General features: G+C 64.9%; 53 protein-coding genes and 1 pseudogene (2 of these 54 running past the window's edge). 30 read left to right on the forward strand and 24 right to left on the reverse strand.

What is annotated here, in order from left to right; genetic code table 11:
* Both pyk and WN73_RS08835 read right to left on the reverse strand, forming a co-directional pair.
* Positions 1–813, reverse strand: the 5' portion of a protein-coding gene (pyk, locus tag WN73_RS08830; RefSeq protein ID WP_011089873.1) for a pyruvate kinase. Its footprint begins 624 nt before the window's first position; only the first 813 of its 1,437 coding nucleotides appear in the window; it begins with the start codon at positions 811–813; its stop codon lies off the left edge, out of view.
* Positions 810–1,409 (reverse strand): DUF1036 domain-containing protein, encoded by a 600-nt coding sequence (locus WN73_RS08835; RefSeq protein ID WP_271552393.1) that lies wholly within the window; start codon positions 1,407–1,409, stop codon positions 810–812. Before WN73_RS08835 ends, pyk begins: the two co-directional genes overlap by 4 nt.
* A 166-nt stretch (positions 1,410–1,575) precedes the next feature.
* On the opposite strand from WN73_RS08835, the gene WN73_RS08840 reads away from it, so the two are divergent.
* The 3 genes from WN73_RS08840 to WN73_RS08850 all read left to right on the forward strand — a co-directional run bounded on the left by WN73_RS08840 (position 1,576) and on the right by WN73_RS08850 (position 3,004).
* Positions 1,576–1,881, forward strand: a complete 306-nt coding sequence (locus WN73_RS08840) for a DUF1244 domain-containing protein (protein ID WP_232953852.1) — start codon at positions 1,576–1,578, stop codon at positions 1,879–1,881.
* 245 nt (positions 1,882–2,126) lie between these two features.
* Positions 2,127–2,399, forward strand: a complete 273-nt coding sequence (locus tag WN73_RS08845; RefSeq protein ID WP_008136868.1) for a DUF2312 domain-containing protein — start codon at positions 2,127–2,129, stop codon at positions 2,397–2,399.
* Positions 2,400–2,578: 179 nt separating this feature from the next.
* The gene (locus tag WN73_RS08850; RefSeq protein ID WP_271552397.1) at positions 2,579–3,004 is read left to right on the forward strand and encodes a DUF1801 domain-containing protein; all 426 of its coding nucleotides are present in this window, start codon (positions 2,579–2,581) and stop codon (positions 3,002–3,004) included.
* Positions 3,005–3,852: 848 nt separating this feature from the next.
* On the opposite strand, the gene WN73_RS08855 is transcribed toward WN73_RS08850, so the two are convergent.
* From WN73_RS08855 to WN73_RS08865, 3 genes are all read right to left on the reverse strand, one after another.
* Entirely contained in the window at positions 3,853–5,469 is a 1,617-nt protein-coding gene (locus tag WN73_RS08855) for a DUF882 domain-containing protein (RefSeq protein WP_271552398.1), read from the reverse strand.
* Positions 5,470–5,741: 272 nt separating this feature from the next.
* Entirely contained in the window at positions 5,742–7,949 is a 2,208-nt protein-coding gene (locus tag WN73_RS08860) for a L,D-transpeptidase family protein (RefSeq protein WP_271552399.1), read from the reverse strand.
* A gap of 347 nt (positions 7,950–8,296) precedes the next feature.
* Positions 8,297–9,796, reverse strand: coding sequence for a sigma-54-dependent transcriptional regulator (locus WN73_RS08865; protein ID WP_271552401.1), 1,500 nt, complete (start codon positions 9,794–9,796; stop codon positions 8,297–8,299).
* A gap of 219 nt (positions 9,797–10,015) precedes the next feature.
* On the opposite strand from WN73_RS08865, the gene WN73_RS08870 reads away from it, so the two are divergent.
* The 12 genes from WN73_RS08870 (at position 10,016) to WN73_RS08925 (ending at position 23,409) form a co-directional block, all read left to right on the forward strand.
* Complete coding sequence (locus tag WN73_RS08870; RefSeq protein ID WP_442870057.1) at positions 10,016–11,989, forward strand: M3 family oligoendopeptidase; 1,974 nt, start codon at positions 10,016–10,018, stop codon at positions 11,987–11,989.
* Positions 11,990–12,138: 149 nt separating this feature from the next.
* Positions 12,139–15,105: a cell division protein gene (locus WN73_RS08875; protein ID WP_271552403.1), complete on the forward strand. Its 2,967-nt coding sequence runs from the start codon at positions 12,139–12,141 to the stop codon at positions 15,103–15,105.
* A gap of 141 nt (positions 15,106–15,246) precedes the next feature.
* Complete coding sequence (locus WN73_RS08880; RefSeq protein ID WP_008136857.1) at positions 15,247–15,399, forward strand: aa3-type cytochrome c oxidase subunit IV; 153 nt, start codon at positions 15,247–15,249, stop codon at positions 15,397–15,399.
* 137 nt (positions 15,400–15,536) lie between these two features.
* The gene (locus WN73_RS08885) at positions 15,537–16,664 is read left to right on the forward strand and encodes a Re/Si-specific NAD(P)(+) transhydrogenase subunit alpha (RefSeq protein WP_028173021.1); all 1,128 of its coding nucleotides are present in this window, start codon (positions 15,537–15,539) and stop codon (positions 16,662–16,664) included.
* An 11-nt stretch (positions 16,665–16,675) separates the two neighbouring features.
* Positions 16,676–16,993 carry a proton-translocating transhydrogenase family protein gene (locus WN73_RS08890; protein ID WP_011089862.1) on the forward strand — a complete coding sequence of 106 codons (318 nt, stop codon included), beginning with the start codon at positions 16,676–16,678 and terminating at the stop codon, positions 16,991–16,993.
* 39 nt (positions 16,994–17,032) lie between these two features.
* Positions 17,033–18,430, forward strand: a complete 1,398-nt coding sequence (locus WN73_RS08895; protein ID WP_011089861.1) for an NAD(P)(+) transhydrogenase (Re/Si-specific) subunit beta — start codon at positions 17,033–17,035, stop codon at positions 18,428–18,430.
* Positions 18,431–18,449: 19 nt separating this feature from the next.
* Complete coding sequence (locus WN73_RS08900; RefSeq protein ID WP_165448174.1) at positions 18,450–18,620, forward strand: hypothetical protein; 171 nt, start codon at positions 18,450–18,452, stop codon at positions 18,618–18,620.
* Positions 18,621–18,642: 22 nt separating this feature from the next.
* Positions 18,643–19,440 carry an alpha/beta hydrolase gene (locus WN73_RS08905; RefSeq protein ID WP_271552405.1) on the forward strand — a complete coding sequence of 266 codons (798 nt, stop codon included), beginning with the start codon at positions 18,643–18,645 and terminating at the stop codon, positions 19,438–19,440.
* A 10-nt stretch (positions 19,441–19,450) separates the two neighbouring features.
* On the forward strand, positions 19,451–20,872 hold the full coding sequence (locus tag WN73_RS08910) for a sodium:proton antiporter (protein WP_271552406.1): 1,422 nt from the start codon (positions 19,451–19,453) through the stop codon (positions 20,870–20,872).
* A gap of 49 nt (positions 20,873–20,921) precedes the next feature.
* Positions 20,922–22,019 carry a calcium:proton antiporter gene (locus tag WN73_RS08915; protein WP_011089858.1) on the forward strand — a complete coding sequence of 366 codons (1,098 nt, stop codon included), beginning with the start codon at positions 20,922–20,924 and terminating at the stop codon, positions 22,017–22,019.
* Between the two features lie 90 nt (positions 22,020–22,109).
* A complete protein-coding gene (locus WN73_RS08920) occupies positions 22,110–22,394 on the forward strand; it encodes a cupin domain-containing protein (RefSeq protein WP_271552407.1) in 285 nt (94 codons plus the stop codon).
* 94 nt (positions 22,395–22,488) lie between these two features.
* The gene (locus WN73_RS08925; RefSeq protein ID WP_271552408.1) at positions 22,489–23,409 is read left to right on the forward strand and encodes a hypothetical protein; all 921 of its coding nucleotides are present in this window, start codon (positions 22,489–22,491) and stop codon (positions 23,407–23,409) included.
* A gap of 21 nt (positions 23,410–23,430) precedes the next feature.
* Here WN73_RS08925 and WN73_RS08930 read toward each other — a convergent pair whose 3' ends face one another.
* The gene (locus WN73_RS08930; protein ID WP_271552409.1) at positions 23,431–24,081 is read right to left on the reverse strand and encodes a tetratricopeptide repeat protein; all 651 of its coding nucleotides are present in this window, start codon (positions 24,079–24,081) and stop codon (positions 23,431–23,433) included.
* Positions 24,082–24,318: 237 nt separating this feature from the next.
* A complete protein-coding gene (gene rpsU, locus WN73_RS08935) occupies positions 24,319–24,615 on the reverse strand; it encodes a 30S ribosomal protein S21 (RefSeq protein ID WP_011089854.1) in 297 nt (98 codons plus the stop codon).
* 261 nt (positions 24,616–24,876) lie between these two features.
* Between rpsU and aqpZ the strand changes: the two genes are divergently transcribed.
* Positions 24,877–25,599, forward strand: coding sequence for an aquaporin Z (gene aqpZ, locus WN73_RS08940; RefSeq protein ID WP_011089853.1), 723 nt, complete (start codon positions 24,877–24,879; stop codon positions 25,597–25,599).
* Between the two features lie 96 nt (positions 25,600–25,695).
* Here the strand turns inward: aqpZ and WN73_RS08945 are convergent, their stop codons facing one another.
* Entirely contained in the window at positions 25,696–26,802 is a 1,107-nt protein-coding gene (locus WN73_RS08945) for a 5-(carboxyamino)imidazole ribonucleotide synthase (RefSeq protein WP_011089852.1), read from the reverse strand.
* Positions 26,799–27,287 (reverse strand): 5-(carboxyamino)imidazole ribonucleotide mutase, encoded by a 489-nt coding sequence (gene purE / locus WN73_RS08950; protein WP_011089851.1) that lies wholly within the window; start codon positions 27,285–27,287, stop codon positions 26,799–26,801. Before purE ends, WN73_RS08945 begins: the two co-directional genes overlap by 4 nt.
* Before the next feature lie 142 nt (positions 27,288–27,429).
* Here purE and WN73_RS08955 point away from each other — a divergent pair, with 142 nt between their 5' ends.
* The gene (locus tag WN73_RS08955; protein WP_271552411.1) at positions 27,430–28,137 is read left to right on the forward strand and encodes a GGDEF domain-containing protein; all 708 of its coding nucleotides are present in this window, start codon (positions 27,430–27,432) and stop codon (positions 28,135–28,137) included.
* Positions 28,138–28,245: 108 nt separating this feature from the next.
* Here WN73_RS08955 and WN73_RS08960 read toward each other — a convergent pair whose 3' ends face one another.
* The 3 genes from WN73_RS08960 to WN73_RS08970 form a co-directional block, all read right to left on the reverse strand.
* Positions 28,246–28,497, reverse strand: a complete 252-nt coding sequence (locus tag WN73_RS08960; protein WP_011089849.1) for a hypothetical protein — start codon at positions 28,495–28,497, stop codon at positions 28,246–28,248.
* Between the two features lie 22 nt (positions 28,498–28,519).
* Positions 28,520–28,732, reverse strand: a complete 213-nt coding sequence (locus WN73_RS08965) for a hypothetical protein (RefSeq protein ID WP_027545542.1) — start codon at positions 28,730–28,732, stop codon at positions 28,520–28,522.
* 141 nt (positions 28,733–28,873) lie between these two features.
* The gene (locus WN73_RS08970; protein WP_011089847.1) at positions 28,874–29,080 is read right to left on the reverse strand and encodes a YdcH family protein; all 207 of its coding nucleotides are present in this window, start codon (positions 29,078–29,080) and stop codon (positions 28,874–28,876) included.
* Between the two features lie 328 nt (positions 29,081–29,408).
* On the opposite strand from WN73_RS08970, the gene WN73_RS08975 reads away from it, so the two are divergent.
* On the forward strand, positions 29,409–29,591 hold the full coding sequence (locus WN73_RS08975) for a YdcH family protein (protein ID WP_008131172.1): 183 nt from the start codon (positions 29,409–29,411) through the stop codon (positions 29,589–29,591).
* Between the two features lie 222 nt (positions 29,592–29,813).
* Here WN73_RS08975 and WN73_RS08980 read toward each other — a convergent pair whose 3' ends face one another.
* Entirely contained in the window at positions 29,814–30,917 is a 1,104-nt protein-coding gene (locus WN73_RS08980; protein ID WP_271552416.1) for an NAD(P)/FAD-dependent oxidoreductase, read from the reverse strand.
* A gap of 202 nt (positions 30,918–31,119) precedes the next feature.
* Here WN73_RS08980 and WN73_RS08985 point away from each other — a divergent pair, with 202 nt between their 5' ends.
* From WN73_RS08985 to WN73_RS09005, 5 genes are read left to right on the forward strand one after another with little or no spacing between them, the layout of a single operon-like run.
* Positions 31,120–33,807, forward strand: a complete 2,688-nt coding sequence (locus WN73_RS08985; RefSeq protein ID WP_271552418.1) for a sensor domain-containing protein — start codon at positions 31,120–31,122, stop codon at positions 33,805–33,807.
* A gap of 39 nt (positions 33,808–33,846) precedes the next feature.
* Positions 33,847–35,346 carry a glycerol-3-phosphate dehydrogenase gene (locus tag WN73_RS08990; RefSeq protein WP_271552420.1) on the forward strand — a complete coding sequence of 500 codons (1,500 nt, stop codon included), beginning with the start codon at positions 33,847–33,849 and terminating at the stop codon, positions 35,344–35,346.
* A gap of 30 nt (positions 35,347–35,376) precedes the next feature.
* The gene (locus WN73_RS08995) at positions 35,377–36,549 is read left to right on the forward strand and encodes an ABC transporter ATP-binding protein (protein ID WP_060910269.1); all 1,173 of its coding nucleotides are present in this window, start codon (positions 35,377–35,379) and stop codon (positions 36,547–36,549) included.
* Positions 36,546–37,460 (forward strand): ABC transporter permease, encoded by a 915-nt coding sequence (locus WN73_RS09000; protein WP_271552422.1) that lies wholly within the window; start codon positions 36,546–36,548, stop codon positions 37,458–37,460. The genes WN73_RS08995 and WN73_RS09000 overlap by 4 nt, the downstream gene beginning before the upstream one ends.
* Before the next feature lie 4 nt (positions 37,461–37,464).
* Positions 37,465–38,277 (forward strand): ABC transporter permease, encoded by an 813-nt coding sequence (locus WN73_RS09005; RefSeq protein WP_161536533.1) that lies wholly within the window; start codon positions 37,465–37,467, stop codon positions 38,275–38,277.
* Here WN73_RS09005 and WN73_RS09010 read toward each other — a convergent pair.
* From WN73_RS09010 to WN73_RS09030, 5 genes are all read right to left on the reverse strand, one after another.
* Positions 38,210–39,250 carry a hypothetical protein gene (locus WN73_RS09010; protein ID WP_271552425.1) on the reverse strand — a complete coding sequence of 347 codons (1,041 nt, stop codon included), beginning with the start codon at positions 39,248–39,250 and terminating at the stop codon, positions 38,210–38,212. The genes WN73_RS09005 and WN73_RS09010 overlap by 68 nt on opposite strands.
* A gap of 64 nt (positions 39,251–39,314) precedes the next feature.
* Entirely contained in the window at positions 39,315–40,166 is an 852-nt protein-coding gene (locus WN73_RS09015; RefSeq protein ID WP_011089838.1) for a carbohydrate ABC transporter permease, read from the reverse strand.
* On the reverse strand, positions 40,163–41,035 hold the full coding sequence (locus tag WN73_RS09020; RefSeq protein WP_092186871.1) for a carbohydrate ABC transporter permease: 873 nt from the start codon (positions 41,033–41,035) through the stop codon (positions 40,163–40,165). The genes WN73_RS09015 and WN73_RS09020 overlap by 4 nt, the downstream gene beginning before the upstream one ends.
* A gap of 95 nt (positions 41,036–41,130) precedes the next feature.
* Positions 41,131–42,516 (reverse strand): ABC transporter substrate-binding protein, encoded by a 1,386-nt coding sequence (locus WN73_RS09025; protein WP_011089836.1) that lies wholly within the window; start codon positions 42,514–42,516, stop codon positions 41,131–41,133.
* 412 nt (positions 42,517–42,928) lie between these two features.
* On the reverse strand, positions 42,929–43,900 hold the full coding sequence (locus WN73_RS09030) for a LysR family transcriptional regulator (RefSeq protein ID WP_161536532.1): 972 nt from the start codon (positions 43,898–43,900) through the stop codon (positions 42,929–42,931).
* 104 nt (positions 43,901–44,004) lie between these two features.
* On the opposite strand from WN73_RS09030, the gene WN73_RS09035 reads away from it, so the two are divergent.
* Positions 44,005–45,078, forward strand: a complete 1,074-nt coding sequence (locus tag WN73_RS09035; RefSeq protein ID WP_028173037.1) for a 4-oxalomesaconate tautomerase — start codon at positions 44,005–44,007, stop codon at positions 45,076–45,078.
* Between the two features lie 48 nt (positions 45,079–45,126).
* A complete protein-coding gene (gene dctA, locus WN73_RS09040; protein WP_060910273.1) occupies positions 45,127–46,512 on the forward strand; it encodes a C4-dicarboxylate transporter DctA in 1,386 nt (461 codons plus the stop codon).
* Between the two features lie 26 nt (positions 46,513–46,538).
* On the opposite strand, the gene WN73_RS09045 is transcribed toward dctA, so the two are convergent.
* Positions 46,539–48,467 carry an AsmA family protein gene (locus WN73_RS09045; protein ID WP_161537175.1) on the reverse strand — a complete coding sequence of 643 codons (1,929 nt, stop codon included), beginning with the start codon at positions 48,465–48,467 and terminating at the stop codon, positions 46,539–46,541.
* A gap of 303 nt (positions 48,468–48,770) precedes the next feature.
* On the opposite strand from WN73_RS09045, the gene WN73_RS09050 reads away from it, so the two are divergent.
* Genes WN73_RS09050 through WN73_RS09060 form a run of 3 tightly spaced genes read left to right on the forward strand, consistent with a single transcriptional unit; the run spans position 48,771 to position 50,764 of the window.
* Positions 48,771–49,478: a CoA transferase subunit A gene (locus WN73_RS09050; RefSeq protein ID WP_011089830.1), complete on the forward strand. Its 708-nt coding sequence runs from the start codon at positions 48,771–48,773 to the stop codon at positions 49,476–49,478.
* Positions 49,479–49,494: 16 nt separating this feature from the next.
* Positions 49,495–50,145 (forward strand): 3-oxoacid CoA-transferase subunit B, encoded by a 651-nt coding sequence (locus WN73_RS09055; protein WP_011089829.1) that lies wholly within the window; start codon positions 49,495–49,497, stop codon positions 50,143–50,145.
* Between the two features lie 22 nt (positions 50,146–50,167).
* Positions 50,168–50,764 (forward strand): GNAT family N-acetyltransferase, encoded by a 597-nt coding sequence (locus tag WN73_RS09060; protein ID WP_271552428.1) that lies wholly within the window; start codon positions 50,168–50,170, stop codon positions 50,762–50,764.
* 74 nt (positions 50,765–50,838) lie between these two features.
* On the opposite strand, the gene WN73_RS09065 is transcribed toward WN73_RS09060, so the two are convergent.
* The 4 genes and pseudogenes from WN73_RS09065 to WN73_RS09080 form a co-directional block, all read right to left on the reverse strand.
* The gene (locus tag WN73_RS09065; protein ID WP_271552429.1) at positions 50,839–51,717 is read right to left on the reverse strand and encodes an SUMF1/EgtB/PvdO family nonheme iron enzyme; all 879 of its coding nucleotides are present in this window, start codon (positions 51,715–51,717) and stop codon (positions 50,839–50,841) included.
* 53 nt (positions 51,718–51,770) lie between these two features.
* Positions 51,771–52,865, reverse strand: a complete 1,095-nt coding sequence (gene nirK, locus WN73_RS09070; protein ID WP_028173042.1) for a copper-containing nitrite reductase — start codon at positions 52,863–52,865, stop codon at positions 51,771–51,773.
* A gap of 534 nt (positions 52,866–53,399) precedes the next feature.
* Positions 53,400–53,864 (reverse strand): annotated as a pseudogene (locus WN73_RS09075) (copper chaperone PCu(A)C); the annotation flags it as partial.
* 25 nt (positions 53,865–53,889) lie between these two features.
* Positions 53,890–54,090 carry a hypothetical protein gene (locus WN73_RS09080; RefSeq protein WP_028173043.1) on the reverse strand — a complete coding sequence of 67 codons (201 nt, stop codon included), beginning with the start codon at positions 54,088–54,090 and terminating at the stop codon, positions 53,890–53,892.
* A 203-nt stretch (positions 54,091–54,293) separates the two neighbouring features.
* On the opposite strand from WN73_RS09080, the gene hemN reads away from it, so the two are divergent.
* Together hemN and WN73_RS09090 are read left to right on the forward strand one after the other, a co-directional pair.
* Positions 54,294–55,646, forward strand: a complete 1,353-nt coding sequence (gene hemN / locus WN73_RS09085) for an oxygen-independent coproporphyrinogen III oxidase (RefSeq protein WP_271552433.1) — start codon at positions 54,294–54,296, stop codon at positions 55,644–55,646.
* Between the two features lie 257 nt (positions 55,647–55,903).
* Positions 55,904–56,101, forward strand: a complete 198-nt coding sequence (locus WN73_RS09090; protein ID WP_011089822.1) for a DUF1858 domain-containing protein — start codon at positions 55,904–55,906, stop codon at positions 56,099–56,101.
* Between the two features lie 120 nt (positions 56,102–56,221).
* Here WN73_RS09090 and WN73_RS09095 read toward each other — a convergent pair whose 3' ends face one another.
* A protein-coding gene (locus WN73_RS09095; protein ID WP_011089821.1) for a Crp/Fnr family transcriptional regulator crosses the window boundary here: on the reverse strand, positions 56,222–56,594 show its 3' portion. Its footprint extends 338 nt past the window's final position; only the last 373 of its 711 coding nucleotides appear in the window; its start codon lies beyond the right edge, outside the window — the gene reads right to left on this strand; its stop codon occupies positions 56,222–56,224.

A 56,594-nucleotide genomic window follows, 5' to 3' on the forward strand; every position in this document is an offset into this window, starting at 1 on the left:
CACCGGCTTGCCGGCGCGGCGCGCCATGCGCGTCATCTGCTTCTGGAGGCTCGGCACGCGCTCCAGCGGCAGCTCGACACCGAGATCGCCGCGCGCCACCATCAGCGCGTCGGAGGCCTCGATGATGTCGGCGAGGCGGTCGATCGCCTGCGGCTTCTCGATCTTGGCCATGACCGCGGCGCGGCCGCGGATCATCTTCTTGGCCTCGATCACGTCGTCGGCGCGCTGCACGAAGGACAGCGCGATCCAGTCGACGCCGGTGACCAGCGCCGCCTCGAGGTCGGCGCGGTCCTTCGGTGTCATCGCCGAGACCGGCAGGTCGGTGTCGGGCAGGCTGACGCCCTTGCGGTCGGACATCCGTCCGCCGACCACGACGCGCGTCACCGCGTGCTCTTTCGAGGTCTCCTCCGCGATCAGCCGGACCTTGCCGTCATCCAGCAGCAGCGCATGGCCGGGCCGCAGCGCGGCGAGGATCTCCGGATGCGGGAGATTGACGCGCGTGGCATCGCCCGGCGCCTTGTCGGAATCGAGCGTGAAGGTCTGGCCGTTCTGGAGCTGGACCGAGCCTTCGGCGAAGGCGCCGAGCCTGAGCTTCGGTCCCTGAAGGTCGACCAGGATGCCGATCGGCCGGCCGTAGCTGCTCTCGACATTGCGGATCGTCGCCACCAGCTCCCGCATCTTGTCATGCGGGGTGTGGCTCATGTTGATGCGGAACAGGTCGGCGCCGGCCTCGAACAGGCGGCGGATCATCGCGAGGTCCGAAGAGGCAGGTCCAAGGGTCGCGAGAATCTTGATACGGCGAAGACGCCTCATGGCTTATTCCCAGGCGGAGGGGGAGCTGCGGCCGGTGGCAGGCCGGGCGAGCCCGGGGGCGTAGCACCGGGCGGGCCATTGGGCAAACCCGGAACGCCGCCACCCGGGCCAACCGGGCCGGGCATGCCAGGCAGGCGCGGCTGTGCCGGCTGCTCGTTGGCATCGGTGAGCTGCACCGTCCAGGCGCGCTGCTCGCCGGTATCGACCTCGAAATAGCCGGTGCGGTCATAGCCGCGCGCCAGGCAATCCTCGGTGCCGCGGATGGTGAATTCCTTGTCGCGCGAGCACATGAAGGCCTGGCCCGACCATTCGCCGCCGCGGTCATAGTCGATCGCGTAGATGTAATAGTAGCGGGCGACCAGCGTTCCCCGCAGCAGGGTCTCGCAGGAGCGGGAGGAGATGTTCCACCAACCCTCTGTGGTCCAGCCCTCGGCGTCCTTGTAGCCGAGCGCAATGCCGACCCGGCTCGAGGTGTTGTTGCAGAGGCGGAAATCGGCGGCGGCCGGGCTGGCCCAGAGGCACAGCAGGCCAACCACCAGCACCGGGACCAACCGGGCGAGCAGGCGAAACGGGGAACGGGGAGATTCGGCGATCATTGTCGCGGAACGTATACCAGATGATTGACGATTTGGCGTAGGGCCGGGGAACTGCCGCGAGAGGCGGCCCGGGGCCCGTTTGCGCCGCGATATGGCAAAATCTGTGACAGGACCCCACCTGATCCCGTAAGGGTGACGACATCAGGGGTAGCCAAGGGATTCAGTGATGGCAATCGACGACAAAACCAGAACGGAACTCGAAGCGGCCGCTTTCCGGCGCCTGGTCGACCATTTGAAGACGCGGACCGACGTCCAGAATATCGACCTGATGAATCTGGCAGGCTTCTGCCGCAACTGCCTGTCCAACTGGCTCAAGGACGCCGCCGACGCCCAGGGCGTCGCCCTGAGCAAGGACGAGAGCCGGGAGGCCGTCTACGGCATGCCCTACGAGACCTGGAAAGCGAAATACCAGGGCACGGCCACGCCCGAGCAGATCGAGGCGATGAAGAAGGTCCATCCCCACGGGCACTAGTCTTTCCCCGTCATTCCGGGGCGATGCGCAGCATCGAACCCGGAATCTCGAGATTCCGGGTTCGCCCTTCGGGCGCCCCGGAATGACGACAATCTCCAGTATCTTCTCATCTCCTGTGGGCGCGCTGTGGACGAGCGCGATGCTTGCTTGAACGCGGGGGGCACGAACCCTAAGGGTTCAGGCAGCACGCGCGGTGACGGATGCCGGCGTCACCTCGTTTTGCCAGTTTCATTGGGAGTACCAAGATGGCCACCTCCGCCGCCGTCCGCGACGACGAGCCCGCGACGAAATTTGCCAAGGACCAGCTCAAATCCATCATCGAGCGCATCGAGCGGCTGGAGGAAGAGAAGAAGGCGATCTCCGACGACATTCGTGACGTCTATGCCGAGAGCAAGGGCAACGGCTACGACGTCAAGGCGCTGCGCACCATCGTGCGGATGCGCAAGCAGGATCCCAACGAGCGCGCCGAGGCCGAGACCATTCTCGAGACCTACATGCAGGCGCTGGGAATGATCTGAGGTCTGTACTGTCGTCCTGGCGAGAGCCAGGACCCATAGCCACAGGCCGTGGTTATTGCGAAGGCCGGCAGTTGCATTATCGTCGTGCGGGATTGGTACCTCATCGATAGATTCCGCGGTATGGGTCCTGGCTTTCGCCAGGACGACACCAGTGTCGTGGGTCCATCGAGGGAAACGCCGTGACTGCGCCGCCGCTACCGCGCGAGGTGAGCCGTGCCTTCGACGCTCTTCCGGCGCCGATCGGCAAGCGGCTGCTTCAGGTGCGTGCGCTGATCTTCGCGACCGCTGCGGCGCATGAGGACGTCGGCCCGCTCACCGAAACGCTGAAATGGGGCGAACCCGCTTATCTGACCGATGAGACCGGCAGCGGCTCTACGATCCGGCTCGGGCGCGTGAAGGACTCCGATCGCGCCGCCATTCTCGTCAACTGCAGGACGACGCTGGTCGATACGTTCCGCGAGCGCTTTCCCGATCAGTTCGAGTATCGGCAGACGAGGGCGTTGCTGTTGCCGGTATCCGGCGCGCTTCCGAAGCAGCAGCTCACCGTCTGTCTCTCGCTGGCGCTGACGTATCATCTGGATCGGCGGGTCAGGAAAGCGAGATAGAAGCTGCGGGTTTCGACACTATAGTCTTGGACATGGCGAGCACGCCGTTGCGCCGGTCCGGCGCGCAGCCTCTATCGGCAGGATTGTCGGTCTCGTCTCAATTGCCGCGTCCGCGTTTGGAGTCTCGTCGGGCCTGCGCCCGCTTGTTGGCCTGCGAGACCCTTCCGATTTTTACCGGTGGAAGTTTCTTGATCCGGCGACGGCTTGGGATGGACCGCATGCCGTCATGCGAAGTTGGGGTCGTCTGCGGTCGGGAAAACTGACGTGCCCGACGAAGTGCCAGCGCCCGTCGCGCCGCTTCCCCGAGCTCCCGTCGTGCCTCAAACTTTCGGATGCGCCTCAGCTCGTTCTTGACGCGCTTGATGGCGGCAGCGAAGACCGATTGGCGCCGGTTTGCGTGCTCTGCCGTTCCGGAGAAACTCTTGCCGCGCGGGTCGGTCGTCCCCTTTGTTTCGCGGCGTCGATGCCGCGACAATGTACGCTCCCTGTCGCGCAGATCCCGTAGCCGGTCGCGAAGGCCCTCAAGTCCATCGCGCCCCATCTCTCCAACCCCACGGGATGGTGCGTATTCAATATGACTTCGCGCTCGTCCTGGTTCAGAAGGCTGAGCTCAGACTTGCATGGAACTGACATCGCACGCTCCCTTCCGGGTTTTTCGCGCATTGCCACGATGCGCGTTTGGAATGCGCAGCGATACCGGGTGATTACCCGTTGGAAGTGGGGGAATCCTCCTTAGTGCATATGCGCACCAGGCTTGGGCAAAATCCGTTTATCTGTCGTCACGGACAAGTGAACCCAGTGCGCGCGCACCATCCGGGCCACGACATTGTGTTCGTGGAAATACCGCCTCAGCGCAACGCGGCGGTGCGCACGACGAAGGAGGTCGTATCGAGCTTCGCGGTGGCGCTGCCCGAGAAGCTGTCGCAGGACAGGCCCTGCATCGGATCGTCGGTGAAGCCCATGGCGATCACGGTCTGCGGCTTGACGAAATAGCCGCGCAGCGCGGTCATATCGAGCTCGCCCATCAGCGTCACCGACATCGCGCGGCTGGCGCTCGGCGACAGCATCACGATCTTGAGCCAGATGCTCTCGCCCTTGGCCGCGGAGAGCCGGGTCGCGGTTGCGACCATGCCGTCGACGCTCTTGCCGACCACCGTGTTGATCTCGGTTGCCTGGGCGCCGCTGCGGGACGCGGCGGCGGGACGGGCCGAGCGCGGGATCGGCGCGGAAGCGGCAACGACGTTGGCGCGATCGACCGGGGAGGCGGCCGGTGCGTAAGCCAGCGCCTGAAGAGTTGCGTTGGAGACGCTGGCGGTGGGCTGCGGATCGGTCGCGGCGGCAAGCGCCTGGCGGGCCTTCAGCGCGGCGATCTGCGCCGGTGTCGCCTGCTGCGGCGTCGCCGGAGTGTCCCAGAAGCCGCGGGCATTGATGATGTCGGCCGGGGTTTCAGGCTTGCCGGCCGCCGGCTTGTCAGCCACGGGCGCCGGCTTCGGCTTGGGCGGCGCAACGATCTGCGCATCGGCCGAGGCGAGCTGGAGCGTGGCGGCGACCTGCGGCTTGGCGCGCGGCGTCGGCACCGGATCGGCCGGCTTGGCCGCAGCGGCGACCACGGTGGGCGCCACGGGCTTGGCGGCCGGGGCTGGTGCGCCCTCGTCATCCTCGTCGTTGCTGCTGGCTGCCGGCGCCGACTTGCTCTTGAACAGGGCGGCAAAGAAGTTCGGCTTGCTGGCACCGTCGTCACCGTTGCCGCGGCGCTCGATCTCGGCCTTGGCGAGCTCATAGCCCTTCAGCGGCGTGCCGTCGGTCGGCAGATGCACCGTCTTTCCGTCCGGGAAGACGCGGGCGAGTTGGTCATGCGTCATGCGCGGCCAGTGCCGGATGCTGCCGGTGTCCAGATGCACGAAGGGCGAGCCGGAGGTCGGATAGAAGCCGACACCGCCGCGCTGGAGGCGCAGGCCGGCGAAACGGATCTGCTCCAGCGGCACGCCCGGAATGTAGAAGTCCATCGCATGCCCCAGCATGTGCTGGCTGAAGCGCGCCACACCGGAGGAACGGCGGCGGAGCATCGCGTTGGTGGCGGGGGAGCGGTAGGAGGAGATGATCTGGATCGGCTGCTTGCCGTCGACGTCGCGATAGACTTCCCAGAGGATGTCGAACAGGTGACGGTCCATGACCGTCTCGTCCTGGGTGCGCCAGTCGCGGAGGAAGTGGTTGAGCTGCTTCAGCGACGCGTCGTCGTAGCGGCCGTCGCGCTTGAAGGTGACGGTGAGGTCTTCGCCGGAATGGGTGTGGTGGAAGGAGAGCGTCTTGGTCTCGTTCAGCGCGGCGGCGTTATGGACCGAGCCGGCGGCAGCCAGCAGCAATACGGAGGCGAGGCCGATCCGGGATCCGGCCTTCACTCCCGCATGGGACAACGACAGCACAGCGAATTGGCGTGCAAGACCAGTCAGCACGTATGAGCCCACCCAGTCGACGAGCGTTCAAATGGACTCTCCCGCCAACCCCGTTAGCGCGAGAAAGAGGATGAACGCTTTATTAAAGCGAGAAGGTTAATTCGAGGTTGACCTTCCCGCCCCCAAACCAAGTCAGAATGCAAACCTAACCGGTTGAGTGTGGCAAAAAAACGCCCGCTGCCCGGGGCCCGGGTCGAGAATGGTTAACGTGAAACGCCCCCATCCGGGGGACAGGGGCGTTGATTTTATTGCAGAATTTCAGGAAACGAGCGGCCGGGCCCGGCTCAGCGGGTAAACACCCGCTGCGGCCTGCGGCCGACCGGAGCTGGCGGCGGGGTCGGGGCGCCGAACAGCCGCTCGAAGAAGTTCGGACCGGACGAGCCGAAGCCGCCGCCATTGTTGGCCACTGCCACGCCCGAGGGCAGCGTCGTTGCCGGGCGCGAATAGCTCGGCTGGGAGTGCGCGACGATATTCTCGAGATCCTTGCCGCGACTGTTCTTCAGGATGTTGATCATGGTCGAGTCGCGGCCGTAGACGTCCTTGCGGAATTGCAGCTTGCCGGCATCGTCCACGAACGCGGTCTGATAGGTGATGTTGACCGGAATCGGGGTCGGGAATTTCAGATCGATCTCGCTCTTGCCGTACATGCTGCGCACGCGCTCCGGCGTGTACTTCTCGTTCGGCATAGCGATGTTGAGCAGAACGGAGGCGTACTGATCCGGGTTCTGCACACGCATGCAGCCGTGGCTGAAGGCGCGGTCTTCCTTGGCGAACAGGTTCTTGTCCGGCGTGTCGTGCTGATAGACCAGGAACTTGTTCGGGAAGTTGAAGCGGATGCGGCCGAGCGCGTTGGCTTCACCCGGCGGCTGCGAGATGTGCACGGAGCCGTCGCGGTTCTGTTCGAGCTTGAGTCCCATGCGCTGAAGCACGGTCGGGTCCTGCTGAAGCGCCGGCAGGTATTCGTTGTAGACGATCGACGGCGGCACGTTCCAGGTCGGGTTGACCGTGATGTACTTCATCGTTTCGGTGAGCAGGGGCGTCGCGTGCTGGCCCGGCTTGCCGGTGACGACGCGGGTGGTCCAGACCTGCTGGCCGCGCTGCATCACCTTCAGCGTGTAGTCGGGAATGTTGAGGATGACATAGGCATCGCCCAGCGAGGGCACGCCGAGGTCGCGCGGCAGCCAGCGCCAGCGCTCCATGTTCACCAGCACCGTGTCGATCTGCTTGTCGCGCTTCGGGGTGTTGAGCGCCTTGATCGTCTTGTCGTCGAGGATGCCGGTCGCCTTGATCTCGGCGCTGTTCTGGAATTTGCGCACGGCTTCCGCGACCGTGGCGTCATAGCGGGTGTCGCTCGCATTCTCGGTGATGCCGAGCTTGCTGCGAAGCTGCGGCACGCGCGGATCCTCGACGACGATTTCAGCCTGCTTCTTGCCGGCGGGGGTGTATTTCAACGCCGGGCCGTCGGCGATCTCGATCACCGGGCCGTTGCCCTGGCCGCGGAGCTCCGCGAGCTTCGCCTTCAGTTCCTTGTAGAGCTTCTGCGGCGGGTTGTAGCTGTCGAGCGCCGCGGAGGCGTCAGCCGCGGTCGTGACCTTGGCGAGCACCTCGCTCGGATCGACCGGATGCTCGGGATAGAGGATGTCGGCGCTGACCTGCGACCAGTGCATGCGGCCGCTCTGGGCCTGGCGCGCATAGTCGAACATGCTGGCGGTGAGCTTGAGCTCGGCGTCGGCGAGCGCATCGGGGGTCGTGGCGGCGGCGAAATCCGGCACCGGATAATCGGTCGGATTGAGGCCGTCGGAGGCTGCATCCTTCAGCCGCGCGATCACGCCCTTGGCCGCGGCGGTCAGGCTGCCGGCTTGCGTCCACACCGGCGCGAAGTCGCGGGCGCCGTAGAACTTCTCGATCGCCGCGCGCTCGTTCTTGCGGTCGAAATGGCGCGAGGTCTTGGCGCCGATGATATCCTTCAGCTTGTCGGCGACCGGCTGGTCGGCGGCGGGCACGCTGCTCGCAGCCTTGACCGGCTCGGCGGCAGGAGCCGCTGCGGTGGCGGGAGCCGCAGGCGCAGCCGGCGCGGTCGTCGCAGTGTCGGCCTTTGCTGGTTCAGATTTGGCGGGCTCGGTCGTCGCGGGCTCCGTTTTGGCCGTCTCGCTCTTCGGCGCCTCGGTGGCGGGCGTGGTGGCGATGTCGGACGGCTTCGTCTCAACCTTGTCCGGCGCGGGAGCGGCTTCGGCCTTCACGGGTTCCTTGGCCGGCTCCTTCGCGGAGTCCTGGACCGTGGCGGTGGCGTCGAGCTTGATGTCGGAGGCAGTCGGGGGCGGGACGTTGGCGGGCTCGGGGCGCGGGATCGCGGCTTCGATCGCGAGCTCGGCGGCGCTGCTGCGCGCCTGATCCTGCGCCAGGGCCGAGCTGGCCGACACCGTGAGGAAGGTTGCTGCGACCGTCATCAAGACACGGTCAAAGCCTGCACGGTGGTTCAAACAGTCACGCATTGTGTCGCACCCCTCGGGTGAACTGTCCCTCGTGGAACAGCTTTGTTATCGCCTAATTGAGCTTCGGCTAAACCGCGCCGGCCTCTCGAAAGTTGCACGCCTGCACGCAACGATTCATACGCAGACGATATACAGGCCCCGATTTTGCAGCCAGCGCTACCCGGGACAACTCACGACAAACTGACTTCAAGGGAGCCTCTTGGCAACGGATTGTGCGCCTCTGCCGCGCGCTTTTCCCTCTGTCTGTCACTTCCAAGTCACGGTTCAAATCGCAGTCGAATTCTGTCGTCATGCGAACGGCTTACAGTCGCCTCGCGCCGTCGCGCGAACCTCCGTTCGCATGAGGCTCAGTGCGTCTCCTCGCCGCTTTTCCCGCCATGTCCGGGAACCCCGGCCTCGTCGAGTTTTCGGTAGAGCGTGGACCGGCCGATTTTGAGGCGGCGGGCGACCTCGGACATCTGCCCGCGGTAATGCGAGATCGCGAAGCGGATGATCTCGTTCTCCATGTCCTCCAGCGGGCGGACGTCGCCGGTCGCGGTCAGCATGGGAAGGGTTCCCACTGAGGGGAACGGCGCAATCGGTATTTCGCTACCCGACGACACAACGGAAGGCGCCGCGATCGGCTCGAGCATCAGCGGCGCGGTCGGAATCTCGGTTGCGGGATACGGCTGCGAGGCGAGCAGCGGGAAATCGCCAAGGCCAAGCTGGTCGCCCTCGCTCATCACCACCGCGCGGTACACCGCATTTTCGAGCTGGCGGATGTTGCCCGGCCAGTCGAGCTGGGCGAGATGCGCCACGGCCTCGCCGCTGATGCCGGTGATGGTGCGGTTCTCCTCGGCGGCAAAGCGCGCCAGGAAATGCCGGAGCAGATGCGGGATGTCCTCGCGCCGGGTCCGCAGCGAGGGGATCGTCAGCGGCAGCACGTGCAGGCGATAGAACAGGTCTTCGCGGAAATGTCCCTGCTTCACCCGTTCCAGCAGCCTGCGATTGGTTGCCGAGATGATGCGGACATCGACCTTCACCGGCTTGCGGCCGCCGACGGCCTCGACCGCGCCTTCCTGGAGCGCGCGCAGCAGCTTGACCTGCGCAGCCAGCGGCAGCTCGCTGACCTCGTCCAGAAACAGCGTGCCGCCATGAGCCTCGACGAACTTGCCGGTGTGGCGTTCGGTGGCGCCGGTGAAGGCGCCCTTCTCGTGGCCGAACAGGATGGACTCGACGAGGTTGTCGGGGATCGCGCCGCAATTGACCGCGACGAACGGCTTGGCCTTGCGCTCGCCGCTGCCATGGATGGCGCGCGCGAACATCTCCTTGCCGACGCCGGACTCGCCCTCGATCAGCACCGGGATCGAGGAGTTCGCCGCCTTCTGCGCGGTGCGCATCACGCCGGCCATCGCCTCGGCGCGGGTGATGATGTCGGAGAAGGTCAGCCGGCCCTCGCGGCTGTGACGGATGCGCTGTAGTTCGCCCTTCAGCGCGGAGGCGTTGAGCGCGTTGCGAAGCGAGACCTGGAGCCGCTCCATGCCGACCGGCTTGACCACGAAATCAGCAGCACCGGCGCGCATCGCCGAGATCACGTTGTCGATGCCGCCATGGGCGGTCTGCACGATGACGGGCACGCTGAGGCCGGCTTCGCGGATCTTCGCCAGTACGCCCATGCCGTCGAGGCCGGGCATCACGAGATCGAGGATGACGCCGTCGATAGCGGGTGCATCGGGGGCGGTGAGGGCGGCGATCGCGGCATCGCCGGAGTCCACGACGACCGTCTCATAGCCGCATTTCTGCACCATGTTCTCGATCAGCCGGCGGGCTACAGCGTCGTCGTCGGCGATCAAAATACTGGCAGCCATGGTGTTCCCCGCACGCTACTACTATCTGTCTCGAATCGGGGCACTCTGGCCGAAGCCGATTAACGCACTCTTAAACCTTGATGCCCCCGCCCGCCGTCGCGCTTGTTGAACACAGGTTTCCCACAAAATGAATTCGCGCTCCAAGTCCGCTCTCGGAAAGTCTGCCTTGAAGAAGCCCGCTCCCAGCAAACCCGCTCTCCGCAAGCCGAACACCAGGACATCCGCCGCCAAGAAAGCCATCGTCAAGGCAAAGCCCTCCAAGTCGCCCCCCCCCCCCCCCCCCCCCCCCCCCCTCGCCAAGTCTCCCCCCCCCCCCCCCCCCCCCCCCCCCCCCCCCTCGCCAAGTCTTCACTCGCCAAGTCTTCACTCGCCAAGTCTTCACTCGCCAAGTCTTCACTAGCCAAGCCTGCGAGCAAGACCGGCAGGCTTCCGGAATGGAACCTCGCCGATCTCTATTCCGGGATCGACGCGCCGGAAGTGGCGCGCGATCTCGAAAGGATGGATGCCGATTGCGTCGCGTTCGAGACCGACTACAAAGGCAAGCTCGCGACAGGGACAGCAAATGAAGATGGCGGAAAATGGCTCGCCGAGGCCGTGCGACGCTATGAGGCGATCGACGATCTCGCCGGCCGTCTCGGCTCCTATGCCGGTCTCGTCCATGCCGGCGACAGCGTTGATCCCAAGATTTCAAAGTTTTACGGCGATGTCTCCGAGCGGCTGACGGCGGCGTCCACCCATCTTCTGTTCTTCGCGCTCGAGCTCAATCGTGTCGATGACGATATTTTGACCCGCGCGATGCAGGCGCCGGAGCTCGCACATTACCGTCCCTGGATCGAGGATCTGCGCAAGGAGAAGCCCTATCAGCTCGACGACAAGCTCGAGCAGCTTTTCCTGGAGAAGGCGCAGACCGGCTATTCCGCCTTCAACCGGCTGTTCGACCAGACCATCTCCGGCCTGCGCTTCAAGGTCGGGCCTAAGGAGCTCGCGATCGAGCCGACGCTCAATTTGTTGCAGGACCGCGACGGCGCCAAGCGCAAAACCGCGGCGGAGGCGCTGGCGAAGACCTTCAAGGCCAACGAGCGCACTTTCGCGCTGATCACCAACACGCTGGCCAAGGACAAGGACATCTCCGACCGCTGGCGCGGCTTCAAGGACGTCGCGGATTCCCGCCACCTGAACAACCGCGTCGAGCGCGAGGTGGTGGATGCGCTGGTGGCCTCGGTGCGAGCCGCCTATCCAAAGCTGTCGCATCGCTACTACGCGCTGAAGGCAAAGTGGTTCGGCAAGAAGCGGCTGGCCTATTGGGACCGCAACGCGCCGCTGCCGTTTGCGGCGACGGACGTCATCGGCTGGCCTGATGCGCGCAACATGGTGCTGACGGCCTATCGCGGCTTCTCGCCCAAAATGGCCGAGATCGCCGAGCGCTTCTTCACCGACCGCTGGATCGACGCGCCGGTGCGTCCGGGCAAGGCGCCGGGCGCGTTCTCGCATCCGACCACGCCGTCGGCGCACCCCTACGTGCTGATGAACTACCAGGGCAAGCCGCGCGACGTGATGACGCTCGCCCACGAGCTCGGCCATGGCGTGCATCAGGTGCTGGCGGCCAAGAACGGCGCGCTGATGGCGCCGACGCCGCTGACGCTGGCGGAGACCGCGAGCGTGTTCGGCGAGATGCTGACCTTCAGGCGGCTCCTGGCGCAGACCAAGAGCGCCAGGCAGCGCCAGGCGCTGCTCGCCGGCAAGGTCGAGGACATGATCAACACCGTGGTCCGGCAGATCGCCTTCTATTCCTTCGAGCGCGCGGTCCACACCGAGCGCAAGAACGGCGAGCTCACCGCGACGCGGCTCGGCGAGATCTGGCTGTCGGTGCAGGGCGAGAGCCTGGGGCCGGCGATCGAGATCAAGGCCGGCTACGAGAACTACTGGATGTACATCCCGCACTTCATCCATTCGCCGTTCTACGTCTATGCCTATGCCTTCGGCGATTGTCTGGTGAACTCGCTCTACGCGGTCTACGAGAACGCGGCCGAGGGCTTTGCCGAGCGCTATCTCGACATGCTCGCCGCCGGCGGCACCAAGCACTATTCCGAGCTGCTGCGGCCGTTCGGGCTCGACGCCAAGGATCCCAAATTCTGGGACGGCGGCCTTTCGGTCATTGCCGGGATGATCGACGAGCTGGAGGCGATGGGCTGAGGCGTCGGGCGCGCGGGCGCCTGGCCGCCTCGGGTTCCCGCGCCGGCGTTGAACGTTCGCGCCGGAGGCGAGACTAATCCTTTAGATACTTGATGTATTTTTTCAACTCTTGATTGCCGATCGCTTTTTGTTGCTCGGGAGAGGCTCGCATGCCCGACCAGGGACAGGTCCCGCGACCTGGCGCAGCACGGAACGCCGCAGCCTTCGAGGAGGAAACGCCCTGGTGCGAGAAGCATCAGCAGATCGTGCGCGACGAGATCGAGGCCATCAACACGCGCCGCGAGGAGGCGCGGCAAATCGACCCCGACGGTATCGTCGCCTGCCAGATGCTCGACGTCGTCGGGCTCGCCTTGTCGGGCGGCGGCATCCGCTCCTCGGCCATGTGTCTCGGCGTGCTCCAGGCCCTGAACCACCACGATCTGATCGGACGGATCGACTATCTCTCCACCGTATCGGGTGGCGGCTACATCGGCACCTCGCTCAGCACGACCATGACGGTGACAGGGCGTTTCGTGTTCGGCGAGCGGCCGACGGGGGAAACCGTGACCGCCAGCGAGATCAGCGACACGCCGTCGGTCGGGCACATCAGGAATTATTCCAACTACCTGGTCCCGGCCGGCTTCCGCGATCTCCTGACCGGGATTGCGATCGTGGCGCGCGGCCTGATCGCCAATATTGGGCTGACGCTGCCGGCGGTGCTGCTGCTCGCCGCCGTTACCATCTGGTCGACCCCGCTGCGGAGCTGCCTGACGGTCGCGAACTTCTTCGGTGTCGATCTTGCCGACGGCGCTTCGCCGCAATGTGAGCTGCACCATTTCGGCTGGATCGCGGACCGTTTCGGTTTCGCCGCCATCGGCGCGATCGTTGCGCTGGTGCTGCTTGCCTGCGGCGGAATTGCCTATCTGCTCTCACGCGCGGAACGGGGCACCGGCCCAACCGTCTTCCTGACCTATGCCGCGGGCATCGCGTTCCTGCTTGGCATCGCGTGCGACTTCGCCCGCGTCCTTCAGATCAGGAATTTCGCGCTGACGCTGGCAACGGCGATCATCGGCATCGGCCTGTTCTTCGGCTGGGCGCTCAAGCAGTCGTTTGCAAGTCCCGAGAACCACCAGGAGTTTCGCTCGCATTGGCCGACGGCCGGCGCGACCTTCCTGGTGCTGCTTGCCGTGATCGCGTTCTTCGAGTTCCAGCCCTTCATGCTGTTGCAGATGTTCGATGTCGTCGACAGCAACACGATCGGCGGGCCGGTCGGGGGCGTCGCCGTCACCTGGATCAAATCGCTCGCCGCGATCGCCGCGCCGATCGGCATATTCGTCACGGCCTTCAGGCAGCAGTTCGCCGAATTCCTGAAGGGCAACAGCGTATCCTCGCAATGGGGCTCGCTGGTGCTCGCGATCATCGCCAAGGTCGCGCTGTGGATCGCCGGATTGGCGCTGCCGCTGATCATCTGGGTCGCCTATCTCTATCTGTCCTATTGGGGCATCGCCAACGATCCGATCGAAAAATGCCAGGCGCCTCTGACCGTTATTGCGCAGAAGGGCTGTCTCGCCGCCAACAAATCGACTGTGCCCGCGTCGGCAAACCTGTCGGGCAAGATCGAGTTCGACGCGGCTGCCGGCACCCTCTCGGCCGAGATCACGCCAAAAGCTGCCGCAGCGACGGCGACGACGGACTGGTTGACGCCGGTATCCCACGTTCCGGCGTGGCTCGCATTTGCCGCGGGCAATGTCGCAAGACAATTCGATTGGACGGATCGAGGCTCCGGCTACGCGCACAGCCTGCCCGTGGTGATCCTGTACACGCTCGTCGGCATGCTGCTGTTTGCGATCTCCTGGTCCCTGACACCGAATGCGAATTCGCTGCACCGTCTGTACCGCGATCGGCTGAGCAAGGCTTTCCTGTTCGACCCCGGCCGCTCCGCAGACGGCAATATCGCGCGCGCCGAGGCGAGCCTCGACCAGGGGCGCGATTTCAAGCCGCTCGATCGCATGAAGTTGAGCGAGCTCTTCGTGGTCGCGGACGACGGTGCCACGACGACCGATCGGCCGGCCGCGCCGAAGCTGCGGGCGCCCTATCATCTCATCAACACGGCGCTCAACATCCAGGGGTCGGACTTCGCCAACCGGCGCGGCCGCAATGCGGACTTCTTCGTCTTCTCGCCGCTCTATGTCGGCAGCGAGGCGACGCGGTACGCCAGGACGCCGGCGGTCGAGCGTCTGGAGCAAAGCCTCGACCTTGCCACCGCCATGGCGATATCGGGGGCGGCGGCGTCGTCGAATATGGGCTCGAACTCGATCAAGGCGCTGACGCCGACGCTCGCGCTGTTGAACGTGCGGCTGGGCTACTGGCTGAACAACCCGCGCTATGTCGAGGCCACAGCCCGGCCGCAGCGCCGCTCCACGCCGCTGTTCCTGTGGTCGGAAATCTCAGGCCGTCTCTACGAGAACAGCGACGGCGTTTATCTCACCGACGGCGGCCACATCGAAAATCTCGGCGTCTACGAGCTGCTGCGCCGGCGCTGCAAGGTGATCGTCGCGGTCGACGCGGAAGCCGACGCGCCGATGAATTTCTCCTCGCTGATGAAGCTGCAGCGCTATGCCCGCATCGACCTCGGGGTCCGGATCGATCTGCCCTGGACGCCGATCCGCGACCGCACCCGCGCGATCATGGCGGAGAACGCCGACAGGAAGTCCGCACAAGCGTCCTCCGGCGCCGCGGACGAGGCCCCGCACGTCCATGTGGCGATCGGCAGCATCGACTATGGCGGCGATGACAAGGGCTATCTCGTCTATATCAAGTCCTCGCTCTCCAGCGACGAGAACGACTACATCCGCGACTATGCGCGGCGGAACGACACCTTCCCCCACGAGACCACCGGCGATCAGTTCTTCTCGGAGGAGCAGTTCGAGGTCTATCGCGCGCTGGGGTTCCACATGACCCATGGCTTCCTGGCCGGCGACCATTCCGTGGCGGTGGGTCCCGGTACGGATCCGCGCATGGCGCGATTTACCGAGGCGGGCGAGAAGGCGATCGACGCGGTCCGCGCGGCGCTCGGTCTTCCGGAGCCCCGGCGACCGACCGTGAGTGTCACCGCCACGATGATCGATCAGGGCTGAGCGGCGCGAGAGCCCGAATTCCCGGCAATCGGAATTCCAAATGACCTGATTTGCGGGAAAACCGCGCTTGCCTGCCGTTGCCCTGCCCGAAAGATTAAGGTATCCCAGCCCCAGAATTCGACTTTCGACTGGGGACAATCCATGGCTGACCATAGCGAAGTGGCGTACACCACTGCCGACGGCAACGACTACGTTGCCCACGAGCAGACCTATGAGGGCTTCATCAAGCTGGTGAAATACGGCACGGCCTCGGTCGCGCTCATCGTGATCCTGATGGCGATCTTCCTCACCTGATCCATCGTCTGCCGCACCGACAGCGCCGTCGGTGCCCATAAAATTTGCATTCAAACCGGTGCCAAAACCGGTATCCAACGTTGCGGGAGTGACGCTAAGTTTGCGTGCGCGCTTTTTCCCGCGCCGCCGGAGGGCCTATGAAGATCGCCGTTGCCAAGGAAATCGATCCGTCGGAGCCGCGCGTTGCCGCTTCGCCTGATACGGTGAAGAAGTTCAAAGCGCTCGGCGCCGAGATCGCCGTCGAGCCGGGCGCCGGCCTCAAGTCGGGGCTGCCGGACTCCGAATTCACCGCCGTGGGTGCCACCGTCAGCACTGACGCGCTGAAGGACGCCGACATCATCATCAAGGTGAAGCGCCCCGAGGCATCGGAGCTTGCGCAATACAAGCGCGGGGCGCTCGTCATCGCCATCATGGACCCTTACGGTAACGATGCCGCGCTGAAGGCGATGGCCGATGCCGGCGTTTCCGCCTTCGCGATGGAATTGATGCCGCGCATCACGCGCGCGCAGGTGATGGATGTGCTTTCCTCGCAGGCCAACCTCGCCGGCTACCGTGCCGTGATCGAGGGCGCCGAAGCCTTCGGCCGCGCCTTCCCGATGATGATGACCGCCGCCGGCACCGTGCCCGCCGCGAAAGTGTTCGTGATGGGCGTCGGCGTCGCCGGCCTCCAGGCGATCGCGACCGCGCGCCGCCTCGGCGCCATCGTCACTGCGACCGACGTACGGCCCGCGACGAAAGAGCAGGTGGAATCGCTCGGCGCCAAGTTCCTCGCCGTCGAGGACGAGGAGTTCAAGAACGCGCAGACCGCGGGCGGCTACGCCAAGGAAATGTCCAAGGAGTACCAGGCCAAGCAGGCCGCGCTGACCGCCGAGCACATCAAGAAGCAGGACATCGTGATCACCACGGCGCTGATTCCGGGCCGGCCGGCGCCCATGCTCGTCTCGGGCGAGATGGTCAAGTCGATGAAGCCGGGTTCGGTGCTGGTCGATCTCGCCGTCGAGCGCGGCGGCAATGTCGAGGGCGCGAAGCCGGGCGAGGTCGTCGACCTCGATGGCATCAAGATCGTCGGCTACACCAATGTCGCAGGCCGCGTCGCGGCCTCGGCCTCCAGCCTCTACGCGCGCAATCTGTTCTCCTTCATCGAGACCATGGTCGACAAGAAGGAGAAGAAGCTCGCCGTGAATTGGGACGACGAACTCGTCAAGGCGACCGCGCTGACCAAGGACGGCGCTGTCATCCACCCGAACTTCCAGCCGAAGGTCTAAGGAGAGCCGCCATGGAGCATGCAGCACAGGTCGTCGACCCCTTCGTCTTCCGGCTGTCGATCTTCGTTCTCGCCGTCTTCGTCGGCTATTTCGTGGTGTGGTCGGTGACGCCGGCGCTGCATACGCCGCTGATGAGCGTGACCAACGCGATCTCCTCGGTGATCGTGGTCGGTGCGCTGCTCGCCGGCGGCGTCGCGAACGTCTCGAGCGGCTCGGGCTGGGCACGCGCCTTCGGCTTCGTGGCGCTGATCTTCGCCTGCGTGAACATCTTCGGCGGCTTCCTTGTCACCCAGCGCATGCTGGCGATGTACAAGAAGAAGTCGAAGTAAGCGGCCACCTCGGGCTGAAGGGATCAATGGGGACCTGAGATGAACGCCAATCTCTCTGCATTCTTGTATCTCGTGGCGGGGGTGCTGTTCATCCTGTCGCTGCGGGGATTGTCGAGCCCGGCCTCTTCGCGCCAGGGCAATTTGTTCGGCATGATCGGCATGGCGATCGCGGTCGCCACCACGCTCGCCAACCATCCGCCGGCTGACGGCCTGGCCTGGGTGCTGGTCATCGTCGGCATCGCCATCGGCGGCGCCATCGGCGCGGTCATCGCGCGCCGCGTGCCGATGACCTCGATGCCGGAACTGGTCGCTGCCTTCCACTCGCTGGTCGGCATGGCCGCGGTGCTGGTCGCTGCCGGCGCGTTCTACGCGCCTGAAGCGTTCGACATTGGCACGCCCGGCAACATCCATGGCCAGAGCCTCGTTGAAATGTCGCTCGGCGTCGCCATCGGCGCGCTGACCTTCACCGGTTCGGTGATCGCGTTCCTGAAGCTGTCCGCGCGGATGAGCGGTGCGCCGATCATCCTGCCGTTCCGTCACATCATCAACATCGCGCTCGCCGTGGCGCTGGTGTTCTTCATCGTCGGTCTCGTGCTGACCGGCAGCGCGTTCGACTTCTGGATGATCGTTATCCTCGCGTTGGCGCTCGGCGTGCTCATGATCATCCCGATCGGCGGCGCCGACATGCCGGTCGTGATCTCGATGCTGAACTCCTACTCCGGTTGGGCCGCGGCTGGTATCGGCTTCACCCTCGGCAACTCCGCGCTGATCATCACCGGCGCGCTGGTCGGCTCCTCGGGCGCGATCCTGTCCTACATCATGTGCCACGCGATGAACCGGTCCTTCATCTCGGTCATTCTCGGCGGCTTCGGCGGCGAGACGGCTGCCGCCGGCGGCGGCACCGGCGAGCAGAAGCCCGCCAAGCTCGGCTCGGCGGATGACGCGGCCTTCATCATGAAGAACGCCTCCAAGGTCATCATCGTGCCCGGCTACGGCATGGCGGTGGCGCAGGCCCAGCACGCGCTGCGCGAAATGGCCGACATGCTGAAGAAGGAAGGCGTCGAGGTGAAATACGCCATTCACCCCGTGGCCGGCCGCATGCCCGGCCACATGAACGTGCTGCTGGCCGAAGCCAACGTGCCCTATGACGAGGTGTTCGAGCTCGAGGACATCAACTCCGAGTTCGCGCAGGCCGATATCGCCTTCGTGATCGGCGCCAACGACGTCACCAACCCGGCGGCCGAAGAGGACAAGACCTCCCCGATCTACGGCATGCCCGTGCTCCAGGTCTGGAAGGCCGGCACCGTGATGTTCATCAAGCGCTCGCTCGCCTCGGGCTATGCCGGCATCGACAATCCGCTGTTCTACCGCGACAACACCATGATGCTGCTCGGCGACGCCAAGAAGGTCACCGAGAACATCGTCAAGGCGATGTAGCCCGCGAGGGAAGCGGATCGTGGCCATCAACAAGGAATGGCACCGGTCCCATCGCATGCCACCCAAAGCGACGCGCGAGCAGCGCGTCAAATGGCACGCCGCGCATGCGGCGGCGTGCGGCTGCCGCGACGTTCCCGCGAGCATCCGGCTCGACGTCATGAAATTGCTGCGGAGCCGGCGCAAGCCCTGAGCCGGAGACCGGCCGCATCATCATGACCATCGTCAAGTGGATCGCCATCCTGCTCGCGGCCGTCTATTGCGCCGGTCTCGTCGTGCTGTATGTCCGGCAGCGCGAGATGCTGTTTCCGATCCCACCCGTCGGTCGCACCGCTCCGGATGCCGCCGGCCTGCCTGAGGCGGAAGAGCACGTCCTGACCACGTCCGATGCCGAGAAAGTCATCGTCTGGCACGTGCCGGCCAGGCCCGGCCGCCCCGTGATTCTGTATTTTCCGGGCAACGGCGATTTTCTCGCGGGCGGCGTCAGCCGCTTCAAGGCGATGACCGCCGACGGCACCGGCCTCGTCGCGCTGTCCTATCGCGGCTATGCCGGCTCCTCCGGCGCGCCGAGCGAGGAGGGCCTGCTGCGCGATGCCGCGGCCGCCTACGCCTTCACGACGGCGCGCTACGCGGCGGAACGAATCGTCTCCTGGGGCTTTTCGCTCGGAACGGGCGTTGCGGTCGCCATCGCCTCCGAACATCCGGTCCGCAAACTGGTCCTGGAGGCGCCGTACACCTCGACGGTTGAGGTCGGCGCCGCGCTGTTCCGCTTCGCTCCGGTCCGCCTCCTGATGCGCGATCAGTTTCGCTCCGACGAGCGAATTGCGCGCGTCACGGTGCCGCTATTGGTGATGCATGGCACCAATGACCTTGCCATTCCGATCGTGTTCGGAGAGCGTCTGTTCGCGCTCGCGCATGAACCGAAGCAGTTCGTTCGCTTTGCGGGCGGCGGACACGACAATCTTGATGCTTTCGGTGCGATTGAAACAGCAAAGCGCTTCATTGCTTCCTAGACGGCTCGTGATGCTGCGCGGCGACCTGTCCGTCGCTGCGATCCTCGCGCTGTTGCCGCAGCAGGCATGGGCCGCGACGGAACTCGACGGCGCGGCGATGCGCTGGCCCTATGCACTGCCCTTTGCCGGTCTCCTGCTGTCGATCGCGCTCGGGCCGCTGCTGTTTGCAAAGTTCTGGCACCACCATTACGGCAAGATCGCCGCGGCCTGGTCACTGCTGGCGCTCGGCTCGCTGGTCTGGCTCGCAGGAGGCATGGCGACGCTGGCCGCACTCGTCCACGCCATGCTCGCCGAATATCTCGGCTTCATCGTGCTGCTGTTCTCGCTCTATGTCGTGGCCGGCGGCATTCTCATCACGGGCGACATCAGGGGCACGCCGGCGGCGAATGCCGGCATCCTCGCGCTCGGCACGCTGATGGCGAGCGTCGTCGGCACCACCGGGGCGGCGATGATCCTGATCCGCCCCCTGATCCGGGCCAACCGGCCGCGGCGCCGCAACGCTCATGTCGTCATCTTCTTCATCATCCTGGTCGCCAATGTCGGCGGCGCGCTGAGCCCGCTCGGCGATCCCCCGCTGTTCGTCGGCTTCCTGCACGGCGTCGACTTCTTCTGGACCACGCGGAACATCTGGCTGCAGACGACGATCGTTGCCGGATTGTTGCTGGCGATCTTCGTCGTCATCGACGTCTGGCGCTTCCGTAGCGAGCCGTTGCAGGAAGACGCGGGCCCCGCGAAGCCGCTGCGGATTCGCGGCCTCGTCAACCTCGTGCTGATTGCAGCCATCGTCGCGAGCCTGCTGGCCTCGGCGATGTGGAAGCCCGGCATTGCCTTCGACATTCTCGGAACCAGGCTGGAGCTGGAAGACATCGCCCGCAACGTGGCACTGCTGGCCATTGCGGCGCTGTCGGTGTGGCTGACGCCGGACGAGCACAGGCAGGCCAACGGCTTCACCTGGGAGCCGATCCGCGAAGTCGCAAAGCTGTTCGCGGGCATCTTTGTCGCCATCATCCCGGTCATTGCCATGCTCGATGCCGGGCACCACGGCGCCTTCGCCTGGCTTTTGTCCGCCGTCACGGCACCGGACGGAACGCCGCGCGAGGTCGCCTATTTCTGGTTCACGGGTGTGATGTCGGCGTTCCTCGACAATGCGCCGACCTATCTGCTGTTCTTCGAGCTCGCCGGCGGCGACCCGCAGGTGCTGATGCATGCGCTCTCGGGCACGCTCGCCTCCATCTCCATGGGCGCGGTCTACATGGGGGCGCTCACCTATATCGGCAATGCGCCGAACTTCATGGTCGCCAGCATCGCCCGCGAAAACGGCGTCGAGATGCCGAGCTTCTTCGGCTATCTCCTGCGCGCCGGCGCCGTGCTGATCCCGCTGTTCCTGCTGCTGACCGTCCTGCCGGTCGCGCCGCTCCTGCACTGGCATTGAATCTGCCGGCCGATTTGCTACTGCTCGGATCTACAACTGGAGCTGGTGGATGAGCGCGCATAATCCGATGCCACGGTCGGCCTGGATCTTCCCGGCGCTGGCCGTGCTGTTGTTTGCGGCCGTCAGTGCGACGGGCTACGTCTTCACGCTCTCGCTGGGCGGGCTCGTCTTCGCCATCGTCCTTCTGGTCATCCTGTTCGGCACGGTGTTCGCCGCCGTTCATCATGCCGAAGTGATCGCCGAACGGGTCGGCGAGCCCTATGGCACGCTGGTGCTGACGCTCTCGGTGACCATCATCGAGGTGGCCCTGATCACCACGATCATGCTGGGCGACAAGCCGGCGCCGGAACTGGCGCGCGACACCGTGTTCGCCGTGGTCATGATCGTCTGCAACGGTCTCGTCGGGCTCTGCATCTTTATCGGCGGCCTGCGCTATCGCGAGCAGGGTTTTCAGCTCTCCGGGGCCAACGTCTATCTCAGCGTCCTGTTCGCACTCGCGACCATCACGCTGATCATGCCGAATTACACCACCACCACGCCGGGCCCGGTCTATTCGGCGGTTCAGCTCGGCTTCGTCGACGTGGTGACGCTCGCGCTCTACGCGGTGTTTCTCTACACCCAGACCGTCCTGCACAAGGACTACTTCGTTCATGAACGGGCGGAGGGCGAGGGCGGGGAGGCGCACCCGTCGGCCGGGGCGCTCGCGCTCACCGTGGGGCTGCTCCTGGTCTCGCTCCTGGCAGTCGTGCTGCTGGCCAAGAAATTCTCGCTCGTGGTCGATGCCGTGGCCGCCAGGATCGGCGCGCCGCCGGCCTTTGCCGGCCTTCTGGTCGCGCTCCTGATCCTGATGCCCGAAGGTGTCTCGGCCATTGCGGCGGCCCGCAAGAACGATCTCCAGAAGAGCATCAACCTCGCCCTCGGCTCCTCGCTGGCGACCATCGGTCTCACCATCCCGGCCGTCGGCATCGCTACCTACGCCTTCGACAAGGAGCTCGAACTCGGCCTCAGCGCCCAGGGCAGCGTCCTTTTGCTCCTGACCTTCTTTTTGAGCATGCTGACCTTCGGCACGGGCAGGACCAATGTCCTGTTCGGGCTGGTCCATATGGTGGTATTTGCCGTCTACGTGTTCATGGTTTTCGTGCCCTGAAGCGCGCTCGCGCTTCTGGTTATTGTTTGAGCATGGTCTTTCCGGAAAACCGCCCCACACTTTTCCGGATCATGCCTGAAGGAGTTCCCTATGCTTGCCGCCAAGTCCGAGGTTCAGATCGACAACGAAGAGGTCCGGGTGACCGAATGGCGGCTCGCCCCGGGCAGCGCGACCGGGCACCACACCCACGGGATGGACTATGTGATTGTTCCTGTCGTCGCCGGCGAAATGACCATCGTGGCCCCCGGCGGCGAGCGTTCCAAGGCGCAGCTTGCGGCCGGAAAATCCTACTTCCGCAAAGCCGGCGTCCAGCACGACGTACTTAACGAAACCTCAACTGAGATCGTGTTCCTTGAGATCGAGCTGAAGCCGTAAGTCCGGCGTTACCGTTTGCCATCGATCCGTCGCAGTTGATCCCTTACAATGCCCCAAAGTTCCCGCATCAGATCGCGCGGGGAGTGGCCGAGAAATGCTGAAATACCTCGCTAAAATCTCGATGGATATTTTCCCCTCGGTGCTCGCGACGATCATCGGGGCGTACATCGTTAATCACTACATCAACGCCAAGCCGGCGGCCGATACCCCTACGGCCGTGGTGGCACCCGCCGAGGCTGGCAAGAACGGCAAGCCCGCCGACGTCGCCAACCTGCCGGCGCCCGGCGTCAAGGCCAAGGGTATCTCCGAAAAGAGCGTTTCCGAGAAAACTGCGACCGACAAGACTGCGACCGACAAGGCTGCGGCCGAGAAGCCCGCCGACAAGCCTGAGACCAAGGCTGCGGACGTCGCTCCCGCCGACACCACCTCGCATGGCCGCCCCCCGGCGCGCGAGAAGGCGGCCGCGAAGTCGATCCCGGCAGCTACCGCCCCGGTGGTGGAGGCCAATTCTGCGCCGGCCGCGGCGTCCCCGGCTGCGGCCCCCGACGCCAACGATCTGGCGCGTGCCGCCATCGAGCGTCTTCGCAAGTCGCCTGAGGGCAAGGCTGCCGAAGCCAAAGCCGCCGAGACCAAGCCGGTCGAGCGGACCGCCGAGCCCGCGGTGCGCGAGGCCACCCGCGTCCCCGAGGCCCCGCGTGTCGTCACGACGGAGCCGTCCGCGGTCCGTCCGCTGCCGCCGCCGATCACGGTGTCCACGCCCTCGCCCGAGCCGTATGGCAATGGCGGTTCGTCGCCGTCCTACACGGCCTCGGTCGGCAATGACGACCCGAATCGGATCACGCCGCCGGCTGACATTCCCGTGCCGGTGATCGCGCCTCCGCTCGATCTGCGTGCCGATGCCGATGCCGGTGTGTCCGTGCCGCGGCCGAAGAAGACCAATGTCGCCGACGAGATGCTGTCCGGCGTCAAGTCGATGTTCCACGCCGTTCTGCCGAAGAGCGCCACCCCCGACTAAGACGGCCCTTGCGCCGCGCTGTCAGCCGCCGACGCGGGCGAGGCCGCTGCGGGCGGTATCGTCGCGTGGACGAAGTGCGACTGCCTTGGTGTAGGACGCTGCCGCCTTGGCCTTGTCACCCAGCCGCTCATAGGCCTGCCCGCGCGCGGTCCAGACCTGGGCATTGTGCGGATCGGCCTCGGAAGCCTCGTCGAGATCGGCCGTAGCCTCCTTGATCTTGCCGAGGGCGAGATGGCTGATGGCGCGGCCGAGTAGGGGCTCGGCCTTTTGCGGGTTGAGCCCGCTCGCGGCGGTGAAATCGGCGACGGCGAAATCGTGCTGGTTGTTGCCCTGGTAGATCAGCGCGCGACCATACAGCGCCTGCGCGTTGTAGGGATCGAGCCCGACCGCGCGATTGAATTCGTCGAGCGCTGCAGCCGTCTCGCCTGACTTGGCCAGGGCCTGGGCCTTTGCGGTGTGGGCCTGGGCCTCAGTGACGTTGCCGGGGCTGACCGCGCTCTCGGTGGCGGCCGCCGCCTTGGGGGCCTCCTGCGGCTTTTCCTTCTCCGGCATCAGCGATCCCAGATCGAAGGAGCAGCCGCTTAGTGCGATCCCCATCAAGGCCAGTGCGAACGGTTGCTGCCAGATCTGGCGCAGTCGCGCCAAGCCACGCTTGGGGAAAGGGGAGGCCATCTACGGTTCGCTCGCGCTAGAGCATGATCCGGACCCGAAGGGCCGCGTCAGCGCAAAGTGTGCCGCGGTTTTCCGAAAGGATCATGCTCAAACAACAATCTAAAGCGCGACGACCAACCTCGTCGCGCTTTAGCGCCGCATCGGTAGTGCCCCGTCCCAGAAAGGCACCGCTCACAAACAATAACGCGGGCCAGCGGCCCGCGTTATCGAAAACTGAGGTCTTACAAATTCGGCAAATCAGCGCGGTCCGCGCGGACCAGCACCCGGGCCGCCACGGCCGCCGCGCTCACCACCGGCGCCAGCGCCGAACACCGGCTTCGGCTTCATCGGCAGCAGGCCTTCACGCTGGAGCTTCTTGCGGGCCAGCTTGCGCGCGCGGCGCACGGCTTCGGCCTTTTCGCGGGCCTTCTTCTCAGAGGGCTTTTCGTAGTGACCGCGGAGCTTCATCTCGCGGAAAATACCCTCGCGCTGCATCTTCTTCTTCAGCGCCTTGAGGGCTTGATCGACATTGTTATCGCGAACGAGAACCTGCACGCGGCATCCTCTTCAGTGGATCGGATTTGAATTCTGGTAAGTCAAAGGGGATGGCAAAACGCACAAGCCCTTAGCCTTGAGCGCGCGGATGTATCAGACAAAACCCTGGATGTCCACCTGCCAAGCGGGTTTTCGGGCCAAGTTCAGCCATTAAATGGGGCGAAAATACCTCTGTGCGGCCCCGATTTGGGAGATTTGGTGCCTTTGGCGGGGCGGCGACCGGAGCTTTGTTCCGGAAACTTTGAAATGAGGGGACGACACATGGATATGAAGAAATATGCTGCCGAGGCCATCGGCACCTTTTGGCTCACATTCGCAGGTTGTGGCAGCGCGGTGATCGCCGCCGGTTTCCCGCAGGTCGGAATCGGCCTGGTCGGCGTGTCCCTGGCTTTCGGCTTAAGCGTCGTCACCATGGCCTACGCGATCGGTCACATCTCGGGCTGTCATCTCAATCCGGCCGTCACGGTCGGCCTTGCCGCCGGCGGGCGCTTTCCGGCCGGACAGATCCTGCCTTACGTGATTGCGCAGGTCTGCGGTGCGATCGTTGCCGCCGAACTGCTCTACATCATCGCCAGCGGCGCCCCAGGCTTCGACGTCACCAAGGGCTTCGCGTCGAACGGGTACGACGCGCATTCGCCCGGCCAGTACAGCATGATGGCCTGCTTCCTCACCGAGGTGGTGATGACCATGATGTTCCTGTTCATCATCATGGGTGCCACCCATGGCCGCGCGCCCGCGGGCTTCGCGCCGCTCGCGATCGGGCTTGCGCTGGTGATGATCCATCTCGTCAGCATTCCCGTCACCAACACGTCGGTGAACCCGGCGCGCAGTACGGGCCCCGCGCTGTTCGTCGGCGGCTGGGCGATGGCGCAGCTCTGGCTGTTCTGGGTCGCGCCACTGATCGGCGGCGCGCTTGGCGGGGTGATCTATCGCTGGCTCAGCGAGGAGCCCACCGGCGTCGTCGCAGGCGCGAAGGCGGCCTAGAGCGTTTTCGAGCGAAGTGGATACCGGTTCGCGTCAAGACAACGCGTCAAAACAAAATCCAATCGGCAAGGGATCGCGGCGGTTGCCGCGGTCCCGTCACTTGTCCCGGGGCGGCCGGACCTCGGTGACATGGCCCATCTTGCGGCCGGGGCGCGGTGCGCCCTTGCCATAGATGTGGATGGTCGCGCCCGGAACGCTCAGCCACTTCTCGTAATCGTTGATCTCGTCGCCGATCAGATTGGTCATGGTGACGATCTCGCCGTGGCGCACCGGCTTGCCGAGCGGCCAGCCGGCAATGGCGCGGATGTGCTGCTCGAATTGCGAGACGGAGGCGCCGTCGAGTGTCCAGTGTCCGGAATTGTGCACGCGCGGGGCGATCTCGTTGACCAACACCTTTGGTCCGGTGCCATTGGCGAGCACGAACATCTCCACCGCCAGCACGCCGACATAGTCGAGCGCGCTTGCGATCTTGCTTGCGATGCTGCGCGCCTCTTCGGCGAGCGCGTCCGGGATCGGCGCGGGCGCGCGCGATATCTTCAGGATGTGGTCGCGGTGCTCGTTCTCGGTGACGTCGAAACATTCCACCTGGCCCGCGACCGAGCGCGCGGCGATCACGGAGATCTCGCGCTCGTACGGCACGAAGGCCTCCAGGATCGCCGATTTGGTGGCGAGGCTGGTCCAGACCTTGGCGATGTCGTCGCCCGCGCGGATGATGGCCTGGCCCTTGCCGTCATAGCCGAAGCGGCGGGTCTTCAGCACGGCCGGAAGACCGATCCTTAAAATCGCCTCGCGCAACGAGGGGACGGAGGTGACGTCGGCATAGGCTGCGGTGCCGATGCCGAGCCGCGTCACGAAATCCTTCTCGGCGAGCCGGTCCTGGGTGGTCTCCAGGATCTTGCGGTTGGGCAACACCGGGCGGCGCGCGTCCAGCACCATCGCGGCGGCCGCCGGGACGTTCTCGAATTCGTAGGTGATGACGTCGACGTCGTTGGCGAACAGCTCGAGCGCCTCGACGTCGGCATATTCGGCGCAGGTCGCGTTCAGCACGACGTCGAAGGCCGGCGAGTCCGGATCGGGCGAGAACACCTGGCAGCGCAGTCCGAGCCGCGCCGCGGCCATGGCCAGCATCCGCCCCAATTGTCCGCCGCCGAGGATTCCGATCGTGTCGCCGGGCTTCAGCTTCACCTGCTTTGCGTCGGTCACGCCTTGTCCTCCGGGCGCTCGGCGACCGCCTCGGTCTGTGCCTTGCGCCAGGCGGCGAGGCGGTCGGACAAGGCTGGGTCGGACAGCGCCAGCACGGCGGCAGCAAGCAGCGCCGCGTTGATCGCGCCGGCCTTGCCGATGGCAAGGGTGCCGACCGGGATGCCCGCGGGCATCTGCACGATCGAATAGAGCGAATCGACGCCCTTGAGCGTCTTCGATTCGACGGGAACACCGAAGACCGGGAGCTCCGTCAGTGCCGCCGCCATGCCCGGCAAATGTGCAGCGCCGCCCGCGCCGGCGATGATGATCTTGTAACCCGCCGCCTTGGCGCCCTTGGCGAAAGCGACCAGCCGGTCGGGGGTGCGGTGTGCCGAAACGATGCGGGTCTCGGCGGCAACGCCGAGCGCCTCGAGCGTGTCGGCGGCATGCCGCATCGTGTCCCAGTCCGACTGGCTTCCCATGATGATGGCGATCGGCGCGGTCATGACGTTAATTGTGCTCGGGAAAACAGAAACATAGGCCAGATTAACGGTTCCGGCCGGCGGCTCGCAAGGCGGTGGCAAGGAGAAGGGAATGCACTATCCTGTCTTGGTGAATCCCCGCAAGCCTTCATTGAGCAGGATGCCCATGAAGAAACCAAAAAGGGCGAGCGCTGCGAAGGCCAAAAAGGGCCGGAAAATCAGCGCCAGCCGGTCCAAACCTGCCACCAAGCGTCCGGCCAAGCCGCCGCGGCGCGGAGCGTCGCTTGATGGCACCAAGGACAGTGCAAAGATCATCCGCGGGCTGCGGAGCAAGCTCAAGGCGGCGGAGCGGCGGGTCGCGGAACTGGAAGCTGCCGCCGACACCGATTTCCTGCTCGAGATTCCGAACCGGCGCGGCTTCGAGCGCGAGCTCACACGCGCCATCGCCTACATGAAGCGCTATCGCGCCACCGGCGCGCTGATCGTGCTCGATGTCGATCGGCTGAAGCCTATCAACGATTCCTTCGGCCACGCCGCCGGCGACGAGGTGCTCAAGGCGATCGTCGGCGCGCTGACGCGGCAGGTCCGCGCCTCCGACGTAGTCGGCCGGCTCGGCGGCGACGAGTTCGCGCTGCTGCTGTGGAATCTCAACGAGACCGATGCCAAGGCGAAGGCCGCGGCCTTCGAGCAGGCGATCGACGAATTATCCTTCGTCTTCCGCAGCCAGAATGTGACCGCGGGCGCCTCCGCCGGCGTCGCGTTGCTGGGGGCGCATTCCGACGCAGGCCGCGCCTTGGAGGAGGCGGATGCCGCAATGTATGTGCGCAAGGCGCGCCGGCGGCACGAGCCGCGGATCAGGCTGGTCAGCAACTGAGCATGATCCGGACCCGAAGGGCCGCGCTAGCGCAAAGTGTGCAGCAATTTTCCTCGCGACAAATGCGAAACGCGTTTGCGCGGAGATCATGCTCAAACAATAAATGCCCTACAACGTGGCCAGATCTTCCGGCACGTTGCCGAACTTGCGCAGCAGCGTCGCGTCGCCGAATTCGCCGGTCATGGGATCGCCGCTGCGGCAAAATGCGACCGCGCCGATGTGGCCGGCGCCGCGCGCCAGAATTTCGGCGCGCCGCAGCGCGGCCGTCGAGGACTGACATTCCTCCGCGGCGCCGGCGACCGGCGATCCGTCGTCATCGATCAGGAAGGGCATTGCAACGTAGTAGGTGACGTCCGACATGGCGTTGCTCCGATCATCAACATCAGGCGGCGCTGCTCCGCGCCTTGCTGCGAGAGGTCTCCGGAATGCAGCCGGCTGAGATCGCCGCCTGCAATTCCTCGAGCTCCGCCTCCAGATATTCGTTGGCCATGATCAGCGCCTTGATGGTGCTGCGCAGATTGCCGTCGCACATCGCGATCGCCTGATCGCAGGCCTGTTCATAATGGCTGTTGTCCAAAAGGGCGGTTGCCGACATCTGCGTTGTCCTTGCTAGGTTCCTTGGGCGTTTCTCTGGGGCGTTTCCTGGGGGCGTTTGGTGCCTGAATGTTCCTATTTTGTTCTTTTGGAGTCAAGAGGATTCACCCGGCTCGCCCCGCCGCGAAAAGCCCGCTGGGGATCAGGCGATGATGTCGGGCGTGATCTGGTCTTCGATGAAGGCGATGCGGTCGCGCAACAACAGCTTGCGCTTCTTTAGCCGCTGTAACCGCAATAGGTCGGGGGCAGGCGATTGATGCAGTGCATCGATCGCCGCGTCGAGATCTCGGTGTTCCTGCTGCAACCGGGCGAGCTCGGCTTCGAGTTCGCTCTCGTCTTCATGGGTCATGTCTGCGGTGGCCGAAAAACCGATAGTCGTGAGATTAAGGCTGTGGATGCCCTGTGGAAATTATCGTCCTTGCGCGCCGTGACCGCAAGCGATCTCGGGCCGTCGCTCACCGATCTCTCGCAAGATATTTCGACGGTTCGCTGCGGCGCTGCGCAAGCGCATTGATATCATGGATTTTTCCCAGCGCGGTTCCTTACTCACGCTTCGTTACATATGAATTTTCAAAAATGACAAGGCGACGACGGATATCCATCGACAGAACGAATCGGTGATGTACACTTCGTCGTCCGGATCGAATCCAAGGTCACCCCTACCGAGGAGGTTTCGAATGACAATTCAGGCACATCTGGTTGAATTGGAACGGAAGCATAAAACTCTCGAAAACGAATTGCACGAAGCTCTCGTGCACCTTTCAACAGACGACCTGCAAATTGTTGAGTTGAAGCGCCGGAAGTTGATGGTCAAGGACCAGATCGAGCGTCTGAAGCATACTGGCGACACGCTTCACTAGTAAACCCCGTATTCAGCGTCGAGTTTGATCGTACCCCTTCAGGCAGGGGTGAGTGCTGTTGCGCTCATCCCTGTTGGAAGATGCGAAGCCGCGCAAGGACATTTGCGCGGCGTCCAGAGCTATTTCCGTTCCGACGGAATCGGAACGGAAATAGCTCCGGCTTCTTGTTTGGACGCGTTTTCTTCTTTGCGCGAAGTGGTATCCGCTTCGCTTGAAGACGCTTCAGATATTTGCGAGCTCGGCGACGTGATCGGCGATCGCGAGCGAGGACGTCAGTCCCGGCGATTCGATGCCGAACAGGTTGATCAGGCCTGCCACGCCGTGATCGCGCGGACCCTGCATCAGGAAATCCTGCGTGGCGACCGCCGGCGGCACGATCTTCGGGCGGATGCCCGAATAGCTCGGCATCAACGCGCCGTCAGGCAGCGTCGGCCAGTATCTCCGGATCGCCGGATAGAAGCGCTCGGCGCGTGACGGATCGACCTCGTAGTTGATCGTCTCGATCCACTCGACGTCAGGGCCGAAACGCGCCTGCCCCGCCATGTCCAGCGTCAGATGCACGCCGAGGCCGCCGGGCTCGGGCACCGGATAGATCAGGTGCGAGAACGGCGCCTTGGCGTTGCAGCTGAAGTAATTTCCCTTGGCCAGATAGGCCAGCGGAATCCGGTCCAGCGGCATGCCGTCGATATTGCGCGCCACCGTTGTCGCCGCGAGGCCCGCAGCGTTGACGAGGAGGCTGCATTGCAGCGCCATCGGTGCCTCGCCGCCGGCCTCGACCTCGATCATGCCGGCGGCCGCCTTGGCACGGATCAGCGGGGTGTGAAACGCGAAGGCCGCGCCGGCTTCCTCGGCCTCGCCGCGCAGCGAGAGCATGTAGGCGTGGCTGTCGATGATGCCGGTCGAGGGCGAGAGCAGCGCGGCGTCGCAGGCGAGCGCCGGCTCCAGCGCGCGTGCGGCCTCGCCCGTGAGCAACTGCATGTCGAGCACGCCATTGGCCTCGGCGTGCGCCTTGATCGATTGCAGCTTCTCGGTTTCCTTCGCATTGGTCGCGACGATCAGCTTGCCGCAATTTTTATGCGGGATGCCGCGCTCGCCGCAGTAGCGGTAGAGCGCGTGCTTGCCGCTGACGCACATGCGCGCCATCCAGCTTCCGGCGCGGTAGTAGATGCCGGCATGGATCACCTCGCTGTTGCGCGAGGAGGTGATGGTGCCGATGGCCTCGGCTTCCTCGAGCACGATGACCTCGCGCCCGGCCTGGGCCAGCTTTCGAGCTACCGCGAGCCCGACCACGCCGGCTCCGATGACGATGCAGTCGACCCTATCCATGGTTGTGCAGGAGGTCCGCTGGAAGCGCCGGTGGCATCAAGCCCGGGAACGAGGGCGCGGGGTCATTTTCCGTTAAGGAAGCATTTATCATGTCAGGGCAATTGCCGTATTTAACGTGACATTTTTCTGTTGCGCGTACAGGCGTTTACCCGATCCAAACCCGTGAGGCCAGACAATCCGACGTTGAAATCGCGGGTGGCTGATGGCTGAGAAGAACTGGCACGCGGACAGCACGATTCTGATTGCTGTGCAGGCCGTCGTGTGCCTGGCCGGCACGGTCGCGCCTGCGCGTGCCTTTGCGCTGTCGGACAGCTTCGCCCCGCCGAGCTCGCTCGACAACCTCGATCCCAACCTGATCTGGGAAGGCCTGATCGGGGGCATCGTCGTCTGTGCGTTCCTGGTGGCAATCGCGTTGTGGATCCACTCCGCGCTGCGCCGGACCAGGCGGTTGCAGCTGCGGCGCAACGCCTTCGTCTCCTCCGCCATGAACAATCTCAACCAGGGCGTGGTGATGACCGATGCGCAGCGGCGCGTCATCTTCTGCAATGACCGCTATCTCGAGATCTATGGCCTGTCACGGTCGGATCTGTGGGCCGACATGAACGGCCACGACATCCTCGAGCTGCGGCGCAAGCGCGGGGTCCTTGGTGGCGTCTCCGATAAGGAATTCTACGAGAAGGCGGCAAGCGGCAACGGTCTGATCACCGAACTGCCTGACGGCCGGGCCATCCTGGTAAAATACTTTGTGCTGCCGAACGGCGGCTCGGTGGCGACGCATCTCGACGTCAGCGAGGAGCGCAGGCTGTCGCGGCAGCTCGCCTCGACCAAGCAGTTCCTGGAAACGGTGCTCGACAACGTGCCGGCCTGCGTTGCCGCGAAGAACATCGAGGACGGCTGCTACATCTTCGCCAACACCGCCTATGAGCGGTTCTGGGGGTTTACGCGGGACCAGGTCGTCGGCAAGAACGCGCGCGAGCTGTTTGCCCCCGTCTCAGCGGCCAGCATCGAGGCGACCGACCGGGCGGCGCTCAATTCGCCGGACGGCCAGTTCCGTAATGAGTTCGAGGTCGACCGCGGCGGTGAACGGCGCATGGTTGCCTCGATCCGGATCGTGGTCCGCAACGAGAACAACAAGCCCGAATTCCTGATGCTCGTGTTCGAGGACATCACCGACCGCCGCTCACTGTCGCAGGAGCTGGAGAGCACCAAGAAATTCCTCGAGCTCGTCGTCGACAACATCCCGGTGGCGCTGATCGTCGAGCAGGTCAAGGACGGCCGCTACCTGCTCGCCAACCGCAGCGCCGAGACGATCCTCAACCGCAGGCGCGAGGAAGCCACGGGCCTGACCGCGTCCGACATCTTCAATCCCAAGGAAGCCAAGCTGATCATCGCGCGCGACGAGGCTGCGATCAAGAAGCGCGGGATGATCACCGAGGAGCACCCGATCTCCACCAAGGACGGCCTGCGGCTGTTCCTGACCCGGCGCGCCACCGTGCTCAGCGATGCCGGCGAGCCGCAATACCTGATCAAGACCCACGAAGACGTCACCGACCGCCGGCAGACCGAGTCGCGCATGGCGCACATGGCCTATCACGACGGCCTCACCGATCTGCCGAACCGTGCCGCCTTCCTGCAGGCGCTGACTCAGATGATCGAGGCCTGCGAAGGCACCGGCGAGGAGTTCGCCGTCCTCTGCGTTGATCTCGACGGCCTCAAGGAGGTCAACGACGTCTTCGGCCATGCGCTCGGCGACAAGCTCCTGATCGAGGTGGCCCAGCGGCTCCAGGACTCCGCGCGCGGCGGCGTGGTGGCGCGCCTGTCCGGCGACGAGTTCGGCCTGATCATCGACGGCAAGCAGCCGGAGGCGGGTCTTGCGCTGGCGCAGCAGCTCGGCGAAGCCGTCGCGCGGGAATTCCAGATCGACGGCCGGCCAGTCCGTGCCGGCGCCACCACCGGCATGTCGATTTTCCCGCACAATGGCGCCGACGGCGCCTCGTTGCTCGCCAATGCCGGTGCGGCGCTGTTCCGCGCCAAGCAGAAATCGCGCGGCACGATCAGCCTCTACCAGCCGGAGATGGACCAGCAGATCCGCGATCGCCGCGTGCTGCATCAGGACCTGTCGATGGCGATCAAGAACGGCGAGCTCTCGCTCGCCTTCCAGCCGCAGGGGGCCGCCGGCCATAGCGTCGCCGAGAGCGAGATCATCGGCTTCGAGGCGCTGGCGCGCTGGCAGCATCCGGTGCGTGGCCAGGTCTCGCCGGCCGAATTCATCCCGATCGCCGAGGAGAGCGGCCTGATCGTCGAGATGGGCGAGTGGATCCTGCGCGAGGCCTGCCGCGAGGCGGCGTCCTGGCCGAAGCCGCTCCAGGTCGCGGTCAATCTGTCGCCGGCGCAGTTCATGCACGGCGACGTGGTCGGGCTGGTCCATTCGATCCTGATCGAAACCGGCCTGGCGCCCGGCCGGCTCGAGCTCGAGATCACCGAGGGCGTGCTGATCGAGGATTTCGACCGGGGCCTGGCGCTGCTGCGCCGGCTGAAGGCGCTCGGCGTGCGCATCTCCATGGACGATTTCGGCAGCGGCTATTCCTCGCTGAGCTATCTCCAGGCGTTTCCGTTTGACAAGATCAAGATCGACCGCGCCTTCATCATCAATCTCGGCCGCAACCCGCAATCGGCGGCGATCGTGCGCGCCGTCATCGATCTCGGCCACGGCCTCGAAATGTCCATCATCGCCGAGGGCGTCGAGACGCTCGACCAGCTCGCTTTCCTCGCCAAGGAGGGCTGCGACGGCGTGCAGGGCTATCTGCTCGGCAAGCCACTGCCGATCGGGAAGTATGCCGGCCTCGTCGGCCGCGCCGAAGCCATGGAGCTTGCGCTCAAGACCGGCTAGTGATGGGAGCGCTTCGTTTCGCTCGCTCTCGATGGCTTCATGGCGGATTACGACCTTGCGATCATCGGCGGCGGCCTGAACGGTGTCAGCCTCGCGCGCGATGCGGCCGGCCGCGGCCTGCGGGTCATTCTGTTCGAACAGGGCGATCTTGGCGGTGCCGCCTCGTCGGCGACGCCGCGGCTGATTCATGGCGATCTGTCGGTGCTGGAGCGCCGCGGGTTCTGGCGGGTGCGCCGGGCGCTCGCCGAGCGCCGGATTTGGCTCCGGATCGCGCCACATCTGGTCCGGCCGATGCGCTTCGTGATTCCCGCCCATTCCGAGGAGCGTCCGCCATGGCTGCTGCGGGCCGGCCTGTATGTTTATGACGGCCTCACGAACCGGGGTGGCCTGCCGCCATCAGCGACACTCGACATTACGCATCATCCGGTCGGCAACGCGCTGAAGCGTCCGTTCGGCACGGCGTTCGAATATTCGGACTGTGTCGTTGACGATTCCCGCCTGGTGGTGCTCACGGCGCTGGATGCCGCCGAACGCGGCGCCGCGATCCATACCGGGGCACGCTGCGTGCGCGCTGACAGAACCGACACATGGCGCCTCGCGGTGGTCGATCGCGGCCACCGCCGCACGATCACGGCGCGGGCGCTGGCCAACGCCACCGGTGGCTGGACGTCGATGGTGGCGGACACCGTGCTGCGGGAGCCGCAGCCCGCCATGGCCGCGATGCAGATGAGCCAGATCATCGTGCCGCGGCTGTTCGATTCCGAGAACGTCTACGTCTTCCAGAACAATGATGGACGGCTGATCTTCGCCCGGCCCCTCGAGCGCGATTTCACGCTGATCGGCACGGTCACGCACGCTTTCACCGGCGATCCTGCGATCGTCGCGATGCCGGGCGCCGACGTCAGCTATCTCTGCGAGGCGGCCAGCCGCTATTTCCGCGAGCGCGTCGCCCCGACCGACGTGGTCCGGACGGTCTCGGGCGTCAACCTGACGCTGGCGTCCGCGCGAGGACGCGACGGCACGGCGCTGTTCCATGCGCGCCGGCGCAAGGCGCCGCTGATCACGATGTTTGGCGGCGATGTCACTACTTCGCGCCTGCGTGCGGAGCGGGCGGTGACGCGGCTGACGCCGTTCTATCCGATGTCGCCGCCCTGGACCGCCGGGGCGGTACTCCCCGGCGGCGATTTCGCCTGGGACCGTTTCGACACCGAAGTCGACCTCGCACGCGATCGCTGGCGCTTTCTCTCGGAGCCGGAGGCCCAACGCCTAGTCGCGGCCTACGGCTCGCGACTGCCGGTCGTGCTGGGGGATGTGAAGAGCCGCGATGAGCTTGGCCCAACCTTTGGCCCTGAGCTGACCGGCGCCGAGGTGCGTTATCTGATGAGCCACGAATGGGCGCGTTTTCCAGAGGACGTCTTGTGGCGTCGCTCCAAGCTCGGTCTGACCATGCCCAAAGCGGACCGCGACGGGCTTGCCGCGTTCATGGCGGATGTGAACGATCGCCCCGAACCGGTTGAGCAAAGGCCGATCGGCCGCTAGCGTGCGGCGGAATCGGGGTTGGCAGGGACCATGGCGGAAGAGTTGCCCGGAACGGACGTCGCGGCGGATACGGCCGCTGGAGCTGCATTTCCCGTAGCGGGTCAGCCGTTGCTGCGCATCGAGGGCGTCGCCAAGACGTTCGGGACGTTCCGGGCCGTGGACGGTGTCTCGCTCGACATCAAGGCCGGCGAGTTTTTCGCGCTGCTCGGGCCTAGCGGTTGCGGCAAGACCACGCTGTTGCGCATGCTCGCCGGCTTCGAGGCGCCGGATGAGGGGCGTATATTGCTTGGCGGCAAGGACATCGCGCAGGCGCTGCCGCATGAGCGTCCGATCAACATGATGTTCCAGAACTACGCGTTGTTTCCGCACCTCTCGGTGCGCGACAACATCGCCTTCGGCCTGAAGCGCGCCGGCTTGGCGCGCGCCGACATCGCCACGCGCGTTGCGGAGATGCTCGCATTGGTGAAGCTCGAGGGCCTGGAGAAGCGCAAGCCCGACCAGCTCTCCGGCGGCCAGCGCCAGCGCGTGGCGCTGGCCCGCGCTTTGGCACGCCGGCCGCAATTGTTGCTGCTCGACGAGCCGCTCGCCGCGCTGGACAAGAAGCTGCGCGAGAGCACGCAAGGCGAGTTGATGGAGCTCCAGCGCCGGCTCGGCATGACCTTCATCATCGTCACCCACGATCAGGAAGAGGCGATGACGATGGCGAGCCGGATCGGGGTGATGAAGGTCGGCAAGCTCGCCCAGGTCGCGAGCCCCCGCGAGCTCTACGAGGCGCCGCGTTCGCGCTGGATCGCGGAGTTCGTCGGCGACATCAATCTGTTCGACGCCGAGTCCAGATTGCGCGACGGCCATCGTCTGGTCATCGGCACGCGTGATGCGGGGACGCTGGTGGTGGCCGAGCCGCGGGAGCCGGTCGGCGCGGGAAAATTGTCGGTCGCGATCCGTCCCGAGAAGGTCAAGCTGTCGCGCCGCGGCCCGGTGAGCGAAGCCGGCCATGAAACGGCGATCAACCGGCTGGACGGCGTGATCGCCGACATCTGCTATCTCGGCGGCACCACCACCTACAAGGTGAAGCTCGACACCGGCGGGATGGTGCAGGCGTCCGTCGCCAACAGCGCGCGCCTCGACGTCGACGCCTACAGCCTGAACCAGCACGTGGTCGCCTGGTTCACGCCCGACGACTGCGTGGTGCTGCCGTCATGAGCGGACGCCGGATCTTCGCGCGACCGGCGCGCTTCGCCGCGATCGCCCCCTATGTCTGGATGGTGCTGCTCTTCCTGGTGCCGTTCGCCTTCGTGCTGAAGATCAGCCTGTCGCAGACCGCGATCGCGCAGCCGCCCTACGAGCCGGTGTTTGACCTGGCGGCGGGATGGGAATCGCTCAAGGCGGCCTTTGCCGCGCTGTCGCTCGACAATTTCAGGCTGCTCGGTTCCGACGACATCTATGTGTACGCCTATGTGCGCAGCCTGACCGTCGCGGTCACGGCGACGGCGCTGCTGCTCCTGATCGGCTATCCCATCGCCTATGGCATGGCGCGGTTGCCGAAGCGCTGGCAGGCGGTGGCGATGGTGCTGGTGATCGTGCCGTTCTGGACCTCGTTCCTGATCCGCATCTATGCCTGGATCAACATCCTCCAGCACGACGGCCTGCTCAACCAGATCCTGCTCGCGCTGCATCTGGTCAGCCAGCCGGTGGTGTGGCTCTCCACCGATACCGCGATGTATATCGGCATCGTCTACTCTTATCTTCCATTCATGATCCTGCCGCTCTATGCCACGCTCGCCAAGATGGAGCCGGCGCTGGAGGAGGCGGCCTCCGATCTCGGCGCGCCGCTCTGGCAGGTGTTCTGGCTCGTCACCTTCCCGCTGTCGCTGCCCGGCGTCGGCGCCGGCGTGCTCTTGTGCTTCATCCCCATCGTCGGCGAGTTCGTGATTCCGGACCTCCTGGCCGGCTCCAATTCGCTGATGATCGGCCAGACCCTGTGGCTCGAATTCTTCACCAACAAGGACTGGCCGGTCGCTTCCGCAGCGGCCATCGTGCTGCTGGTGGTGCTGCTGGTGCCGCTGTTGCTGTACGAACGGCTGCAGAAGCGACAACTGGAACAGGGGCGGTGAGCCGATGCGCAAGGTCTCTCGCCTGTCCCGCTTCAATATCGCCTCGCTCGCGCTGGGGCTGGCGTTCCTCTATCTGCCGATCCTCATTCTCGTCATCTATTCCTTCAACGCCTCGCGGCTGGTGACGGTGTGGGGCGGCTGGTCGCTGCGCTGGTATCACGAGTTCTTCAATGACCGCGCGATGATCGAGGCGGCCTGGATGAGCCTGCGGGTCGCGGTCTCCTCGGCGAGCATCGCCACGCTGCTCGGCACGCTCGCCGCAGTGGCGCTGTCGCGCGGCGAGAGGTTCCGCGGCCGGACACTGTTCTCCGGCATGCTCTATGCGCCGCTGGTGATGCCGGAGGTGATCACCGGACTGTCGCTGCTGCTCTTGTTCGTCGCGCTGAACGCCGAGCGCGGCTTCTGGACGGTGACGATCGCCCATACCACGCTGACGATGTGCTTCGTCGCCGTGGTCGTGCAGTCCCGCCTCGGCTCGCTGGACCGCTCGCTGGAAGAGGCGGCGATGGACCTCGGCTGCAATCCGGTGCGCGCGTTCGCGGCCGTCACGCTGCCGTTGATCGCGCCCGCGATCGTCGCCGGCTGGATGCTGGCCTTCACGCTGTCGCTCGATGATCTCGTGATCGCGAGCTTCACCACCGGTCCGGGCTCGGCCACCTTGCCGATCCGGATCTATTCCGAGGTGCGCCTTGGCGTGAAGCCCGAGATCAACGCGATCTGCACGCTGGTGATCGGCCTGATCGCGGTCGTCATCGTGATTGCTTCGCTCGCTTCGAAGCTGTCGAGCTCGCAGGGCGAGAGCGCGGCGCCGCTGTAGCCGTTCGTGCAGCGTGCCATCCACGCGCCGAGCCTTGTATTGCGGCGCCGAGCTGGCGCAGCGCGAGGCTGTCGAGCGGAAACTCGAGCAGGATGTGGATCAGGCTCAGCGCCAGCAGGAAGGTGAAGCCGAACGCATAGTCGTAGAAATAAAGCGCGGTGGATGCAGCGCTGGCGGCGGCCATCGCTGCCAGCCGGGCCTTCGGCACCTCGGTCCAGCGGATCACGTCGGCTTTGATGAACCAGTTGAGGTAGTGATAGGTGTAGACGAAGGCGAGCAGGCTGGTCAGCCTGGTGTCGAGGACGAGGCCGGGCACACCGAACAGCCGGCCGAGAGCCGGGCCCACATTTCCGAAATAATCCTGGCCGACCCGGGCAAAGCTCGCGATCCGGATTTCGGCGGTCTGCGGCAGCAGCAGGATCGTGGCAATTGCGGCGAGGTAGACGACCACCAGCGTGGCCTGCACGCGGCTGCCGGACCGATAGGCGCCGAGCATCATGAAGATCAGCGTGAACAGCGAGACGTGAACGAGCGTCGGGATCAGGATGCCGATCACGGCGAGCGACGATCCGCTCGAATACATGATCGCGGACAGGGCGATCGCCGCCATGAACAGCAGCATGCTCTCGACCGCGGATGTGGTCGCCGCCAGCATGGCGCAGACGATCAGCGCGCCCCACATCGCGAAGCCGAACCACGAGGCGTTGTCGATCAGCGCCGCGACCACGGCGACGATTGCCAGGGCTACGGCAATCCCGCGGTGAGGCAGATAGTAGCTGCGGTCATGCAGCCAGGATATCTCGGTGAAATAATGCGCCGGGCCGAGCACGACATAGGCCAGCAGCAACAGCTCGAACGGCACCAGATAGGCTGCCGCGAGCGCGAGCAGCATCAGGCCGAGATGGATCGCGTCGTTGCCGCGCATGATGACGAGCCCGTGACAGGGCTTCGAGGTTAGAGCAGGCGTGGACAATCTTCAATTGTCCACGTTGTCGCTCGAACGCACTGCTTGCGGCGACCGGATGCGTCCTGTCGCGTCAGGACTTCACTGCACCCGCGGTGAGCCCGCCGACCATGTAGCGGCGGAAGGCGTAGTAGATCGCGGCCGGTGGCAGCGCGTAGATGAAGCCGGTGGTCATCAACAGCTCCCACGGCGAATCGTCGGCGGCGAGGAAGTTGCCGAGCGCGACGGGCAGCGTGATCTCGCGGTCGTTGGAGAGCAGCAGGAACGCGTAGAGATATTCGTTCCAGGCGAGCAGCACCGCATAGGTGCCGATTGCGACCAGCGAGGGCATCATCAGCGGCAGATAGACCAGCCGGAAGATCTGGAGCGTCGTCGCGCCGTCCATCACGGCGGCTTCATCCAGCTCGACCGGCAGCTTGTCGGAGGCCTGCTTCAGCACCCAGATCGCGTAAGGGCTGGCGATCGTCACCATGGCCAGGATCAGCGACCAGTGATTGTTCAGGAGGCCGTAATTACCCATGGTGCGGTACATCGGAACGGCGAGGAACGCCGCGGGGATGAAATAGGTGAAGAGCGCCAGGTTCATCACGATGCGCCCACCGGGCACCCGCAGCCGCGAGATCGAGAACGCGGCGGCGGTGGCGATGAACAGCGTCAGCACGCCGACCGACGCCGCGATCACCAGCGAGTTCCAGAACTGCACATAGAAGTCGCGCAGGAAGTAGTGCTGCTGCTTGAACACGATCTCGAAGTTGTGCAGCGTCGGATGGTCGGGCCACAGCTTGCCCGAGAACGCGTCCTCCTTCGGGGAGATCGCGAACAGGAACATGTGATAGATCGGCACCATCGTCCAGATGAAGACGGGAATGCCGATCAGCAGCAACCGCGCTTCGGTCGCGACTTCGCGTAAGGAGGGAAGCTTCATCGCGACAACCGTTTCATCATGAAGTACACGAGCGGCAGGACGAACGGCATCGCACAGACGATCGATGCCATTGCCAGCGAGAGCTGGTCGAGCCGGAGATAGCGGATGCCGAGCGTCGCCAGCACATGCGTGAGGTCGGCCGGGCCACCGCCGGTGAGGAGGTAGACGCTGTTGAAATCGCCGAGCGTCCAGATCATCGAAAGCAGCGTGCAGGTGATGTAGAGCGTCTGCATCGACGGCCAGGTGATGAAGCGGAACTTCTGCCACCAGCTCGCGCCATCCACCTCGGCGGCCTCGAACAGATCGTGCGGTATCGCAAGGCGTCCGGTGATCAGGATCAGCGTCCAGAACGGCAGCGACTTCCAGATGTGGACGCCGATCGCCATGGTCAGCGCCACCGTCGGGTCGTTCAGCCAGTTCGGGCCGTCGTCACCGGTGAACGAGAAGATGAGGTGGTTGATCACGCCCCATTCGGGATTGAGCATGAAGCGCACGGACAGGATGGTCGGGATCGACGGCACCGCCCAGGGCAGGATGAAGATCACCGAGAGCCATTTGATCCAGGTGCGCTGCTGGGCGAAGAAGCCGGACAGGAACAGCGCGATCAGCATCTTGATGTTGATGCCGATGACCAGGAAGATCAGCGTGTTGACCGCGGCGCGCGCGAAGATCGGGTCGTTGTAGAGCGCGACATAGTTCGCCGGCGCCCGCGCCAGCCACAGCCCGTAGCAGACGGGATAGACGACGAAGGCGAGGAAAACCAGCAGATAGGGCGCGAGCAGCGCGATGCCCCAGACCTGCGCCGGAGTCAGCCGCGACGACAAGGGCGGCGCGGGGATTGCCTGATCGCCAGAGAGCGTGATCGCCATTCTTTTCGGACTCTTCAAAGAGATGCCGGCCGCGAAACGCGGCCGGTGTTGTTCTTATACCTCTCCCCGCAAAGCGGGGAGAGGGAAAGGATGAATTAACCCGCGACCTGCTTGATGCGGGCGATCAGTTCGTCGACGGCCTTGTCGACCGGGACCTTCTCGCTGACGACCCGGTTCATCGCCTTGGCCCACACGTTCTCGTTGTTGAGGATCGTGAACTTCCAGTTCTTGGTGAAGTCGAACGCGGCGGTGCCGCCGGTGAACTGGGCGTAGACCGCCTTGCGGTGCTTGTCGGCCTGCCAGAATGGGCTGGCCTGGCTTTCCTTGGTCACCGGGAACCAGCGGCCGAGCGCGCCCTCGATATAGGGACGGACGTTGTCTTCCTGGAGCAGGAAGCTGATGAACTGCTTGGCCTCGGCCTTGTTCTTGGCCGCGGTGAAGACCAGCCCGGTCTTGACGTCGGAGCGGTAGCGGATGGTCGACCCGTCAGGCGCCTTCGGGAAGGACGCCGTGACGATGTCCTGCTCATAGGCCTTCTTGCCGGCCTCGCGCTGCTCGGGCGTGAGCGCCTGGTTCTGGGAGTCCTCGTACCACTTCGCCGCGATCGAGATCGTGAAGTTGTGGGTCATCACGATGGTCTTGTTGTGGAATGCGACGTTGTTGTCCGGATCCTTCCAGGTCGTGGACGAGGGCGGGGTGCAGCCCTTGATGTAGGTGTCGGTGTAGTCCTTCATCGCCTTGATCAGGTTCTCGCGGACCTTGGGATCGTCGACCAGCAGCTTGCCGTCGTCGTCGACCAGCTTGACGTGGTAGGCGTCCATGAAGGTGTAGAACGACTGGAAGGCGTCGGTGGATTCCACGCCCATCGGCTGGCCGACGGCGTAGATGCGCTGGCCGGTGGCCTTGCGGATCCCCGGCTGCACCTTGTCGCACCAGAACGACCAGTAGCCTTCCCAGTCGGTCGGGATGTCGGCGAGCTTGAAGCCGGCCTTCTCCAGCATGTCGTTCCAGATCTGGACGTGCATGCTCTGCTGCTTCAGCGGGAAGCCGTAATAGGCCTTCTTCTTGGTGACGTCGTTATAGAGGATCGACGCATCCAGCGTGTTCTGCACGAACCGATCCTTGATCGGCTCCATGACATCGGTGAGGTCCTCGAGCTTGCCCTCGTAGGCCCACTTGCCCTGCGCCTGCACGTCATAAGAGTCGGAATAGGCAACATCGGGCACGGTGCCGGCATCGAGCGCGGCGACCGTCTTCGGAATCATGTCCTGAATCGCGTACTGCGACAATTCGACCTTGATGCCGGTCTTGGCTTCGAACTTCTTGATCGTCTCGATCAGCGCGTCGTCTTCGGAGCGGTAGAAGCCCTTGCCCCACCAGACCGTAATCGTCTTCTGCTGCGCAAATGCGGGTGCAGCGGCTGCGAACAGCCCGGCCGCAGCGACCGCCAGTGTGACTGCGCCAATAACCTTGGATCTCACGTTTTTCTCCCTCAAACGGCCGGTGTTTTTAACCGGTCGTATAAAACACTAGCGCATGGCCGTCAGCCGATCTAGCGGCATGTTGTCAGACCTAGGTCGTGGGGACGGCGCCTGTGGAGATGATTAACGTGCGCATCGATCCAATCGCCGCATCAATTAGCGGCAATCAATTCGGGTTCTGCGTTCTGATCGCCTGACCATGTGCATCCGTACCTGCTCGCGACTGGCGAAGCCCGGCCTTGTAAGCGGTATGAGGACTGAACGCAACGCAGTCGGCTGGCCACACTATGGTGCTGCGGCCGGAGGACGCAAAATGCCTCTGAAAACACGGCGGGGCTGATCCGAGGAACTTCCGGTTCGACAGGGGAACGGTCTTGCAGCGCTGCGCTGCCGACCTATTAGCGTTTCCTCTTCAGGCCCGCCGAATCGAGTTTGCCTGAGCGGATCGGGGCTTCGGCTTGTCTTGCCCGCGCGTCCCGGAAGGCGTGTGCCACGCCTCGAGAAGCATCTTGAGAAACTGGCTCGCGTGAGGAGATAGTGTGGTCCCGTGCCTGCGCACGATTCCGATCGTCCGCGACACCTCCGGCTCGATCAATCGAACGGTGTGAATGATGGGGTGACCGGCGGCGGGCGTCGCAAGCTTCGGCAGCACCGCGATGCCGAGTCCCGCTTCGACGAGGCCAAGCGAACCGGAGAGGTGAGCGACCTCATAGGACCAGTTCAGCTGCAGGCCGTGTCGCGCGAGCGCATTGTCGATCAGCGCGCGATTGCCGCTGTTGCGACCGACGGTGATGACCCGGTGTGACACAATCTCTGACCAGCTGACCCGTTTGCGCGATGCCAACGGATGGTCATGACGGCAGGCCAGGACGAAGGGGTCCTCAACCAGTTTCTCGAATTCGATCTCGGCATGCGAAGCACCGATGAAATTGATGCCGAAGTCGGCTTCTCCGCGCGCGACCGCTTCCAATCCTTCATTGGCACCGATGTCCAGAATCCGGATGCGAATGCGTGGATACGTTTCGGCAAACCGGCCGATCGCACGCGGCAGGAAATAGAACACCGCTGTCGGCACCGCAGCCACCGAGACCAGGCCCGAACTTCGCGCGCCGATATCGTGGATGGCGAGCACCGAGGTCTCGAACTCGTCGATGAGGCGGCGCACCTTCGGCAGGAAATCACGGCCGGTCATGGTGAGATTGACGTGACGCGTCGAGCGTTCGAGCAGCGGCGCACCGAGGCTTTCTTCCAGCTTCTGAATGCGTCGGCTCAGCGCCGGCTGCGACAGGTTCAGCGCCCTGGCGGTGCGCACGAAGCTTCCCGTCTCCGCCACGGTGATGAACGCCTTGAGGTCGAGAAGTTCTGCGTTCATGGCAAGCTCCATTGTATCGATAATCGGAATAATACATCAGATATTTGCATTTCACAAAAGAGTTCTGTCGAGGGATGCTCCGGATCGAGCGAAGTTGTCGCGAACGGAACAGCTCCATGAACGATCAGATTGCCATTCCCTGTGTGGTCATGCGCGGGGGCACCTCGCGCGGGCCGTTCTTCCTGGCCCGCGATCTTCCGGCCGACCCCAAACTGCGCGACGCGATCCTGCTATCTGTGATGGGAGGGGGGCACGATCTTGGAATCGACGGGATCGGCGGCGGCAATGCCGTTATCAACAAGGTCGCGATCGTTGGACCGGCATCGGTGCCAGGCGCCGATGTCGACTACCTGTTCGCCCAGGTGCGTGTTCGTGAAGGCATCGTCGATACCTCCCCGAACTGCGGAAACATGCTCGCGGGGGTGGGGCCATTCGCAATCGAAGCCGGCCTGGTCGCCGCCGCCGCGGATCGCACCCATGTGCGGATCCACAATGTTAACACCGGCAAGCTGATTGACGCGACCGTTCCGACCCCCGCAGGGCGCGTGACTTACGACGGCGAGGCGCGGATCGACGGCGTACCGGGAACGGCCGCGCCGATCGAGCTGTCGTTCCCCGACGCGGCCGGCGCAAGCACTGGTCGTCTCCTGCCCACCGGACGACCGGTCGATCGCATCGAAGGGATCGATGTGACCTGCATCGACGCGGCGATGCCCGTTATGCTGGTCCGCGCGGCGGATCTGGGGTGGACCGGCCGTGAGGCTCCCTCGGACTTCGCCGACGGCGGCTTTCGCGCGCGCCTCGAAACTTTGCGCATCGAGGCCGGATGCCGGATGGGCTTTCCAAATTCCGCGACAATGGTGATTCCGAAGCCGGTTCTGATTGCGCGCGGAGGCGAGGCGACGTTGAGCACCAGGTATTTCATGCCGCATGACTGCCATAACGCGCTGGCGGTGACCGGCGCTGTCGCGATCGCGACGGCATGCGTCACGCCCGGGACGATCGCGGCAGAGATGGTCGGACCATTGGCGCCGCCGGTGCCGATCACCCTCGCCCATCCCTCCGGCCAGCTCGTGGTTCGGCTGGAGCCCGGCCCGGTTGCCCGGGTGCTGCGGACGGCCCGGCGAATCTTCGAGGGCCACGTCTTCGCCCGTCGATCGCACGTACCTCATTTGGTGCTGGCGGCCTGAAGCCGGACTGCTTTTAAACCTCAAGAATAACACAAGGGAGAAACGAGAATGCAGATGCGAGCGCCGGCTGGGTCCGCGAGCAGCGAGCCGCGAAAGCCGTTCTACCGGATTCTCTACGTCCAGGTGCTGATCGGTCTCATGCTGGGTGTCTTCACGGGCCATTTCTGGCCCGAATTCGGCGCCGCGCTGAAGCCCTTTGGCGACGGCTTCGTCAAGCTGGTCAAGATGATGATCGCGCCGATCGTATTCTGCACCATCGTGAGCGGCATCAACAGCATCAGCGATTCCCGCGAGGTCGGCCGCGCGCTGGTGAAATCCATGGCGCTGTTCTACCTGCTGACCGTGCTCGCGTTGCTGGCCGGGCTGATCGCCGTGTCACAGATCCAGCCGGGCGTTGGCATGCATGTGTCCGTCAATACGCTGGATCCGTCGGTGGCCGCGAAATTTACCAAGCAGGCAGGTGCGACCGGATTTGCGGACTTCATGCTGCACATCATCCCGCACTCCTTCTTTGGAGCGTTCGCCGATGGCGAAGTGCTGCCGGTGTTGCTCGTCTCCATCCTGATCGCCTTTGGCCTGAGCCGTGCCGGCGATGGCGGCGTTGTGGTGACGAAAGCGGTCGAGTCGTTCTCACAAGTGCTGTTTGTGTCCTTCGGCTTCATCATGAAGCTCGCTCCGCTCGGTGCCTTTGGGGCCATGGCGTTCACCGTGGGGCGCTACGGCATCCGATCGATCGGCTCGCTCGGACTGCTGATTCTGACCTTCTATATCGCCTGCTCTGTCTTCGTGGTCGTCGTGCTTGGGACGCTGGCGCGGCTGAACGGCTTCAGCCTGTGGAAGACGATCCGCTACTTCAAAGAAGAGCTGCTGATCGTGCTCGGCACGTCGTCGTCGGAGCCGGCGCTGCCGGGCGCGCTGCGCAAGCTGGAGCAGCTCGGATGCCGGAAAGGCGTGTCAGGGCTCGTGTTGCCGTTGGGCTATTCCTTCAATCTGGACGGCAGCGCCATTTACCTCACCCTGGCGTCCATCTTCATCGCGCAAGCCTGCGACATTCATCTGTCGTGGGGGCAGATCGCGGCGATGCTCGGCCTGATGCTGCTGACGTCCAAAGGGGCGGCAGGTGTCACCGGCAGCGGCTTCGTTGCGCTTGTCGCGACCCTCTCCGTCATGCCGGATCTGCCCGTGACCGGCGTGGCGCTGCTCGTCGGCATCGACCGCTTCATGTCGGAAGCGCGGGCGCTGACCAGCATGATCAGCAACTGTGTCGCGGCCATCACTATTTCGCTGTGGGAGGATGCCTGTGATCGCGAAGTATTGGCCCGTGAACTGGGGCAGAGCGTCACGCGCGAGGTCGCGGCGGGGACGGCGATCGGCGGAGCAACCGTGGTGCAGGAGAACGAGAGCTGGATTTCGACGACGCAATCGGCCGCTTGAACCCGAAGAGAGCGACGCCGATCACTCTAGTTGGACTTGGCGTTTTCCTTGGCGTTCTCCGCCGTCGGCGAGTCTGCCGGGGCGGGACGCTTGCCGGTGCCGGTGATGCGCTCGATCGCGGAGCGCACGGCGTCGCCCGCCTTGCGGTCCTTGAGCATGTCGAGCAGGGGCGCGGACGCGGGCGAGCGGCGGATCAGGCTTTCCGGATCGGGAAAGATCAGGGGATCATCCCAGGGGCCCTGCACCACGAAGGGCAATTCGAAGCCGGAGGCGCTGTTGAGGCTCGCCACGCCCTTCATGTCGTATTCGCGCGTCGGCACCGAGGCGGTGCCGGTCATCGTGATCTTCGCCGCCGGTCCTTCGACGCGGATGTCCTCGGCGGTAGCGACCCCGTCGGAGAATTTCACCGCGATGGTGAGATTGTCGTAAGGCGTCGAGCCGTTGCGGAAATTGCCGCCACCGGACAGCGGCCGGCGCTCCAGCCGCTTCAGGAGCTGTTCGGCATTGAAGCCCGAGATCGCGCCGTCATGCCCGGTGACGGTGGCGCTGCCGTCGAGCGACTGCACGAGGCCGAACGGGCTCGATCCGGAGGCAACGAGGGAGACGTTGATGTTGCCGCGGCCGGACAGCTTGTTGAGGCCGAACAGTTCGGAGGCGCAGGCCTGGAGGTCGACGTCGGTGAACTGGAATTGCGCCTTGATGTCGGCGACGGTGTCGGCGCGCGCGATGCCGAACGAGCCCTTGGCGATACCGCCATAGACCTGGGCCTCGCCCACCGAGAGCGCCAGCGTGCCGTTGCGCAAATTGGCGCCGATCGCGGTGCGGCCGAGCTTCGACGGCCCGACCGTCAGCCGCGCCGCCGACAGGCGCATGTCGAGGTCGGTGGTCGAGAGCCCGTTGAGATCGAACAGCTGCCTGTTCCAGTCGCGCGCGCCGCTCGCGAGCAGGCGGAAGGTCGAGATATAGGGCGTGAAGTCGAGCGCGTCGGCGGCGAGCGTCGCCTGGAGCGTCTGCCGGCCGTTGTTGGCGTAGGTCATGACGCCCTCGGCGGCGTTGCCGTCGAGCTCGACATTGACGTTGGTAAGCGCGATCGAGGCGCCGACGACATTGGCGCGTGCCTTCAGCGCGAAACGGCCGAAGCCGCCGCTGCCGGGCTGCGGCTGGCCGGTCCAGCGCAGTGCGTTGCGCAAGGACGGGCTGTCGATCGTGAGCGTGCCTTCCATCATCGGGCTGGTGCGGTTGGCGACGCTGCCGTCGAAGGCGAGCTTGAGCGGGGCGCTGGCGATCCGCGCCTTCACGCCGGAACGGTCGCCGGAGAGGGCGGCGACGAAGTCGGCGAAGCTGATCGAGCCGTCGACGCGTTCGCCGCGCCAGTCGAACTGGCCGGTCGCGGCGAAGGAGCGCGAGATCGAGGGCCAGGCCAGCGACAGGTCGATGTCGTCGAACTGCTCGGTGGCGTGCGTGGCGGCGTCCTCGTAATTGAGCACGCCGTCCTGGATCCGGATCTCGGAGAACGAGACCTGATTTTCGGCGCCGGGCTTCATGGTGCGCGCAATGGTCTGGATGAAGGGCGTCCAGTTGCTCTCGCCGTCCGGCTTCAGGCTGACATGGATGCGCGGCCGCAGCAGCGTCAGGTCGGCGATCTCGAACCGTTGCAGCAGCAGCGGCAGCAGCCGCAGATTGGCGGTGAGCACGTCGACACGGAGCGCGGGGTCGCTGGTGCCGCCGCCCTTCAGGCCGACGTCATGGAAGGAGATGTAGCTCGCCGGCAGCACCGAGATGTCGATGGGGCCTGCGACACTGAGCTCGAGCCCGGTGACGTCGCGGATCTGCGCTTCCACGGCCTTGCGCAGCGCGTCGCGGTTGATGAGCCAGGAGGTCGCGATCAGGGCGATCAGCGCGACGCCGAGCAGCGCCGCGATCGGCGTCCCGAGGCGCTTCATTCCTTGGGCCATGGTCAATGGCGTGTCCTGATCGGGTTGGTCGTTGGAGCCAAAGGGGCGGGCCGGGAAACCCGCGCGCCCCACGCCCAAGCCTTGTTACGTCACAAGTCCTGTTATGTTAAGTGCCGCAACTTGATGGGTTTTCTTGTCGCTTTCAAGGCCGGGGGCGATCCTGCCCACGGCGTGGGCAGCTTCTACCACCGCCCCGCGGAGCGGAGAACCCCGTATCATTGACGGCTTCGGACGATTTCGCCTAATAATCGCCGCCAATAAGGCGCGACGCCCGCAAGCCGAAGGTTCAGTCGAGGTTTTTGCATGAACAAGGTCTATCCCGACGCCAAGTCGGCTCTCGACGGCATTTTGAAAGACAACATGATGATCATGTCGGGCGGCTTCGGCCTCTGCGGCATCGCCGAGGAGCTGTCGGACGCGATCCGGGAGTCCGGCGTCAAGGGGCTGACGGTCGTCTCCAACAATGCCGGCGTCGACGGCATCGGGCTCAGCCGCCTCCTGGAAACCCGGCAGATCAAGAAGATGATCTCGTCCTATGTCGGCGAGAACAAGCTGTTCGCCCAGCAGTTCCTGGCCGGCGAGCTGGAACTCGAATTCAACCCGCAGGGCACGCTGGCCGAGCGCATCCGCGCCGGCGGCGCCGGAATCCCGGCCTTCTACACCAAGACCGGCGTCGGCACGCTGATCGCCGAAGGCAAGGAAGTGAAGGAGTTCGACGGCGAGAAGTACCTGATGGAGCGCGGCCTGTTCGCCGACCTCGCCATCGTGCACGCCTGGAAGGGCGATACCGCCGGCAACCTCATTTACCGCAAGACCGCGCGCAACTTTAACCCGATGATGGCGACCGCCGCCAAGATCACGGTGGCCGAGGTCGAGCATCTGGTTCCGGCCGGTGAACTCAATCCCGACCACATCCACACGCCCGGCATTTTCGTGAAGCGCATCGTCGAGGTCGGCACGGCCAAGAAGCGCATCGAATTCCGCAACACCCGCCCGCGCACCGCCGCTTAAGCGTCAGGAGACTCACATGGCCTGGACCCGTGAACAGATGGCTGCGCGCGCCGCCAAGGAACTGCGTGACGGCTACTACGTCAATCTCGGCATCGGCATCCCGACGCTGGTCTCGAACTTCATCCCCGATGGTGTCGACGTCAGCCTCCAGAGCGAGAACGGCATGCTCGGCATGGGCCCGTTCCCCTATGAGGACGAGGTGGATGCCGACCTCATCAATGCCGGCAAGCAGACCGTGAGCGAGCTGCCCTCGACCTCGTATTTCTCGAGCGCGGATTCCTTCGGCATGATCCGCGGCGGCCACATGGATCTGTCGATCCTCGGCGCCATGCAGGTGGCCCAGAACGGCGATCTCGCCAACTGGATGATCCCCGGCAAGATGGTCAAGGGCATGGGCGGCGCGATGGATCTCGTCGCCGGCGTCAAGCGCGTCGTCGTTGTGATGGAGCATTCCGCCAAGGACGGCTCGAAGCTCCTGAAGAAGTGCAATTTGCCGCTGACCGGCGAGCGCGTGGTCGACATGGTCGTCACTGATCTCGCCGTCTTCACCATCGACAAGCACGGCGACGGCGGCATGGCGCTGATCGAGCTCGCCGACGGCGTCTCGCTCGACGAGGTCAAGGCCAAGACCGAGGCCGAATTCCGCGTCGCGCTGAAGAACACATAAGGTCGTCGCAGAGAGGGCGCGCATGACGATACGGTCTGCGCGTCCCGAAGACGCCGGTTTCATCGCACAAACCATCCTGCGATCGATGCGTGGCTACCGGCCGCGCGGCTGGTTCGACGTCGCGCGCGTCGCGGCCACGCGCGCGGTATCGATGTGGCATGTCTCGCAGTATTGGATTGCCGAGATTGAAGGTGCGCCGGGCGCGGCGCTATGCGCCGTGCCAGCGGCCGGCACCGGTCCTGCGGCCTGGCGCGCGATCGAGGAAGTCGCAGCCGCAATCGGGCTCACCGCGTCGGAGCTGGAAGCGATCCGCCAGCGCGGTGGCTATGCGCGCGGCTGCTGGGTTCAAGGCGGCGAGGGCGATTGGATGATCGAGCATGTCGCAACCGATCCTGCATATGGCGGCAGCGGCCTCGTGCAGGCACTCATCGCGCATGCGCTGGATCAGGGGCGCGCGGCTGGGTTTGGACGGGCGACGATCTCGTTCCTGATCGGCAACGTGCCCGCTGAACGCGCCTACGCCAAGGCCGGCTTTGTCCTTGCGGAGGAGAAGCGTGATACCGCTTTCGAGGCGATCATCGGCGCACCGGGATTTCGCATGTTTGCGCGCGCGATTTAAGCGCGCTTGGTCTCCGCATTCGACACTGTCATGCTCCGCGAAGGCTTGGAATACCGAATTGCCCGCCTTCGCGGCTACGACCTCGCCGCCCATGTCTTGCTCCACCGCGCCGACACGCTCGCGACCCACGACGGCTCCTCGCGCACCAGGCGGAAGCCGAGATTGGCGGGCGGCACGCCCTGCGCGCAGCCGCCGGCGCGGGCGTCGCGGATGAAATCGGTGACATAGGCGCGGTGGGCGCCTTCCGCGATGCGCACGCCGCAATTCACGGTCGCCCGGCCGGCATTGCCGGCCGCGTCGGTCCGCGAGCGCACGAAGCAGGTCGAGGTCCACTCCCAGACGTTGCCGGCGAGATCTTCGATGCCGTGCTCGTTCACGCCGAACTTGCCGAACGGATAAGCCGTCGTGTCGGAGAGGTCACGTTCGGATTCCCGCTCATAGCGGCTGATCCAGCGCTTCGAAGGATCGTCCGCATCCACCGGCGCGCCATCGTCCTTGAAGCGCGAGCCCGCCGCAAACGCCCATTCCGCATCGCTCGGCAGGCGCCACGTCTTGCCGGTCCGGTGCGAGAGCCAGCCCGCATAGGCCTGCGCGTCGTGCCAGCTCACCTGCACCGCGGGGCGATCGGTGGCGATCGCCACGTCACGATCGAGAGCGCGGCAAGCGCCGTCCTGCACGCAAAGCTGGTAGTCGGACGACGAGACCTGATGCCGCATGACGTGCAGCGGCCTCGTGAACCGCATCGCGCGCAGCGGCGCTTCCGCCTGCTGCCCGCCCCGCGTGAAATCGCCCGCCTCGCGATAGGACAGATTGCCCGGCGCGATCTCGACGATCGCGGGCTCCGTCGCCGTGCCGCGGACCGCCATGTCCGAGACCAGCGGCGCCACCGCGATCGGTCCTGCGAGTCCGGCCGCGCAAGCCAGGACCAGTTTCAGCTTGAATGCGATCAGCATGTTGTCCCCCGAAAGGAAGAAGGGGCCGGTGATCCACCGGCCCCTTGTCGCGTCTAGTTGGTGTTGGCCGGGATTTCCGCAGGCGCCTTCACCTGGGTCATCAGATCGTCGTTCCACTTGCCTTCGACCTTGAAGTGCGCGGTGGCGCCGAGGTCGGCGGCCTCGATCAGGTTGTGCGTGACATAGGCGTAGATGCCGGGCTGCATGAACTTGTACATCGCAGCCCCTGCCGAGCCGCCGCGGATGAACCAGGTCTCCAGCCCGACCTCGGGTGCATTGCCGAATTTGCCGGTCTCCCAGACATAGTCGCCATGGCCGCCGATCAGATGCGGGCGGCTGTCGCGATTGGCCTGCGAGTGCACGATGAGCACGTTCTCGCCGACATTGGCGGTGAGCGCATTCTTGCCGGTAAGCGCACCGACCTTGCCGTTGAACACGACATGGGATGGGATCAGCTTCTTCATCACCTCTTCGGTGTCGGTGAAGGCTTCGCCCGGCGAGTCATAGGACTTGAAATTGCCCTTCTCGTCGCGCGGCACGTACATGTCCTGCTCGCCGACATAGTAGACCTTGTCGTATTTCAGCGCGTGGCCCTTGCCGTCGTTCAGTCCGTCGCGCGGCAGCACCATCACGGCGCCGTTCATGCCGGAGACGACGTGCCAAGGGATCATCGGGCCGCCCGGCGCGCAGTGATAGACGAACACGCCGGTCTTGGTCGCCTTCCAGCGCAGCACCACCTGCTCGCCGGGATTGATCAGGGTGAGCGCGCCGCCGCCGAGCGCGCCGGTCGCGGAGTGAAAGTCGATGTTGTGCGGCATGGTGTTGGTCGCGGGATTGACCAGCGTCGTTTCGACGTAGTCGCCTTCATGCACCACCATCAGCGGGCCCGGCATCGAGCCGTTGAAGGTCATCGCCTGGAAGGTGGTACCCTTCTCGTCGATGACGACCTTCTTCTCCTCGATCGTGAGCTTGAACTCCACGATCTTGGGGCCCTGCTTGGTCGCCTGCTCGTGCGCATGCACGAACGGCGGGGCGACCAGCTCCACTTTCTGGCGCGGCAGTTTGAGATCGTCGGCGGCCAGGGCGGGTGTCGCCAGCATCAGGGCGGTCGCGGCGGCGCTGATCAATGCGGCTCTGCGGGTGAACATCGGAAGCATCCTTCATCTGAAATGGTTTTGATGACGGGATGCAGTGTGCGCCTGTTACGGCAAGAGTGTTTGCGCTGCAACAAGCTTTCGCCGGATTCGCCTCCGCAACAGTACTTAGATCCTTCAACGGAGCAGGATCGGCGACACCACGTTGACCGCGTCCGACGGCGTGATGCGGATGTCGAGGCCCAGCGACCAGCGGCCAGACAGCGGCGCCGACATCCTGACTCGCCACTGATCGCTGCCGACGCGTTCGGCGTTTGCGGTCATCGGCGCCACGCCGTGCTCGGGGTTGCCGAGCGTGACCGCAACGGCGTCGGCGCTCAGCGGCAACTCGTTCGCATCTTCGAGCTGGATTGCGATCTCGACCGGACCGGCACGACCGGGCGAGACCGTGACGTTCGCCATGGCCTTCTCGGCATGAAGATGGGTGAAGAAACTTTCGTCGGCTTCGGAAACCATCGCGGGCGGAGCGGCCGCCGCCGGCTCCGGGTGGTGCGCGGGCTGCGCGATCTCCGTGCGCTCTGTTTTCTCCGGCGCCTGCGCGCCGATAGCCTGTACGTCGAGCGTCACTTTCACTTCGCCGGCATGCTCGAACGACAGCGTCACCGGTACCTGGTCGCCGACACGAAGTGGAGCATCGAGGCCGACGAACATCAGGTGTCCGCCGCCGGGGGCAAGTTCAACGATTTGTCCGGGGGCGATGACGAGGCCGTCGATGAGGGGGCGCATGGTCATGACGCCGTTGTTGACGGCCATTTCGTGGATTTCGGTTCGAAGCGCATGGGCGGCCGATGCGGTCTGCAACCGCTCCGGCGCGTGGCCCCTGTTCTCGATCGTCAGATAGCCGCCGGCGACCTTGGCTCCCCCGGGCGTCGCCCGGCTCCAGGCCCTGGTGATGACGAGATCGCCGCTGGTCGTGTCGGCGGCGAAGGCGGGCGGCCAGACAAGGCATGTCAGGGCGACCGCGCCGGCAAATGCGCGCTTGGATGAGATCATGATCGAGGCCTTCGCGAAGACGCGGCTAAAGCAAATGAATGGCAACCCAGACCGCGGCCCAGATCGCCAGCGACAGGACGGCGAGGACGGCGATTACGGCGGCCAGAGTGTGCACGATACCGGCCGGGGCCGGCGAGGCCGGAACCGGCCGGAAGTCGTCGAAACGCGGGATATGGCCGCGGACGTCGAGCAGGGAGAAAATCAGTTCGAGTGCGAGAAGCCTCATGGCAAACGCTCCGGATGCCGTGCGAATTGCCGGTGATCATTGCGCGGAACCGTCCGCTGCGCTTTGCGCGAGCGCAATGTTTGCGGTGCCCCGGTCCGACTTTGCGCGAGCGCAAGGTCGCTTCCGCAAATCCGGGTTAGCTGAATGCATTCCGTGATTTGCCGCGGCTCCGCAAGCGGCCGAAATTTACGAATGGGTAAGATATGAGAGCTGATCTCGCAGTGAGCTACGGCGAAGAAAGACTGCCTCGCTACACGAGCTATCCGACCGCGCCGCACTTCTCGCCGGTCATCGACGCCGGTACCTACGCCCGCTGGCTGTCCGAGCTCCCGGCCGGTGCCAGCGCGTCACTCTATCTGCACGTGCCGTTCTGCCGCGAGATGTGCTGGTATTGCGGCTGCCATACCCAGATCGTCCGGCGCGACGATCTGATTGCGGCCTACCAGCGGACGCTGTGCAGTGAGATCGCGCTGGTCGCCGAGACCATCGGCCGCCGCATCAAGGTCGAGCATATCCATTTCGGCGGCGGCACGCCGACGATCATGGCGCCCGAGGCTTTTGCCGAGTTGATGGCGGCGATGCGCCAGGCGTTCTTCGTACTGCCATCGGCCGAGATTGCCGTCGAGATCGATCCCCGCACGCTGACCGCCGACATGGTCGAGGCCATGCGGCTGTCCGGCGTCAATCGCGCCAGCCTGGGGGTGCAGAGTTTCGACCCCATCGTGCAGCGTGCGATCAACCGCATCCAGAGCTTCGAGCAGACGGCTGCCGTCGTCGACATGCTCCGGCATGCCGGCATCGCGGGAATCAATTTCGACCTGATCTACGGGCTGCCGCATCAGACCGTCGCCTCGTGCCTGGACACGGTGCGGCGCAGCCTCTTGCTCGCGCCCGATCGCTTCTCGGTGTTCGGCTACGCTCACGTGCCCGATTTCAAGAAGCACCAGCGCATGATCAACCAGGGCGCGCTGCCCGACGGCCCGGCGCGTCACGACCAGGCCTGTGCGATCGCGAATGCCCTGAAGGAGGCCGGTTACGTGCAGATCGGGCTCGATCATTTCGCGCGACCCGACGATTCCATGGCCGTGGCCTTCGAGGAGCGGACGCTGCGGCGGAATTTCCAGGGCTATACCACCGACCAAGGCGAGGTCCTGCTCGGCTTCGGCGCGAGCGCCATCGGACATCTGCCGCAGGGTTACGTCCAGAACGAGGTGCAGATCGGCGCCTATGCGCAGAGCATCGGCGCCGGCCGCCTCGCCACCGCGAAGGGCTATGGGCTCACCGACGACGACCGGCTGCGCGCCGACATCATCGAGCGCATCATGTGCGAGTTCAGCGCCGATCTCGGTGATATCTGCGCGCGCCACGGCGCAGAGCCCGAGGCGATGCTCAAATCGGCGTCGCGTCTGAAACCGCTGATTTCTGACGGCGTCGTGAGGCTGGACGGCGACCGGCTCGCGGTCGCGAACGACTCGCGCTTCCTGGTCCGCAGCGTCGCCGCTGCGTTCGACGCGCATCTGGATCCCGGCAAGCAGCTGCACAGCCGGGCGGTGTAGCTGCGTCATTCCGGGGCGCGCCGCTTGGCGCGAACCCGGAATCCATTTCACCGCACAGCTTGCTGCCCGATGGATTCCGGGTTCGCGCCATCCAAGTCGGCTGTTGCCGACTTGGATCTTAGAGTCTTCCGAACTCGGGTAAACCCGGGTTCGATGGCGCGCCCCGGAATGACGAGCCGAGGAACTGGCAACAGCTTGCGCTCCAACAAAGAAACCACAGCCCGCTCCGCTATCGTCGTTTCGGAACGGAGTTGTCCATGCCTTTTGGATCCGACGATCTGGTCGATGACATCATGCGCACGGCGCCGCACACGATCCGCGTGTTTCTTGCTTTCAGGCTGGCCTGCGTCGGCTGCCCGATCGCAACCTTCCACACGGTGGAAGACGCCTGCCGCGAGCACGGCATCGACCGCGACAAATTCCTCGCCGCGCTCTGCGACTGCGTGCCGGCGTGAGACGGTCTGGAATTCGCGCGGGCCGCGTGCGGATTCCCGGGTGAGGGAGCGCTTTCGCCGTAAGCGAAAGCGGCTCTCACCCCAATCTTCGGGAGCAGGGTGAACCTGCCGGCGCAGCCCTCATGGCGCGCCGCTGTCGGGACTCCGCTCCGCCAGCACGACGATCCTGTGCGGTTCGCGCAGGATGATGCGCTGGCGGCCGCTCTCGACGAGGCCCTGCTGTTCCCAGCCGCTCAGGATGCGGCTCACGGTGTGCAGCGTGGTGCCGGTCATCTGCGCGATGTCCTGGCGGCTGATCGGGAAGTCGATCTCGATGCCGTGGTCGAGCTTCTTGCCGGATTGCTTGGCGAGGCGCAGCAGCGCATGCGCGATGCGTTGTTCGACTTGCTGGGTCGACATTTCCAGGATGCGGGTGTGGCTCTCCTGGAGCCGCGTGCCGACGGTCTGGAGCGTGTTGGCGGCGAGCGCCGGAAACCGCTCGACCAGCCGCGGC

It is taken from the genome of Bradyrhizobium sp. CCBAU 45394, from assembly GCF_028128655.1.
GTDB lineage: Bacteria > Pseudomonadota > Alphaproteobacteria > Rhizobiales > Xanthobacteraceae > Bradyrhizobium > Bradyrhizobium diazoefficiens.

Coding starts and splice junctions, on each gene's coding strand:
- WN73_RS08835 (WP_271552393.1), bottom strand. CDS start 1,409: ATGATCGCCGAATCTCCCCGTTCCCCGTTTCGCCTGCTCGCCCGGTTG.
- WN73_RS08840 (WP_232953852.1), top strand. CDS start 1,576: ATGGCAATCGACGACAAAACCAGAACGGAACTCGAAGCGGCCGCTTTC.
- WN73_RS08845 (WP_008136868.1), top strand. CDS start 2,127: ATGGCCACCTCCGCCGCCGTCCGCGACGACGAGCCCGCGACGAAATTT.
- WN73_RS08860 (WP_271552399.1), bottom strand. CDS start 7,949: ATGCGTGACTGTTTGAACCACCGTGCAGGCTTTGACCGTGTCTTGATG.
- WN73_RS08865 (WP_271552401.1), bottom strand. CDS start 9,796: ATGGCTGCCAGTATTTTGATCGCCGACGACGACGCTGTAGCCCGCCGG.
- WN73_RS08875 (WP_271552403.1), top strand. CDS start 12,139: ATGCCCGACCAGGGACAGGTCCCGCGACCTGGCGCAGCACGGAACGCC.
- WN73_RS08880 (WP_008136857.1), top strand. CDS start 15,247: ATGGCTGACCATAGCGAAGTGGCGTACACCACTGCCGACGGCAACGAC.
- WN73_RS08885 (WP_028173021.1), top strand. CDS start 15,537: ATGAAGATCGCCGTTGCCAAGGAAATCGATCCGTCGGAGCCGCGCGTT.
- WN73_RS08890 (WP_011089862.1), top strand. CDS start 16,676: ATGGAGCATGCAGCACAGGTCGTCGACCCCTTCGTCTTCCGGCTGTCG.
- WN73_RS08895 (WP_011089861.1), top strand. CDS start 17,033: ATGAACGCCAATCTCTCTGCATTCTTGTATCTCGTGGCGGGGGTGCTG.
- WN73_RS08905 (WP_271552405.1), top strand. CDS start 18,643: ATGACCATCGTCAAGTGGATCGCCATCCTGCTCGCGGCCGTCTATTGC.
- WN73_RS08910 (WP_271552406.1), top strand. CDS start 19,451: ATGCTGCGCGGCGACCTGTCCGTCGCTGCGATCCTCGCGCTGTTGCCG.
- WN73_RS08915 (WP_011089858.1), top strand. CDS start 20,922: ATGAGCGCGCATAATCCGATGCCACGGTCGGCCTGGATCTTCCCGGCG.
- WN73_RS08920 (WP_271552407.1), top strand. CDS start 22,110: ATGCTTGCCGCCAAGTCCGAGGTTCAGATCGACAACGAAGAGGTCCGG.
- WN73_RS08925 (WP_271552408.1), top strand. CDS start 22,489: ATGCTGAAATACCTCGCTAAAATCTCGATGGATATTTTCCCCTCGGTG.
- WN73_RS08930 (WP_271552409.1), bottom strand. CDS start 24,081: ATGGCCTCCCCTTTCCCCAAGCGTGGCTTGGCGCGACTGCGCCAGATC.
- aqpZ (WP_011089853.1), top strand. CDS start 24,877: ATGGATATGAAGAAATATGCTGCCGAGGCCATCGGCACCTTTTGGCTC.
- purE (WP_011089851.1), bottom strand. CDS start 27,287: ATGACCGCGCCGATCGCCATCATCATGGGAAGCCAGTCGGACTGGGAC.
- WN73_RS08955 (WP_271552411.1), top strand. CDS start 27,430: ATGAAGAAACCAAAAAGGGCGAGCGCTGCGAAGGCCAAAAAGGGCCGG.
- WN73_RS08960 (WP_011089849.1), bottom strand. CDS start 28,497: ATGTCGGACGTCACCTACTACGTTGCAATGCCCTTCCTGATCGATGAC.
- WN73_RS08965 (WP_027545542.1), bottom strand. CDS start 28,732: ATGTCGGCAACCGCCCTTTTGGACAACAGCCATTATGAACAGGCCTGC.
- WN73_RS08970 (WP_011089847.1), bottom strand. CDS start 29,080: ATGACCCATGAAGACGAGAGCGAACTCGAAGCCGAGCTCGCCCGGTTG.
- WN73_RS08975 (WP_008131172.1), top strand. CDS start 29,409: ATGACAATTCAGGCACATCTGGTTGAATTGGAACGGAAGCATAAAACT.
- WN73_RS08980 (WP_271552416.1), bottom strand. CDS start 30,917: ATGGATAGGGTCGACTGCATCGTCATCGGAGCCGGCGTGGTCGGGCTC.
- WN73_RS08985 (WP_271552418.1), top strand. CDS start 31,120: ATGGCTGAGAAGAACTGGCACGCGGACAGCACGATTCTGATTGCTGTG.
- WN73_RS08990 (WP_271552420.1), top strand. CDS start 33,847: ATGGCGGATTACGACCTTGCGATCATCGGCGGCGGCCTGAACGGTGTC.
- WN73_RS08995 (WP_060910269.1), top strand. CDS start 35,377: ATGGCGGAAGAGTTGCCCGGAACGGACGTCGCGGCGGATACGGCCGCT.
- WN73_RS09000 (WP_271552422.1), top strand. CDS start 36,546: ATGAGCGGACGCCGGATCTTCGCGCGACCGGCGCGCTTCGCCGCGATC.
- WN73_RS09005 (WP_161536533.1), top strand. CDS start 37,465: ATGCGCAAGGTCTCTCGCCTGTCCCGCTTCAATATCGCCTCGCTCGCG.
- WN73_RS09015 (WP_011089838.1), bottom strand. CDS start 40,166: ATGAAGCTTCCCTCCTTACGCGAAGTCGCGACCGAAGCGCGGTTGCTG.
- WN73_RS09020 (WP_092186871.1), bottom strand. CDS start 41,035: ATGGCGATCACGCTCTCTGGCGATCAGGCAATCCCCGCGCCGCCCTTG.
- WN73_RS09030 (WP_161536532.1), bottom strand. CDS start 43,900: ATGGAGCTTGCCATGAACGCAGAACTTCTCGACCTCAAGGCGTTCATC.
- WN73_RS09035 (WP_028173037.1), top strand. CDS start 44,005: ATGAACGATCAGATTGCCATTCCCTGTGTGGTCATGCGCGGGGGCACC.
- dctA (WP_060910273.1), top strand. CDS start 45,127: ATGCAGATGCGAGCGCCGGCTGGGTCCGCGAGCAGCGAGCCGCGAAAG.
- WN73_RS09045 (WP_161537175.1), bottom strand. CDS start 48,467: ATGGCCCAAGGAATGAAGCGCCTCGGGACGCCGATCGCGGCGCTGCTC.
- WN73_RS09050 (WP_011089830.1), top strand. CDS start 48,771: ATGAACAAGGTCTATCCCGACGCCAAGTCGGCTCTCGACGGCATTTTG.
- WN73_RS09055 (WP_011089829.1), top strand. CDS start 49,495: ATGGCCTGGACCCGTGAACAGATGGCTGCGCGCGCCGCCAAGGAACTG.
- WN73_RS09060 (WP_271552428.1), top strand. CDS start 50,168: ATGACGATACGGTCTGCGCGTCCCGAAGACGCCGGTTTCATCGCACAA.
- WN73_RS09065 (WP_271552429.1), bottom strand. CDS start 51,717: ATGCTGATCGCATTCAAGCTGAAACTGGTCCTGGCTTGCGCGGCCGGA.
- nirK (WP_028173042.1), bottom strand. CDS start 52,865: ATGTTCACCCGCAGAGCCGCATTGATCAGCGCCGCCGCGACCGCCCTG.
- WN73_RS09080 (WP_028173043.1), bottom strand. CDS start 54,090: ATGAGGCTTCTCGCACTCGAACTGATTTTCTCCCTGCTCGACGTCCGC.
- hemN (WP_271552433.1), top strand. CDS start 54,294: ATGAGAGCTGATCTCGCAGTGAGCTACGGCGAAGAAAGACTGCCTCGC.
- WN73_RS09090 (WP_011089822.1), top strand. CDS start 55,904: ATGCCTTTTGGATCCGACGATCTGGTCGATGACATCATGCGCACGGCG.